43 protein-coding genes and 1 pseudogene (1 of these 44 running past the window's edge) are annotated in these 43586 nt (G+C 61.6%); 15 read left to right on the top strand and 29 right to left on the bottom strand.

What is annotated here, in order from left to right; translation table 11 throughout:
• Positions 1 to 350, bottom strand: partial view of a GTPase HflX gene (gene hflX, locus HED64_RS17800; RefSeq protein WP_168153309.1) — the beginning only. Its footprint begins 1222 nt before the window's first position; 350 of the gene's 1572 nt are visible here — the first part of the coding sequence; the start codon lies at positions 348 to 350; its stop codon lies beyond the left edge, outside the window.
• A gap of 571 nt (positions 351 to 921) precedes the next feature.
• On the opposite strand from hflX, the gene HED64_RS17805 reads away from it, so the two are divergent.
• A complete protein-coding gene (locus tag HED64_RS17805) occupies positions 922 to 1539 on the top strand; it encodes a class I SAM-dependent methyltransferase (RefSeq protein WP_168153310.1) in 618 nt (205 codons plus the stop codon).
• 60 nt (positions 1540 to 1599) lie between these two features.
• Here HED64_RS17805 and dapF read toward each other — a convergent pair whose 3' ends face one another.
• The 10 genes from dapF to HED64_RS17855 form a co-directional block, all read right to left on the bottom strand.
• On the bottom strand, positions 1600 to 2556 hold the full coding sequence (dapF, locus tag HED64_RS17810; RefSeq protein ID WP_168153311.1) for a diaminopimelate epimerase: 957 nt from the start codon (positions 2554 to 2556) through the stop codon (positions 1600 to 1602).
• Between the two features lie 65 nt (positions 2557 to 2621).
• Positions 2622 to 3521: a tRNA (adenosine(37)-N6)-dimethylallyltransferase MiaA gene (miaA, locus tag HED64_RS17815; protein WP_168153312.1), complete on the bottom strand. Its 900-nt coding sequence runs from the start codon at positions 3519 to 3521 to the stop codon at positions 2622 to 2624.
• Between the two features lie 237 nt (positions 3522 to 3758).
• Positions 3759 to 4634, bottom strand: coding sequence for a RecX family transcriptional regulator (locus tag HED64_RS20205; RefSeq protein WP_168153313.1), 876 nt, complete (start codon positions 4632 to 4634; stop codon positions 3759 to 3761).
• Positions 4635 to 4638: 4 nt separating this feature from the next.
• Positions 4639 to 5682 carry a recombinase RecA gene (recA, locus tag HED64_RS17825; protein WP_132361405.1) on the bottom strand — a complete coding sequence of 348 codons (1044 nt, stop codon included), beginning with the start codon at positions 5680 to 5682 and terminating at the stop codon, positions 4639 to 4641.
• Positions 5683 to 5891: 209 nt separating this feature from the next.
• Positions 5892 to 6116 carry a DUF3046 domain-containing protein gene (locus HED64_RS17830; RefSeq protein WP_168153346.1) on the bottom strand — a complete coding sequence of 75 codons (225 nt, stop codon included), beginning with the start codon at positions 6114 to 6116 and terminating at the stop codon, positions 5892 to 5894.
• Positions 6117 to 6262: 146 nt separating this feature from the next.
• Entirely contained in the window at positions 6263 to 6688 is a 426-nt protein-coding gene (locus HED64_RS17835; protein ID WP_132361409.1) for a helix-turn-helix domain-containing protein, read from the bottom strand.
• A gap of 207 nt (positions 6689 to 6895) precedes the next feature.
• Positions 6896 to 7396 (bottom strand): CinA family protein, encoded by a 501-nt coding sequence (locus HED64_RS17840; protein ID WP_168153314.1) that lies wholly within the window; start codon positions 7394 to 7396, stop codon positions 6896 to 6898.
• Positions 7397 to 7428: 32 nt separating this feature from the next.
• Entirely contained in the window at positions 7429 to 8025 is a 597-nt protein-coding gene (gene pgsA / locus HED64_RS17845) for a CDP-diacylglycerol--glycerol-3-phosphate 3-phosphatidyltransferase (protein ID WP_168153315.1), read from the bottom strand.
• A 9-nt stretch (positions 8026 to 8034) separates the two neighbouring features.
• Positions 8035 to 10923 carry an FtsK/SpoIIIE family DNA translocase gene (locus HED64_RS17850; protein ID WP_168153316.1) on the bottom strand — a complete coding sequence of 963 codons (2889 nt, stop codon included), beginning with the start codon at positions 10921 to 10923 and terminating at the stop codon, positions 8035 to 8037.
• 222 nt (positions 10924 to 11145) lie between these two features.
• Entirely contained in the window at positions 11146 to 11514 is a 369-nt protein-coding gene (locus HED64_RS17855) for a hypothetical protein (protein WP_168153317.1), read from the bottom strand.
• Between the two features lie 233 nt (positions 11515 to 11747).
• On the opposite strand from HED64_RS17855, the gene HED64_RS17860 reads away from it, so the two are divergent.
• Positions 11748 to 12635, top strand: a complete 888-nt coding sequence (locus HED64_RS17860; RefSeq protein ID WP_168153318.1) for a helix-turn-helix domain-containing protein — start codon at positions 11748 to 11750, stop codon at positions 12633 to 12635.
• 289 nt (positions 12636 to 12924) lie between these two features.
• Here the strand turns inward: HED64_RS17860 and HED64_RS17865 are convergent, their stop codons facing one another.
• The 10 genes and pseudogenes from HED64_RS17865 to dapA form a co-directional block, all read right to left on the bottom strand.
• Complete coding sequence (locus tag HED64_RS17865; protein WP_168153319.1) at positions 12925 to 13704, bottom strand: ABC transporter ATP-binding protein; 780 nt, start codon at positions 13702 to 13704, stop codon at positions 12925 to 12927.
• Positions 13705 to 13732: 28 nt separating this feature from the next.
• Positions 13733 to 14863 (bottom strand): FecCD family ABC transporter permease, encoded by a 1131-nt coding sequence (locus tag HED64_RS17870; protein WP_245326081.1) that lies wholly within the window; start codon positions 14861 to 14863, stop codon positions 13733 to 13735.
• Positions 14864 to 14870: 7 nt separating this feature from the next.
• On the bottom strand, positions 14871 to 16106 hold the full coding sequence (locus tag HED64_RS17875; RefSeq protein ID WP_168153320.1) for an MFS transporter: 1236 nt from the start codon (positions 16104 to 16106) through the stop codon (positions 14871 to 14873).
• A pseudogene (locus HED64_RS17880) lies at positions 16103 to 17415 on the bottom strand (opine metallophore biosynthesis dehydrogenase). The gene HED64_RS17875 and the pseudogene HED64_RS17880 overlap by 4 nt, the downstream one beginning before the upstream one ends.
• Positions 17416 to 17418: 3 nt before the next feature.
• A complete protein-coding gene (locus HED64_RS17885) occupies positions 17419 to 18243 on the bottom strand; it encodes an SAM-dependent methyltransferase (protein WP_210149941.1) in 825 nt (274 codons plus the stop codon).
• Complete coding sequence (locus tag HED64_RS17890; RefSeq protein WP_210149943.1) at positions 18236 to 19159, bottom strand: histidine racemase CntK family protein; 924 nt, start codon at positions 19157 to 19159, stop codon at positions 18236 to 18238. Before HED64_RS17890 ends, HED64_RS17885 begins: the two co-directional genes overlap by 8 nt.
• Complete coding sequence (locus HED64_RS17895) at positions 19156 to 20178, bottom strand: ABC transporter substrate-binding protein (RefSeq protein WP_168153321.1); 1023 nt, start codon at positions 20176 to 20178, stop codon at positions 19156 to 19158. Before HED64_RS17895 ends, HED64_RS17890 begins: the two co-directional genes overlap by 4 nt.
• Positions 20179 to 20569: 391 nt before the next feature.
• Entirely contained in the window at positions 20570 to 21031 is a 462-nt protein-coding gene (locus HED64_RS17900) for a hypothetical protein (protein ID WP_168153322.1), read from the bottom strand.
• Positions 21032 to 21245: 214 nt separating this feature from the next.
• The gene (locus HED64_RS17905) at positions 21246 to 22949 is read right to left on the bottom strand and encodes a ribonuclease J (protein WP_132361447.1); all 1704 of its coding nucleotides are present in this window, start codon (positions 22947 to 22949) and stop codon (positions 21246 to 21248) included.
• A gap of 15 nt (positions 22950 to 22964) precedes the next feature.
• Positions 22965 to 23882, bottom strand: a complete 918-nt coding sequence (gene dapA / locus HED64_RS17910; RefSeq protein ID WP_168153323.1) for a 4-hydroxy-tetrahydrodipicolinate synthase — start codon at positions 23880 to 23882, stop codon at positions 22965 to 22967.
• Positions 23883 to 23946: 64 nt separating this feature from the next.
• Here dapA and HED64_RS17915 point away from each other — a divergent pair, with 64 nt between their 5' ends.
• The 3 genes from HED64_RS17915 (at position 23947) to HED64_RS17925 (ending at position 27403) form a co-directional block, all read left to right on the top strand.
• Entirely contained in the window at positions 23947 to 25188 is a 1242-nt protein-coding gene (locus tag HED64_RS17915; RefSeq protein ID WP_168153324.1) for a heparan-alpha-glucosaminide N-acetyltransferase domain-containing protein, read from the top strand.
• 221 nt (positions 25189 to 25409) lie between these two features.
• Positions 25410 to 25967 carry a gluconokinase gene (locus HED64_RS17920; RefSeq protein WP_132361453.1) on the top strand — a complete coding sequence of 186 codons (558 nt, stop codon included), beginning with the start codon at positions 25410 to 25412 and terminating at the stop codon, positions 25965 to 25967.
• A complete protein-coding gene (locus HED64_RS17925; RefSeq protein ID WP_425351814.1) occupies positions 25964 to 27403 on the top strand; it encodes a GntT/GntP/DsdX family permease in 1440 nt (479 codons plus the stop codon). The genes HED64_RS17920 and HED64_RS17925 overlap by 4 nt, the downstream gene beginning before the upstream one ends.
• 29 nt (positions 27404 to 27432) lie before the next feature.
• On the opposite strand, the gene HED64_RS17930 is transcribed toward HED64_RS17925, so the two are convergent.
• The 4 genes from HED64_RS17930 to HED64_RS17945 all read right to left on the bottom strand — a co-directional run bounded on the left by HED64_RS17930 (position 27433) and on the right by HED64_RS17945 (position 29470).
• Positions 27433 to 27912 carry an anthrone oxygenase family protein gene (locus HED64_RS17930; RefSeq protein ID WP_168153325.1) on the bottom strand — a complete coding sequence of 160 codons (480 nt, stop codon included), beginning with the start codon at positions 27910 to 27912 and terminating at the stop codon, positions 27433 to 27435.
• 296 nt (positions 27913 to 28208) lie between these two features.
• Positions 28209 to 28589 carry a DUF952 domain-containing protein gene (locus HED64_RS17935; RefSeq protein ID WP_168153326.1) on the bottom strand — a complete coding sequence of 127 codons (381 nt, stop codon included), beginning with the start codon at positions 28587 to 28589 and terminating at the stop codon, positions 28209 to 28211.
• Between the two features lie 57 nt (positions 28590 to 28646).
• Complete coding sequence (locus HED64_RS17940; protein WP_342590770.1) at positions 28647 to 29081, bottom strand: arsenate-mycothiol transferase ArsC; 435 nt, start codon at positions 29079 to 29081, stop codon at positions 28647 to 28649.
• A 2-nt stretch (positions 29082 to 29083) separates the two neighbouring features.
• On the bottom strand, positions 29084 to 29470 hold the full coding sequence (locus HED64_RS17945; protein ID WP_168153327.1) for an ArsR/SmtB family transcription factor: 387 nt from the start codon (positions 29468 to 29470) through the stop codon (positions 29084 to 29086).
• A 117-nt stretch (positions 29471 to 29587) separates the two neighbouring features.
• Between HED64_RS17945 and arsB the strand changes: the two genes are divergently transcribed.
• The 6 genes from arsB (at position 29588) to HED64_RS17975 (ending at position 35549) form a co-directional block, all read left to right on the top strand.
• Positions 29588 to 30664, top strand: a complete 1077-nt coding sequence (gene arsB, locus HED64_RS17950) for an ACR3 family arsenite efflux transporter (RefSeq protein ID WP_168153328.1) — start codon at positions 29588 to 29590, stop codon at positions 30662 to 30664.
• 11 nt (positions 30665 to 30675) lie between these two features.
• The gene (locus HED64_RS17955; protein WP_168153329.1) at positions 30676 to 31089 is read left to right on the top strand and encodes an arsenate reductase ArsC; all 414 of its coding nucleotides are present in this window, start codon (positions 30676 to 30678) and stop codon (positions 31087 to 31089) included.
• 46 nt (positions 31090 to 31135) lie between these two features.
• Positions 31136 to 32689: an FAD-dependent oxidoreductase gene (locus tag HED64_RS17960; RefSeq protein ID WP_168153330.1), complete on the top strand. Its 1554-nt coding sequence runs from the start codon at positions 31136 to 31138 to the stop codon at positions 32687 to 32689.
• A 336-nt stretch (positions 32690 to 33025) separates the two neighbouring features.
• The gene (locus tag HED64_RS17965; RefSeq protein ID WP_168153331.1) at positions 33026 to 33634 is read left to right on the top strand and encodes a tetratricopeptide repeat protein; all 609 of its coding nucleotides are present in this window, start codon (positions 33026 to 33028) and stop codon (positions 33632 to 33634) included.
• Between the two features lie 240 nt (positions 33635 to 33874).
• Positions 33875 to 34804, top strand: a complete 930-nt coding sequence (locus HED64_RS17970) for an HNH endonuclease (protein WP_168153332.1) — start codon at positions 33875 to 33877, stop codon at positions 34802 to 34804.
• Positions 34805 to 35033: 229 nt separating this feature from the next.
• On the top strand, positions 35034 to 35549 hold the full coding sequence (locus HED64_RS17975; protein ID WP_168153333.1) for an NAD(P)-dependent oxidoreductase: 516 nt from the start codon (positions 35034 to 35036) through the stop codon (positions 35547 to 35549).
• A 142-nt stretch (positions 35550 to 35691) separates the two neighbouring features.
• Here HED64_RS17975 and HED64_RS17980 read toward each other — a convergent pair whose 3' ends face one another.
• The 3 genes from HED64_RS17980 to HED64_RS17990 form a co-directional block, all read right to left on the bottom strand.
• Positions 35692 to 36147, bottom strand: a complete 456-nt coding sequence (locus HED64_RS17980) for a hypothetical protein (RefSeq protein WP_210149945.1) — start codon at positions 36145 to 36147, stop codon at positions 35692 to 35694.
• 4 nt (positions 36148 to 36151) lie between these two features.
• Entirely contained in the window at positions 36152 to 36910 is a 759-nt protein-coding gene (gene dapB / locus HED64_RS17985; RefSeq protein ID WP_168153334.1) for a 4-hydroxy-tetrahydrodipicolinate reductase, read from the bottom strand.
• Positions 36911 to 37137: 227 nt separating this feature from the next.
• On the bottom strand, positions 37138 to 37380 hold the full coding sequence (locus tag HED64_RS17990; RefSeq protein ID WP_168153335.1) for a DUF6953 family protein: 243 nt from the start codon (positions 37378 to 37380) through the stop codon (positions 37138 to 37140).
• Between the two features lie 991 nt (positions 37381 to 38371).
• Between HED64_RS17990 and HED64_RS17995 the strand changes: the two genes are divergently transcribed.
• From HED64_RS17995 to HED64_RS18010, 4 genes are all read left to right on the top strand, one after another.
• Positions 38372 to 39184, top strand: coding sequence for an alpha/beta fold hydrolase (locus HED64_RS17995; RefSeq protein ID WP_168153336.1), 813 nt, complete (start codon positions 38372 to 38374; stop codon positions 39182 to 39184).
• Positions 39184 to 40758, top strand: a complete 1575-nt coding sequence (locus HED64_RS18000) for a PAS domain-containing sensor histidine kinase (RefSeq protein ID WP_168153337.1) — start codon at positions 39184 to 39186, stop codon at positions 40756 to 40758. Before HED64_RS17995 ends, HED64_RS18000 begins: the two co-directional genes overlap by 1 nt.
• A gap of 644 nt (positions 40759 to 41402) precedes the next feature.
• Positions 41403 to 41945, top strand: a complete 543-nt coding sequence (locus HED64_RS18005; RefSeq protein ID WP_168153338.1) for a hypothetical protein — start codon at positions 41403 to 41405, stop codon at positions 41943 to 41945.
• A gap of 111 nt (positions 41946 to 42056) precedes the next feature.
• Positions 42057 to 43079: a hypothetical protein gene (locus HED64_RS18010; RefSeq protein WP_168153339.1), complete on the top strand. Its 1023-nt coding sequence runs from the start codon at positions 42057 to 42059 to the stop codon at positions 43077 to 43079.
• A 219-nt stretch (positions 43080 to 43298) separates the two neighbouring features.
• Here the strand turns inward: HED64_RS18010 and HED64_RS18015 are convergent.
• Positions 43299 to 43586 (bottom strand): hypothetical protein (locus HED64_RS18015; RefSeq protein ID WP_210149947.1); only part of this gene is annotated, 288 nt, incomplete at its 5' end.

Genomic DNA, 43586 nt, shown 5'->3' on the forward strand with positions numbered 1-43586 from the left:
TCAACGGTGCCTTCATTCCAGATACCGGCGAGGACCACGCGCTCGAGGCGCAGCTGGCGGTATTCGACCTCCGTGACGTCCTCAAGCTCGGTGGACAGGCTTGCACCGCGGCGCAGCGCCCGACGTTCGGCGAGGTCTTCTTGATCCCCATCCGTGGCCGAGTGCTCGCGGGTGAGATTGCTCAGCGCCTGGGCGCGACCGGAAACGATCCCCTCGTCTTCCGGAGCACCAAAATGCGCGGTTTTGCTCGCTGAGGCCTTGTCACTGGCAAGGATTCGTTCGATCGTGGACTGAAGCTGAGCCTCGTCCATGTCGTTATGCTGCTGGCCGGAAGGCTGTGAATTGGTCATGTTCCCCTTTGCTTGCTGTATTCCAGAATAGTGCCCCGCGCCGACAGAAGAGTGTTTGCGGGTCGAATCAATGTCATGGGCCGAATCGTGGTGTGGTCTCTGCAAGGTGTATCCCCTACTCGGATCCGGCCCTCATATGAGGGGCCGCACCCTGTGCAATGTTGTTGATCGTGCGTGTCGGGCGAGCTCGGCTTCGGTTGCTGCGCGAGCGAAGCGGCCAGAAGACAGTGAAGGCGACATGTTGTATAGCGATTCTCGGCTGAAAAATGTTCCCTTGGCTGGAACCGAAATCTAAATCTGTGGTTGATCTCGGTGCCTGGGACACGCTGGGAATGACTTATGGCGCTTTTTACTGCCACCCGGCTGCGGTCTACTTCCACCAATGAGCGCATGGCTTTGGCGGGAAGGACTACGGGTGTGTGCGAGGGCACTCAGCGTCTTACAGGTAAGTCATAGGGAAAACTCTATCACTTAATTCTCGGGGCCGCTTTGAGGCATCTCACACCCCAGATGGCACCGTTTCGGCTTCCCCAGTTTGGGTTTGGAACCCCCGGGCGGTTAACCTGCCAACATGAGCCCGGAACATTATTTCAGCCCCCAGCCCTCCACCCCAGAGAAGCGGCGCCAAATTAGCGTCCCCTTGGGTGGCACCGTGCACAGGTTAGAAACCTCCGGTGGCATCTTCAGCCCGGATCGAATCGACAAGGGAACCGCCATCCTTTTGGGTGGTGTACCCGATCCCGCAAGCAGCGGAAATCTCCTAGATCTCGGCTGCGGTTGGGGTCCCATTGCCCTGAGCATGGCCATGGCCTCGCCCGAGGCCACGGTGTACGGGGTGGACGTTAATGAACGAAGCCTCGCCCTCACTCGCGATAACGCAGCGACGATCGGCTTGAAAAACGTTGTCGTGGCGCTGCCCGAGTCCATCGACCCGGCGATGACGTACAACACCATCTGGTCCAACCCACCGATCAGGATCGGTAAGGAAGCTCTTCACGAGCTTTTGCTGCTCTGGCTCCCCCGTCTGGCCCCGGGCGGAATCGCCTGGTTGGTGGTCCAGAAGAATCTGGGCGCCGATTCCCTGCAGAAGTGGATGATCGGCGTTCTGCCCGAGGACTGGACCGTCGAGCGGGTCTCGACCGATAATGCCTTCCGCATCCTGCGAGTGGCACGCCCCGAGGCTTCCTAGCCCCCATCCGAAGATTAAGCAGTGGCCGAATTCCCTGAAGGAATTCGGCCACTGTCGTTTTTAGCTGGCGGAGATCGCACCGCGGGAGACCAGAACCGCCGGCCCACTGAGCACTACATGTTCGCGGCCGGTGGCACCTGGTGTGAATTCGATGCCCAGTTCGCCTCCTGGCACCTGAACCTTCCACTGCAATACGTCCAAGGCCTGGGCCCAGTGTCGGGTCGCCATCGCGGCGGCGCAGGCACCGGTGCCGCAGGCGAGGGTTTCACCCACACCACGTTCGTGCACACGCATGCGTAGCGATCCCACGCCCTCGACGACTACCGGGTCCGCGGCCACCACGTATTCAACGTTGGTGCCATGCGGCGGAAGCGGCAGAACCTCGGGAATGGTAAAAAGCTCCAGATTTTCCAGCTCAGTCTCATTGGCCAGGGCCACCACGGTGTGGGGGTTACCCATGGAAATGCTCAGCGCTCCACGCACCTTTTCCAGCCCAGCGGTGCTCACCCTCGAATCGAGTCCGTTTTCGGTGGCAGCCTGCTCAAAGATAAATTCCCAGGGACCCATGTCCACCGCGTAACCGTCGTTTAGCCGAGTCACAATCTTCACTCCGGCGCGCGTTCCGATGGACAGCTGGGAGCCAACAGGCAGCTCAACCAGTTTTTCGGCCAGCAGGAAGTGGACAAAAACTCGCACTCCGTTGCCGCACATTTCGGATATTGATCCGTCGCTATTGCGGTAGTCCATGAACCAGTAGGCATCAGGGCTTGATTCCAGCACCTCGCGACCCTCGGCTAGGAACTTAGAAGGTACCGCACGAATCAGTCCGTCGGCACCAATACCGCGGTGCCGATCGCACAGCGCAGCCACCTGGTGCTTATCGATGTGGTGCTGGTCCGTGGGGTCAGCCACGAGCACAAAATCGTTGCCCGTCCCGTGCCCCTTGGCATAGGGCAGGTTGCCCACGAGGGACTCGAGGGTGGGTGCTTTTGTCGTGGTGGGTTCGCTCGCGCTCATGCTTTTAAGAATACGTGCAGCTCCCTCGAGTGGCCTATTTGCTAACTCAGCACCGGAGTGTGGTTTCAGGAATTGCGGATACGGTCCAAGACCCTTGGGAGCAAATCTTTTTCCGTCGGGTCAAACCAGTTCACTCGATCATCGGCGCCGAACCAAGTGACCTGTCGGCGCGCAAACTGCCGGGTGGCTATCACCGTTTTTTCCGTGGCTTCCTTCATCGACATGGTTCCGTCGAGAACGGCCAAGAATTGCGCATAGCCGATGGCCCTCGATGCGGTCTTGCCCTCGCGAAGACCCTGAGCATCGAGCCGGCGCACCTCATCAAGCAATCCCAGATCCACCATCTTGTCCACCCGCTGTGCGAGGCGCTGGTGCAAGAGTGATCGATCAATATTCAGTCCGATCTGCACGGCCGGGGCGTGGTATCGACGCTGAGGCATGTAGGAGCTGAAGGGCTTTCCACTGATTTCGTAAACTTCCAGGGCACGAACAAGTCGTCGTTCATCAAGGTTTCGTGCCGCCGATTCTGGGTCAACCTCGGCCAGCCGCTGGGCCAGAGGGCCAATGCCGACGGTTTGCACTTCGGCTTCGAGCCGTGCCCGAACCGCGGGATCGGTGGGCGGGAAATCGATTTCGTCCAGTGCTGCCCGAACATAGAGCCCCGAGCCACCCACCAAAATGGGGACGTGGCCACGCGAACGAATATCCGCAAACGTTTCTCGAGCAGTCGATTGGAAACGCGCGACGCTGGCTTCTTCCCCAACATCCATGATGTCCAAGAGGTGGTGTGGAATCGAGCCACGCTCGGCCAAAGGAAGTTTTGCTGTACCAATATCCATGCCGCGGTAGAACTGCAGGGCATCCGCGTTGACAATTTCGCCGCCCAGTTCTTGTGCCAGGGCGATGGAAAGATCGGATTTTCCGGTGCCGGTTGGCCCGAGAATGGCAAGGATAGGGAGGTGCATCGTGGGCTCATTACGTGGTGGTGGAAAGGCTGGGCATGCCCGGAGACATACCGCGAATAATTCAGTTGCCTACCGTAGGAACGCTACAGGATTCTGTTTGCTGGTGATCTCTCGCTCTGCGCGCGAACGGTGACCGGGATTGTGCGATGGGTCGGCCAATTCATGGAGATGCTCGAAGGCACCATCCAAGGTTACCCAATTAGGCACTGGCATGGCCCCGAAATGCGGGGCCACGAATCAATCGTCGTCACCGTTGAAGCGTTCTTCCCAGGCGGCGTTGACAATGCGGAAGGCCAGACCCGGTGAATATCCCTTGCGAGCCAGCATGCCCACGAGCCGACGAACACTTTTCTCCCGGTCCAACCCCATGGAAGGGGCACGAAGCTTGCGCTCCACCAGATCACGAGCGGTTATTTCCTCGGCGTCTTCATCGATTTGTTCAAGAGCTGTCTCGGCCATTTCGCCCTCGATGCCCTTGTCCCGCAATTCGCGGCGAATGGCCGAACGTGCCAGTCCGCGACTGCGGGCTCGGGAGCGAACCCACCCTTCGGCGAAGGCCTCGTCGTCCACGAGCGCGATTTCCTCAAAGCGGTCAAGTAATTCCTCGGCCACGTGCTCCGGGATCTCTTTTTCCAGCAGCTTGGTTTTGAGCTGAGCCCGGCTTTTGGCCGAGGCGGTGAGCTGGCGCAGCAGAATGGCGCGACCTTTGGTGGCGTACTGCTCGTCACTGAGGATCACCGGCTCAAGATCGGTCTTTTCCTTCTTGGCGCGGGCGCGTGGAGCCCGGGGTGCGGCGCGTTTGGTCCCTTGCCGCGTCGAACGTCCACCACTGCCCCAGGAACCTCGGCCGGCGCCGCTGGCAGATCGTGTGGAAGTGCGCGAACCGCTGCGTCCGGCGAATCCGGAACGTTCCCCGAAGGCCGGTTTGGTTTCCGGTGGCCCGGGGGCTTGCTCGGGTGCTGGCGCCTGGCTGGCTGCTGGGCTTTGCGCCCAGCCGGGAATTTCGGTGGGCACACCCCAATCCGAGTTGCCATCTGCTGGAAACGACCAAAGCGGCCGTTCGGCTCCCCCACGGGAGCCGGACGAACCGCCCTGGTCTTTGGTGGTGCTCACGGAATTAGGATTCCTTGACCACGCGCAGCGTTTCGGCGCTGTCCTCGGCGGCCTGACCAATGCCGAGCTTCTCGAGGATCTGGCGTTCAAGTTCGTTGGCGAGATCGGGGTTATCACGCAGGAACTTGCGTGCGTTTTCCTTACCCTGGCCAAGCTGGTCACCGTCGTAGGTGAACCAGGCTCCGGACTTCTTGACGAAGCCTTGGTCCACACCAATGTCGATGAGGCTTCCCTCGCGGGAAATGCCGAGACCGTAAATGATGTCGAATTCGGCCTGCTTGAACGGCGGAGCCATCTTGTTCTTCACGATCTTGGCACGGGTACGGTTACCCACCGGCACCGTGCCTTCCTTCAACGTTTCGATGCGGCGAACGTCGATGCGGATCGATGCGTAGAACTTCAGCGCCTTACCACCGGTGGTGGTTTCCGGGCTACCGAACATCACGCCGATCTTTTCGCGCAGCTGGTTGATGAAGATCGCGGTGGTGCGGGTCTGGGACAGACGGCCGGTAATCTTACGCAGCGCCTGGCTCATCAGGCGGGCCTGCAGACCTACGTGGCTGTCGCCCATTTCGCCTTCGATTTCGGCGCGCGGTACCAGGGCGGCAACGGAGTCAATTACGACGATGTCCACGGAACCGGAGCCCACGAGCATGTCCATGATTTCCAGGGCCTGCTCGCCGGTATCGGGCTGTGAAACCAAGAGTGCATCGGTGTCGACGCCCAACTTCTTGGCGTATTCGGGATCCAGAGCGTGCTCGGCATCGATGAATGCGGCAATGCCACCGAGTCGCTGTGCGCTAGCAACGGCGTGAAGTGCGACGGTGGTCTTACCCGAGGATTCCGGACCGTAGATCTCCACGACGCGGCCACGCGGCAGTCCGCCAATACCCAATGCGATATCCAAGGCCACCGAACCGGTCGGGATGGCTGCAATGGGCGCAACGGTCTTATCGCCCAGTCGCATGACCGAACCCTTGCCGAATTGCTTGTCGATCTGTGCGAGTGCAGCTTCGAGAGCCTTCTCGCGATCTTTACCTGCGGCCATTGTTCACCTCGGTTGTTGGGGCCAGTCCCATCAGGAAGCGGCCGGTACTCTTTGTCTATCCACGAGCGTACGACCATGGGCCGACACTTTGGTTTTGGAACGGATTTGCTGTGGAAAACAGCGCATCACGCCCCATCGAGCTTTCATCTAGAACACTACACGGTCCCGAATAGATATTCGAATGGAGCGGATGTGTTTCTTCGAATATTCTACCGCTCCTTGAGCGGGACATCCTTGCCAAAGTGTCGCTCCGGTGGCACATCCTGCATCGCACACAGGGCCAACCACACATCTCGCGGCGGCACTCCCTTGGCTAGCGCTTCATCCGCGCTCACTCCGCCAACCGCGGATAACACCAGGGTGGAAGCCAGCGTGCGGGAGTAGCCCGCACCAAACTCATCGTCCATCAGACGCCAAAAATCACTCATTCGCACTCGGCTATTGTGCCATGCCAAATCCCAGCCTGCGTTTAAGTGAGTTGGCCCCCGAGTCGGAGTCTTAGTTCGTGAGAACCGAACACCGACCCGGGGGCCAACGTTGCTACGTCCCGGGTACACCACCGGGGTTTTAGCTCTAGTGCTTAGTGGCTCGGGGCGAGGCGCTTGCCGAGTTCTGCCGGGTAGTCGCCAGCGAATTCGCTGGTCAGGTCCACGGGGACCGTGTCCGGGATGACGATACCTTCGGTGATGGCGATGCGATCGCTGACCTCGCGGAGCATCAGAGATAGCGGAACCTCGAGGGCGCCACAGATGGAGGAAAGAAGCTCCGAGGAGGCTTCCTTTTGTCCGCGTTCAACCTCGGAGAGGTATCCGAGTGAAACTCGAGCGCTGTGCGAGACTTCGCGCAGGGTGCGACCTTGACGTTGACGAACGTCGCGCAGGACATCACCGATTTCATGTCGAAGGACTACCATCTTGCGCTCCTCTTTGTCTCGGCGGACCTCGCTCTGAAGGCCCACATCACGCCAACGGACCACACCGTTTACCGATACTGGTTGCTTGACCATGTGCATTGCCTTTGTTCTCCGGTCCTAAATGCCTTGTGGGGCGAACGGTGCAGGTCACTGTTTTGTGCCTGTCATGGGTAATAACTACCGGGAGTCGTTTTTTGTTCCCACGCCCCCACCTTAGCCATGCATGTGGAAACATTTCCACAAATACGGCTAATCGTTCTGCTTTCTTGTCACAAACCGATCTTTAACAAGATAACCGCATCAAGCTGTGTGCTTGCTGGGTAGCAGATGGGAGAGTAGCAAGTCTAAGGCTGCGAGGTTGCTGGCGCGGCGAATCTGTTCACGATCACCACTGAAATGCTGCTCGATGAAGCCACTGTCCGATCCGGTGGCAAATCCGAGGAACACGGTCCCCACGGCCTTGCCATCATGCGCTGACGGGCCAGCCACACCGGTGGCGGAGACCGCAAGATCTGCGCCGCAGACGTTCCTGGCCCCAATAGCCATTTGCCGGGCTACCTCTCCATCAACGGATCCGCGCTCGGCGAGCAAGTCCGAATCCACGCCCAACACGTTGGCCTTGACGGTGCTCGAGTAGCTCACGACCCCGCCCATCAGCACGGCGGAAGCACCGGGAACCGCTGCGAGCGAGGCCGCAATCATGCCGGCGGTCAGGGACTCGGCCGTCGCCAGGCTGAGCTGTGCAGCGCTGGCCGCCGCGATGACCTCGGCAGCACGGATTGCGGTGGTAGATTCCGACATGGTCGCGTTCCGCTCCTTCAAAAGTGAGTTTGCTACTTGGTGGCGGCAGCGCGTAGCTGCCAAGCCTTAACAAGGTAGTCCACACCCGTCACCACGGTGACGGCCAGGGTGAGCAGCATGACGCCAAATGCCACGGCATGCAACCAGTCAAAGGTAAAGGTCCACGGCAGCAGGTACAGCACGATGGCCACTGCCTGCAGCACGGTTTTCAGCTTGCCACCGCGCGAGGCAGCCATGACGCCATAACGGATCACCACAAAGCGCACCAACGTGATGCCCCATTCACGGACCAGAATCACGATGGTGATCCACCAGGGCAACTCGGCCAAGATCGAGAACATCACCAGTGCGGAGCCGGTGAGCAGCTTGTCGGCGATCGGATCGGCGATCTTTCCGAAGTTGGTGATCAGTCCGCGGCTGCGGGCCAGATCCCCATCCAGCTTGTCGGTGTACATGGCGACGGCGAAGATGGCCACTGCCACCCAGCGCATCACTCCGTAGTCCTTCTCGTCTGCTACCAAGGCCCAAATGAAGAACGGGACCATGATAATGCGCAGCACGGTGAGCACATTGGCGATGTTCAGGGTGGGGACGGGAGCTGGCTGCTGTTCTGCTGGGGATTCAGTCACGTCTCTAGGCTACCTTCCGGTAAGGTTCCAGGCGTCTTCCGAGCCCTCGTCATCGGCACCGTCGTGGTATTCGGTGGCCTGTTCAAAACCATCAAGGTCCTCGGCCACCAGATCGGCACCGTAGTGATTGGCGTTGGCGTTATCCGCCAGCGCTGCCTCCACGGCGGTGGGTGCCGGGGCACCGGCGGAGGTGTCATCCCCGCGCATGGCCGCCAAGACCTCGGGCAAATCATCGGGCTTGACCAACACGTCGCGAGCCTTCGAGCCCTCGGAAGGGCCCACCACGCCACGAGATTCGAGCAGGTCCATGAGCCGGCCGGCTTTCGCAAAGCCCACGCGCAGCTTGCGCTGCAACATCGAGGTGGAACCAAATTGCGTGGTCACCACCAGCTCGGTGGCCTGCAGCAACAGCTCCAGGTCATCTCCGATGTCATCATCAATCTGCTTCTTTTGTACCTCGGGGGCCACGTCGTGACGGTACTCGGCCTTCAGCTGACCCTTGACGTGTTCCACCACGGCATGAATCTCGGACTCGGTGACCCAGGCACCCTGGACACGCATGGGCTTGGAGGTGCCCATGGGCAGGAAGAGCGCGTCACCCTGACCCAACAGTTTCTCGGCGCCCGGCTGGTCAAGGACCACGCGGGAGTCGGTGACGGAGGAGGTGGCAAAGGCCATGCGTGAGGGTACGTTGGCCTTGATCAGACCGGTCACCACGTCAACGGACGGGCGCTGGGTAGCGAGCACCAGGTGGATACCCGCGGCACGGGCCAGTTGGGTGATACGCACGATCGAGTCTTCCACGTCACGCGGGGCGACCATCATCAGGTCCGCGAGCTCATCAACGATGACTAACAGGTACGGGTAGGGCTTCATGATGCGCTTGGAGCCCTCGGGCGGGACGGCCTTACCGTTCTTGACGGCCTTGTTGAAGTCATCGATGTGTTTAAAACCGAAGTTGGCCAGGTCGTCGTAGCGGGTGTCCATTTCACGCACCACCCATTGCAGGGCCTCGGCGGCCTTCTTCGGGTTGGTGATGATCGGGGTGATCAAGTGCGGCACGCCCTCGTAGGCGGTGAGCTCCACACGCTTGGGGTCAACCATGACCATGCGCACCTCATCTGGGGTGGCACGCATCAGGATGGAGGTGATCATCGAGTTCACAAACGATGATTTACCGGCACCGGTGGCACCTGCCACCAAGAGGTGAGGCATCTTGGCGAGGTTGGCAACAACAAAACCGCCCTCAACGTCCTTGCCCACGCCCATGACCATGGGGTGTTCGGTCTTGCGGGCATTGTGGCTACGCAGCACGTCTCCCAGGACCACAATTTCCTTATCCGCATTCGGGATCTCGATACCGATGGCGCTCTTGCCCGGGATCGGCGACAGAATGCGCACATCGGAGGAGGCCACCGCGTAGGAGATGTTCTTGGACAGGGCGGTGACGCGCTCGACCTTGGTGCCCGAGGCCAGCTCGATCTCATAACGGGTGACCGTTGGACCACGGGAGAACCCGGTGACCTTCGCGTCCACCTTGAACTGATCCAGCGTGTCGGTCAGCGCGGCGACGACCGCATCGTTGGCCTCGGAGCGTTGCTTGGAGGGCGGGCCTGCGGGCAGGAGGTCGGAGGCCGGCAGCGTGTAGGTCACGTCACCGGAGAGCTGGAGCTGTTCGGTACGCGCCGGGATCGGCGGCAGCGGTGCGGCCGCCGGGCGGTCCGGAACCTGCGACATGCTCGAGGTGGTGTCGCCATCGTAGTTGCTCAGGTCGATGGCGCTCATGGCCTGGGTATCGGCCTCGGGCTCGCGACCCAGCCCCACCGAGTCCATGATGGCCGCGCGTTCGCGCTCGTCCTTGGTGGGGCGGCGCACGCCCGGGCGGATCGCCGGCTCGGTCTCCTCCTCGGCCGCGGCATCCGTGTAGTAAGCGTCGTCATCGTTCACCGGCACGTTGCCGTAATCATCGGTGATCACGGCCGTGTCATAGGCGACGCTGCGATCGTATTCGGCTGCGGCTTCGGCCGCGGCGAGGGCCTCGGCATCCTTGTCCTTGCCAAAGAGTCGTATCTTCTTGCGGGACTTCTTGGGCTCGACATCGGATTCGTAGAGGTAGGACTGGTCGTGGTCTTCCCCGGTGAGTTCGGTGCCGCGCGGTGCGCTGTGGCCCTCCGGGTGCTGGCCCATGAGTCGTTCATACCCGTTGCGGAAGCGCGCGGGGATCTGCCTAAAGGGGGTGGCGGTGAGGATCATCAGGCTCAACAGGGCTAGGAAAATCATCACGGCCATGGTGGCTGGTGCGCTGATCAGCGCCGCCAGCGGGACAGTGAGTAGAGCGCCAAGCACGCCGCCTGATCCCCAGAGTTCGTCAAAGGGTGCAGAGATTCCCGGTACTCCCCCGGCCACGTGGGAGATGCCGGATCCGGCCAGCGTGAGCAGGGTCAGGCCGATGCCCACCCGGTTATTCGCTCGATCATCTTCTGGCCAGCGGAAGAGTCGAATGGCACCGACCAGCAGGATCGGCGGCATCAGTGCCGACATAAATCCGAAGGTTCCTGCGGCCACCGAATGCACAAAGCCGCCGTACCAACCGATGCCACGCAGCCCCCACCATTCCACCGAGGCGATGATGATGGCCAGGATCACCAGGAAGAGGCCCGTGCCGTCGCGGCGGACCTCATAGGGTGGGTGCACGTCGGCACCGATCTTGCGGAAGGCTCCGGCGGTGACTCGCGCGATGCCCATCCAGGCCGAACGCACCATGCGCACCGGCAGCGGGAAATCGTGCTCAATCGCCGCTGCGGCGTTCTTGGTGGTGCGTGTCGTTTTGGTGGTGCCCCCGGAACCCGTGGTGCGGCCCGAGGCCTTGGGTTTCTTGGAGGGAGTGCGGGTGGCCATAGCTCTAGCGTATCGCCCGCAGGTGACTAACCGCTGAATTTACACGCATACACGGGCTACCCTCACACGCACCGGCACGAGCAGATGAGAGGCACGAGAGGCAGTTTGTGAGCTGCCCGACTACCTCTGACGCGCACCTCATTTCGTGATCCGCGGCAGATCCCCACGATGAGCGCCCCCGATCACCGCCGGATGCAGCAGGTCAGCCCCGGTAGCGACTGATTATTGGGTCAGGTATGTCTCCAGATCGGAGGCAGGGAACTGTCCCACGGCCGCAGCTAGGTCGCCGAAGTACGGCAGATTCGACCATTCGCTGAAGCCATCGAGCTCCGCTCTCCACCTACCTCTGAACCGATGATCGGAATCTACAAAACCAGGGGAACAGACCCTGACATAGAAGATGTTCCCGATCTCTTCGGAGAAGGCGCCCAGGAATATCTCTTTGACGGTGAGCTCGTAAACGGCGGCCCAGGTGGTTTCCTCCGCGCCAAACGGGGCCTTCGAAAAATTCCTTTCGCAGAGGTACTCGTCATCATCGGGATCCTCGCTCCACGATTCGTACAAAATCACTGGAGAAACCGTTCTACGCATTGAAGTCATCCACCTACTATCGATGGAAGGAACGCATCTTGCTAGGTCTATGCGTTGTGTGTCAGGTTCGTTGCAGCGGTCGGTACAGCAAAGGGGCCCAGGCTAGAAATATGCGAGGGGACGTGGCAAGCGATACTCGATGCCAATGTCCCGTTGGCCGTTGGCCGTTGCACCTGCCGTAGCGTCATGTGGTCTGCTGGAAGCACATACCGCCCCAATCCGAAAGGTTTGCCATGCACCCGTTCCCGACCCCGCCCCGAGAGGTCCTGATCGGCGACGCCGCGGCATTCGTCGGCGTCACTCCGCGGACGATCCGCCACTACCACCAGGTCGGCCTGCTCCCCGAGCGGGAGCGGGGCGGCGACGGCCGCCGCCGGTACGGCTACGCGGAGATCATCCGGCTGCTTTGGATCCGCCGCATGGCCGACGCCGGGATCGCCCTCGACGACATCCGCGACGCCTTCGAAGGCGCCGCACCGAGCGGCGCCGACGGTGAGGACGAGATCGCAGACATCCTCGCGCGGCTGGAGGACACCCTCGCCGCGCAGGAGGCCGAGCTGCAGCACAAGCGCGCCTCGGTGCAGCGGATGCGGTCCCTCGGCAGCCGACTGGGGCTGCTCGACGATCTCGTCTCCGACCGCCTCGAGGCCGTACCCGAGGGCTCGCTGCGCCAGGACGACCTAGATACCCTGTTGGTCACCGAGCGGATCTTCGGTCCCCTCGGCGCTGCTGTCCAGGCCGGCCGCTTCCTCGCGTTGGCGCTCCATCCTGCACTGCGGGCGGAGTCCGACCGCCTCGACGCCGCCGAGGAAGCCCTGGATAACAAGGTCGCCGTTGATGACCCCCGAGTTGCGGAACTGGCGGTCGAGCGGCATGCCTTCGAGACCGAGCTGATGCGCGTCATCGCGGAGTCCGGTCAGTTGGAGCAGGACGATGCTCTCTTCGACGCTTGGGACGAGTTGCACCCACCCGAGGACGCTGACCCGGCGCCCGATCCCGTAGAAGGCTCCCGCGCGAGGAGCGCGGCGGAGATCATCCGGAGCATGCCCTACGACTTCTCCCCGGCTCGTCTGCGCTGCATGGAGCTGACGGTGCAACTCGGAGCGGCGGCGGCGTCCTAAGTTAGGCCTGCAGCCTCGGCAAGGCACCGATCGAGTCCATGAACCATCTGCCAACGGAACCCATCCAGCCTTCCCCTTGAGGACACTGATCCGCGGTTCACGCTCCTTCCGACGTCCCGCGCATACAGCTGCTGAAAATTGCTGCCGATCTCTCAGCGCAACACCCGGCAATCAAAATTCCGTCATTTAAAAATCGGTCAATTTTTTGCGTTTTCAAGATCCGCAGATACTCGGACCGACTTAGTGCCTGGTGGAGGACAGGCTGCTTCTGCGGGCCGGCGCCCGGCCATCAAGGCGTCGGCACAGCCGGCTCATCGGCCATGCTGAAGACCAGCTGCAGGGTGCCGCTCACGGAAACCGGTTCGACGTGGATCCCATATACCCGCAGCAGCATCTCTGGGGTCAGCACCTCCTCGGGCGTTCCGCTCGCCACCACCCGGCCGTCTTCGAGCATTACCAGCTCGGTGCAGTAGCGGGCGGCCAGGTTCAGGTCGTGCAGCACCACCACGGTGGTGACCCCGAGCTGCCCGACCATGCGCAGCAGCTCGTGCTGGTAGCGGATGTCCAGGTGGTTGGTTGGTTCATCGAGCAGCAGGTGGTCCGCTTGCTGGGCCAGCGTGCGGGCCACCAGCACGCGCTGCTTCTCCCCTCCCGAGAGTGTGGAGTAGCGGCGGTCGGCCAGCTCCCGAGCGCCGACTCGGCTAAGCGCAGCGGCCACCGCCTGGTGATCCTCACGGGTGAAGGCGGCCAGCGCCTTGCGGTGCGGGGCGCGGCCGAGCAGCACCATGTCCGCGACGCTCACCGGCAGATCGGTGGGCGTTTCCTGGGCGACAACTGCAACCCGCCGGGCCAGTTCGGTCCCGCGCAGTGCCGCGATCGGCTGCTCGTCGAGGGTGACCAGTCCGGCCCGCGGGCGCAGGGCCGCATACAGGGTGCGTAAGAAGGTCGACTTGCCGCTGCCGTTCGGGCCGATGAGCCCGATGACCTCCCCCGGCCCGGCGTGCAGGGATGCGGATTTCACTACCAGCTTGCCGCCGTAGCCGACGGATACATCGGTGGCTGTGATCATGTTGTGGGCCTCCTGGGGCGATTAATTCTCATTGGGTCGGGTTTAATTTGCGTACCAGCACGAAGAGCAGCGGGGCGCCGAGCAGGGCGGTGACGATGCCTAGTGGCAGTTCCTGCGGGGCCAGTGCCGTCCGGGCGAGCACGTCGGCCCAGACCAGGAAGATCGCGCCGAGCAACGCCGCCACCGGCAGCAGCTTGCGGTGGGTGGAGCCCACGCACAGCCGGGCGATGTGCGGGATGATCAGCCCGACAAATCCGATGCCGCCGGAGGCCGCGACGAGCGCGCCCACGCAGAGCGCTGTCACCACCATCACCGCCGCGCGCAGCTTCGCCGGGGAGATCCCTAGCGTCTGGGCTGTGCTGTCGCCGATGGCCAGCGCATCCAGCGGGCGGGACCAGAGCAACAACAGCGCGATGGTGCCCAGCACCACCGCCCAGGTGATCAGCGCGGACTGGCCGGTGGCCTGGGTCAGCGAGCCGAGCGTCCAGAAGAGCACCGAGCGGCCCGCATTCGGATCATCGGAGGCGAAGATCAGCAGCGAGGTGAGCGCGTGCAGCACGTAGCCCACCGATACCCCGGCGAGCACCAGCCGGGTGGAGGTCATCTGCGATCCGACTCGAGCGAGCAGGAAAACAGCGATCCCGGCGGCCAGCGCACCGGCAAAGGCGCTGCCGGCCAGTGAGGCCGAGCCGATGCCAGTCGAGGCCCCGAAGAGGATCGAGGCCGCCGACAGGGTTGAGGCCCCGGAGGTCACCCCCAGTAAGTAGGGTTCGGCCAGGATGTTGCGCGTCAGGGCCTGCAATGCCACCCCGGCCAGCGCCAGCCCGGCACCAACGGCGGCGCCCAACAGCACCCGGGGTACCCGCAGCAGCAGCACGATCGATTCCTCGGAGTTGGTCCAGTTGCCCATCGACTCGCCGCCAAACAGGTGCCCGCGCAGGATCTGGAGCACCGTGCCCGCTTCGATGGCCACCGGCCCGAGGCCCACGGCCACCGGCAGGGTGATCAGCAGCGCGGCCAGCAGAGCGGCGATCCACAATGCGGTGTGCCGGGTGCGCCGATCGTGCTCCAGATCATCGCCGGAGAAAACCAGCGGCGCACTCGGTGGTGGTGGTGCGCTGCGCGGTTCGCGGAGTGCGGGGTCCAGCTGGGTCATCATGGCCTCTTCATCGGTTGCTTGTGGAGTGGTGATCGGTGCTGGTGCGCAGGGTGAGCGCGGCAAAAAGGGCCAGCAGGGTGAATCCGCCAAGCACCGCTGCCGCGGCCAGGTAGCCCGCAACTCCCAGTGCCACCCCGGCGGCCCCCGCGCCCAGGAACAATCCCAGGGACATGCCGGCGGCATTCAGGCTTAGCGCGGTGCCGCGCACCTGCCCGCAGCGGCGCACCAGCAGGGTCATCACCGCCGCGGAAACCACCGCATGGCTGGCCGAGAGCACCGCGGTGCCCAGCATCGCCAACGGCAGCACCGGGGAAAGGTACACCCCGAGCAGCGCCAGCAGGCCGGTGCCCAGGGCGATGGCCATCACGGCCCGGGTGCGAACCTCGGAGTCCTGCGCGTTCAGCATCCGCCCGGCGAGCAGGTGCCCGAGGAAGAAGGAGCCTCCGCTCAGGGACCAGACGAAGGCGAACCAGCCGGTGCTCAGCTGGAACTTCTCCGCATACAACGGGGCGAGGAAGGCCAGGTGCCCCATCAGCGCGCCGGCCCGCCCGAAGGAGACCAGCAGCAGGGCCCGCGCCCCGGGAATGGCCGCCAGCGTGCGGAAGGCGGCCAGGTAGCCCAGCCGCGGGGCCGGCGCATCCGCGCCGGGATGTGCGCGGCCGTAGCGCAGCAGGGCAGGCACCAAAGCGAGGGCGACCACGGCGATCGCGATGAGATTGCCCCGCCAGCCCCACCACAGTGCGGGCAGCACCAGCAGCGGCGCGCCCACCATGGAGGCCAGGGTCTGGGCGGTCATGACCAGGGTGGCGGCACGGCCCGCGGCGGGAGTGGCCCCGAACCGGTCGGCGGCGGCGGTGGACAGCGCCGGGTACAGCAGCGCGTTGGACACCCCGGTGACTAGGCAAAAGGCCGCCAGCGCACCGAGTCCGGAGAAGGTCCCCAGCGCCGCGGCGGCCCCCAGCCGTACCAGGGCGGCGGCGGCCACGCGGCCCGGGGCGATGCGCCCAATCAGCGGGGCCAGCGCGACGCCGGTGAGTACCGCGCCCACGCCGGCCAGCCCACGCAGGGAGCCGACCTCCGCAACGCCGGCCCCGGCCCAGTCGGCGATCGGTATCAGGAAGGTGCTCAGCACGGTGAAGGGCAGCAGCCCCACGGCCGAGGCCAGCAGCGCCGGCCAGATTTCGGCGATGATCTTTCGTTCGCTGATGAGCTTTTCGGTGGTGTCCGGTTCGGTGGTGTTCATGCCGCGCTCCCGCTCCCGATCCCGATCCCGATCCCGGAGCGGATCATGCCCAGGTCTTCTGCGAAGTCCTGCACACTAAAGGCCGCCGAGCGCGGCTGATCGCCCAGTGCCTGTGCCGCCTGCGTGAGCGCGCTCTCGTAGGCGTCCAGGAGGTCATCGATTGTTGGGCAGGGAACCGCCAGGTGCCGGGCGAGACCCTGGATGATCTTGGTGCGGTAGTAGTCTTCCTTTGGCATCCTTGGCACGTCCCAGTGGCCTGCGTCGTTGCGGAAGATCGGGCGGATGGGATGGCCGAGAAGTCGAAGTATCTCCCGTCCGCGCTTGGTTCGGAGAACGGGTCCACCAGTAGCGAGGCGTAGCGCACGTAGATCAGGTACTCCTGGTGGATGGCCGGCAGTTGCTCGAATGCTGCCACGTGCGCCGGGTCGATGCTCTGCGGGTGCACCGGGTAGCCGTCGTGGAGCATGAAGGCCAGCAGGTTAACGCCTTTCCCGCCCAGCGCGGTGAGAATGGCCGAAAGCTCCCGCCATTGCTGCACCAGGGTGTGGATCATGGACGGGGTGATAGGTCCCTCGGGGTAGAGCTTGTAGACGTACGGCGCGGGCGGCGCCGCGGCGAACACGGCGCGCAGCGTGACCTCGTTCATGAATAGCGCCGGATGCACATACAGCGAGAGGTTCCGCGCCTCGGCCTCCACCGGTAGGCCGAGGATTTGAAGCTCTGTGCCCACCGCGTCGTGTACCGCGCGCAGCTGTTCAAGCGCGGGCGAAGAGCCGCGGCTGGATCCGGCGTAGATGCGGGCCTTGGCACCGGCCGTCAGCACCGAGGCGCCCGGGGTGCCCTGCGCCCAGCGGGTATCGCCCAGGTAGCTGGAAAAGCTGATGACCTCCGGATCCGCGCCCTGCGCTCTGGCGTACTCGCGCACCAGGGCCCCGGAGCCCAGGGTGGGTGAGAGCAGCACGATGCGCTGGAATACGGTCAGCACCTCGCTCGCCAGCTGGCGCAGCACCGGGAGGTAGGCATCCGCGGTGACCGTGAGCACCAGCGTGTCCCATCTCCCGGCCACGGATCCATATCCGCGGAACCGCTGCTCGATCCGGCACTGACCCGCCAGCGCGGCATGGCTGGCGTTCTGCACCTCGGCCCGGACGGTACCCGCCGTGGATTCCAGCGCGGCGAAGAAGACCGCGGAACGCTCGGACTCGCGCCCCGCGATGCCCAGTGCCCCGGGCAGCCGCCCGAGCAGCACGGCGCTTTGCACCGCCACCGGGCCGGTCCCGGCGATGAGGATGTTTCCCAATTCGTCCATCTGCTAAACGTCTTTTCTGCTAGGGCGCTGCTTCACGTACAGCGCGATATCGAATACTTGCTCGGGCCGGCGGATGGTCTCTGCCAGGCGCCAGAGCGCGGGGTCGACCTCCTGCATCGGGTAGTTGAACAGCGATTTCAGCCCGTCCCCAAAGCGCATGGCCACCACAACGTCCTCGCGGGTGAGGCCGTGCATCTGGTGCAACAACTCGTATTTCACGCTCACCGTGGAGCTGATCACGATGTGCGTAGCTTCGGCGATGAAATCCAGCTCGTGAATCGAGCGCCCATCCAGCGCGATGTCTAGGCCTTCGCCCAGCTGGGCCACAACCCGGCGCCCGAGGTCTATCGACTCGGCATCAATGTGGATCCCGAGGGTGGAAGCGCCGGTGAGCGCGGCGACGTTCAGCAGCGTCATCGGGAAGGACCCGGAGCCGACGAGCAGCACCTTGGAATCCTTTCTTGGTGCCACGGCCCCGAATTCCTCGGTGATGCAGGATTCAATGTTGGCGAAGTAGCCCTGAGCTCCCGCCGTGCCCTCCAGCAGCCGCAGCGCGCGGTACTTCTCAATGACCGCAACACAGCGCGCCGACTGTGTGCGCAGCTGCTCCACCACCTCGCCCGTTTCGGCGGCCGCGGCGAAAAGCCTAAAGGAAGCCTCGTTGCCCGGGTTGGTGACAAAGCGCGAGTAGTCGGCCAGCAGCTCTTCGAGCGCGCCGGCGTGCCGAATCGAACCGTCGTACGCGTTGGCGGCCGAGGTAAAGCGGCGCAGGTAGGTCCGCAGCAGATCCGTCAGTCCCGTTGCGGTGTCGATAATCGATTCAGTCATGGATGTATGCCGTCCCCTCGGCGACGATGGCAACCTGTCCGGTGACCCGCAGCTCGGTTACTTTTCCGCAGCCGTAGTCCGCGTGAACGTGCATGGTGCCGCCGGGTTGCCGCACCGCGGTGCTCACCGGTACCTGGGCTTTGGCGGCCAGGTAGGCGCCGAGCGCGGCTGTTCCCGAGCCGCAGCTTCCCTCCCACACCAGGCTGCCCAATGCGGGGACGTTGATCAGTGGAGCCAGCTCGCCACTCACCGAGTTATAGAGCATCACCCCAATCACGGATACGCCTTCGCTAATCCCCAGTTGCGCGGCCACCTGCTCGGCGCGCTTGCGAAGCACCGCATCGGACCCGGAGCACTCGATGACCAGATGCACTGCATCGGCATAGCGCACCATGGCGGCACCTACGGTGGCCCCGGGGAACGGGTAGGGATCGATCCGTAGCGGCAGCGGATTGGCCAGCTCGCAGCGGTAGCCGGCGTCCTGGCTTTCGACTCGACATTCGAGCGGACCCTCGGCACCCGAGGCCTCCAGCCGGAGCGCGACGGGGCCGCGAAGGCCCTGCGTCGCGGCGTGGAGCGCGGCCAGCGCCATGGTGGCATTCGCGCAGAACTCGTCCCCCGCCATGTGCAGGCGCACCTGCGCGTCGGGCGAGTGCGCCGGCAGGATGAACCCGACCTGTTCGGCGTGCACATGCTCAGCGCGCAGCAGCTTCTCGGCGATAACGCGGTAGTTCCGCGCCGGGTGTCTGCTGGTGACCAGCAGGGTGGTGTTGCGGGTGGGGCTCAGCTTGACGAAGTCGACCTCGGTGGCACCCCGGGACATGGCGTGGCCCGGCCGACTCCGTGCCGGCGCCTCGTGGGAGCGCCGGTCCCCGGCAGTGTGCGCGGACCAGCGCAGTGGTCCCGTCTGGATCATGGAGTGGCCAACCGTTCGGCCAGCAGCTCGACCCCGTCAACGGCCAGCGGGCCGGGCGAGGAGTAGTAGTAGTTCAGCGGCACCACGGACGCGTCGTCGTTGACGGCCTGAAGTCCATCAAGCTCTGGCCTCTCGCGAAGCACGTCGAGCACGTCCTGGTCGGTTTCCAAGGCCGAGGATCCGGTGGGCAGGTACATCGCGAAGACCTTGTCGGCAGCGCTGGCGACAAGTTCCTCCGTGGAAGGTTCGAAGTAGCGCTTAGGCACATCGCTGAAAACGTTCTCCAAGCCCAGCAGTGACATCTGTTCCGAGACCAGCGACTCGTGCCCATAGGACCCCAGGGTGCCGGCGGTCGGAACGTACAGGGAGAGCGCGCGCTCCCCCGCTCCTTCGTCAATGCGCTGCGCGGCCGCCGCGACGCGCTCTCGCATGTCTTGGACGGCTTCGGCTGCCACCTGCTGGGTCCCGAACAGCCGGCCGTAGGACTCAACGTCGCGGTAGATCTGCTCGAAGCCGCTCAAACCGCCGGTGGAGCGATCCTCGAAACCGGCGCAGTAACCACTCACCGTCAGCATCTGCACCCCGGCCTGCTTGAGTCGATCCGTGAGCGAATCGAGGTCAACTCCCGCCGCGATGTCGGTGCCGATCACTACGTCGGCTCCCGAACCGATGATCATCTCGTAGGAGACGTCATGCGAGTCTTCGGTAATCCGTTCGGCCCCTTCGACCACGGTTTTCGTCGCGGCGTCGAAGGGTACCTCTAGGCTGCCCGCGTAGTGCGTCAACTTGTCGCCGGCTCCGGCGGCTACCAGCAGCGCCGGTGCCTCCGATCCGACCGCGAGCACCCGCTGCGGTGGCGCGTCAAAGATAACCTCCCGACCGCAGCTGTCCAGGTTGATCGGACCGATTGCCGCGTCTTTTGCTGCGCTGGATACGGAGCTGGCAGGGGCACCGCAAGCAGTCGCCACCGCCAAGACGACGGCGGGCATGACAACCATCCAGGGATTGATTTTTTTCATCGATGACTTCTCCGTTTATTGGGGCCAAGGCTGCGACGTTCGGTCGCCGGGGGCTCATCTGGCCAGCACCTCGTAAACACTAATGAGAATCATTATCATTTGTCAATACGAAGACGAGACCCTGCTCCGAGATTCCCGCAGGTCAGCTGCGGTTGCCGAGATAACGCGCCCGCCGAGCGCGGATCCTCTTCATCAGGTCGTGGACTTCCGAAGAGACCCCCAGGGCACAAAAAAGGACCCCTGAACCGGGCGATACGATTCAGGGGTCTTTGAGCGATCAAGCAAAGATTAGGCTTCGCGCACAACCGGAACAATCATCGGCTTGCGGCTCAGCTGCCAAGTCACGCACCTCGGGTTGTTGCGCACAGCTTCTTTGAGGGGCAACTCTAAACTAGGCCCGGCCCTTGGCAACCAGGGCCCACACGCCCGCTTCCGCTTCTCCGGTCACTTCGATGTTCAGACCTCCAGTGAGCGCAATTTGCTGGACTCCGGTGATCTTTTTGGTCCCCTCATCGCAGTTGACCGCGGTTTCTGTCGTGGAATCGAGAGTCAGGGTCACAGCGCCTTGCGGGACCTGGCAGGTGAAGTAGATGGTGAACGGACCCTTCCCCGAAAGATCTGAGAAACTCATCGCGTTCGGCATCTGAGAGATGCCGCCGCCGGCGGTCGCTAACCGGGCGCCCACCTCGGACTCCGTGGAGGCCTGCAAATCATCCATCAGCACCTTGATGCGCGGATCTTGCGCCGTGACATCATCCGCTGAAGGCTGGTCACCAGCCGGTGTCGGAGCACATCCGGTAAGCGCCAGTAAAAGGCATGCCGCGCCCAGAAGCGTGATGCGTGAATTCTTCACGAGCACATCCTCCAACGTCGTTTCGTGATCTCTGGTGGACCCTCAACGCTACGTTATCGCTGCTCAGAATCTCTATTCACTAATTTGTCGCGGCGAAATGACCCGCTGAAAACCCTCGCCCCTGAGAGGGCCAAATCCGGCGGCCGACTTTCCCGGCACAGCAAAAGACCCCGCACTCCTAAGAGTGCGAGGTCTTTCAGCGTTCGATCAAAGCTTAGGCTTCGAGCACGACCGGAACGATCATCGGCTTGCGGCGCAGCTTGCGCGACACCCACGAGCCCATGATGCGGCGAACTACCTGCTGCAGCTGGTAGGTGGTGTGCGTCGGGTTGTTGCGCACAGCTTCCTCGATGGCTTCGGCGATCTTCGGCTTGATCTCGTCAAAGACCTTGTCATCCTCGGCCACACCACGTGCGTGGATGTCCGGTCCGGAGATCAGCTTGCCGCTCTGGCGGTTGATCACGGAGATCACCGAGATGAAGCCCTCTTCGGCCAGCGTGACGCGGTCCTTGAGGTCTTCGTCGGTGATGGTGCCAACCTTGGAGCCATCAACGTAAACGTAACCGCAGTCAACCTGGCCAACCAGCTTGGCCACACCGTCGCGCAGGTCAACAACCGAGCCGTCCTCGGTGAGGAGAACGTTTTCGGCCGGGACACCGGACTGCGCGGCCAGGCGGCCGTTGGCAATCAGGTGGCGGGTCTCGCCGTGAACCGGCATGACGTTCAGCGGCTGCAGGATGTTGTAGCAGTACAACAGCTCGCCGGCCGAGGCGTGGCCCGAGACGTGAATCTTGGCCATGCCCTTGTGGATGACATCTGCACCCAGGCGCATCAGACCATTGATCACGCGGAAGACCGAGTTCTCGTTGCCCGGAATCAGCGAGGAAGCCAGGATGACGGTATCGCCCGGGCCCACCTGAATGCGGTGATCTCCGGTGGCCATGCGGGACAGTGCTGCCATCGGCTCGCCCTGCGAACCGGTGGACATCAGCACAACCTTGTTATCCGGCAGCTTGTCAACGTTTTTCATGTCCACCAGAATGCCGGCGGGCACGTGCAGGTAACCAAGCTTTTCGGCGATGGTCATGTTGCGGACCATCGAGCGGCCAATGAAGGCCACCTTACGACCGTGAACCTGTGCGGCGTCGATAACCTGCTGCACGCGGTGCATGTGCGAGGAGAACGAGGCAACGATGATGCGCTTGCGTGCACGACCGAAGAGCGATTCGAGGACCGGTCCAATGTCGCGTTCCGCGGTGGTGAAACCGGGAACCTCGGCGTTGGTGGAGTCGGGCATAAACAGATCCACACCCTCGTCCGCGAGGCGGGCGAAGTGGCGCAGGTCGGTGATGCGACCATCAAGAGGAAGCTGGTCCATCTTGAAGTCACCGGTGTGCAGGACGTTGCCGGCATCGGTGCGGATGAAGACGGCCAGGGCGTCGGGGATCGAGTGGTTTACAGCCACGAACTCGGTCTCAAACGGACCGAAGGTTTCCACGTCACCCTCGACAACCTGCTTGAGTACCGGACGAATGCGGTGCTCTTCCAGCTTGGCGGAGATCAGGGCGAGCGTCAGGCGTGAGCCGATCAGCGGGATATCTCCACGCAGGCGCAACAGGTACGGTACGGCACCAATGTGGTCCTCGTGGCCGTGGGTGAGCACCAGGCCCACCACATCGTCCAGACGGTCCTTGATGTAGCTGAAATCGGGCAGGATCAAGTCCACGCCCGGCTGGTGCTCCTCGGGGAAGAGCACACCACAGTCGACGATCAGCAGTTTGCCGTCAATTTCGAAGACGGCCATGTTCCGTCCAACCTCGCCGAGGCCACCGAGCGGCACGATGCGCAGGGTGCCAGGCTTCAGCTTGGGCGGAAGGTTGTGGAGCACATCGGTGCCCACAGAAGAGGAATCGGTCATGAATTACTTACCTTTCTAGATCTCCCATCCGCCCTCACGCAAATCGGTGCGGATGGTTTCGAGTTCCGTTTCCGACGGTGCCACAAGCGGCAGCCGGACCACGGTGTTCGGCAGGACTCCCTGCCAGTTAAGAATGTGTTTTGCAGCAACGGCGCCCTGTACGTGGCTCATCACGGCACGCTGGATCGGATCCAGCTCAAAGTGGGTGGCGCGTGCGGTGGCCAGATCTCCGGCCAGCATGGCGTCAACAAGGATGCGGTACTTAGCGGCGGCGATGTGTGCGGTGACCGATACGACGCCCACGGCGCCTGCTGCCATCAGCGGCAGGGTCAATCCGTCATCCCCGGAGTACACGTCCAGGTCGGTATGGGCCAGCACCGTAGTGGTGGACTGGTAGTCGGCCTTCGCGTCCTTCAACGCCACGACCAGCGGGTTCTTCGCCAGCTCGATGATGGTCTCCGGAGCCATGGCAATGCCCGCGCGTCCCGGGATGTCATAAAGCATCACCGGCAGCTGCGTTGCCGCGACGATGGCCTCGACGTGGGCGATGACGCCGGCCTGGGAAGGCTTGTTGTAGTACGGTGCGGTCACCAAGATGCCGTGGACCCCGGCTTCCTTCGCCGCAAGCGAAAGCCTGATCGAATGTGCCGTGTCATTGGTGGTGGAACCGGCCAGGACCTTAGCCCGGTGCCCGACGGCCTTGACCACCGTGGCGAACATTTCGACGTTTTCCTCATCGCGAAGCGTCGAGGTTTCACCGGTGGTGCCGGTGACAACCAATCCGTCGCAACCGTCGTCAACAAGCTTGGTCGCCAGTTTGGCGGCCGCTTCGTAGTCAACGTCCCCGTTGTCCTTGAAAGGCGTCACCATTGCGGTGAGGACGGTTCCGAAGGTGTAATTCTTGCCAGGGGTGTGCAGCGCAGTTTCAGCCATGACTCCAACGTTACACTTTGCAGACTCGAAGCAAGGATTCGAAGCGGACGTTTAGGCTGTAAACATGACGCATTTCTCCACTTCCGGTGCCACCGCGGGCAAAACCAGCGCAGCGACCGGAAAAGGATCGCGCATCGCCGGCGTGGATGCCGCCCGCGGACTGGCGCTGCTGGGGATGATCGCCGTGCACATCATGCCCCTGGCGGTCCTCTCAAGTTCTTCGGTTCCCAGTGCCACGTGGGCGGGAACCTTATTTGCCGGTCGCGCCTCGGCACTTTTTGTCCTGCTGGCAGGAGTGGGCCTGGCCCTGCTCTCCGGCGGCAGTGGTTCCATCGCGGCACCCAAGCTGGCCGGGGTGCGACGTCAGGTAGTAATCCGGGCGGTATTGATCTGTGGTTTCGGGTTGGGCCTTGGCATGCTGGATACCAACGTGGCGGTCATTCTGGTGCACTACGCCATCATGTTTTTTGGGGCGATCGCCTTCCTGCGCCTACGTGCGGTGGCGCTGGGGTGTTGGGCCGCCGGCTGGCTGATCCTCTCCCCCGGCGCCCTGTATTTGCTGCGCCCCTGGCTACAACAAGTCCTTGATCCCTCGCGCTTGGGGGCTTCGCCGTTACCCGAAGATTTCGGGACGCCGTTGGTGTTCCTGGCCGATATTTTTGTCACCGGCTATTACCCTGTGCTGGTGTGGTTCGGTTTCCTGCTGGCTGGATTATGTGTGGGCCGATTGGCCCTGGGCCGACCGCCGGTGGCCCTGGCCATCGCCGTTCTCGGAGCTCTCCTCGCGGTGGGCTCCAAATTACTCTCGGCCTGGCTCCTGGCCATGCCCGGGGCGCTCTCCTCGCTACGCCAGGCCACGGGTCTCGATTCGACTCAACTCGCGGTGTCGCTAGTGACCGGTCAGCGGCTGGGCGAGGCACCACAGAGCATCTGGTTCCTGGCCATCTCCGCCCCGCATTCGGGCGCACCGCTCGATGTTTTACATGTCACCGGCTGCGCGCTGGCGGTACTGGGCGCGGCCCAATTGGTGTGTATGGCGCTGCATGCGTTGTTCGGCTCGGTGGGCGAGATGATCCTGTGGCCACTGACCGGTGCCGGAGCCGCGACGCTCACGCTCTATGCGGCACACCTAGTGGCGCTGGATTTGTTCAGCGATGCCTCGGCGCCACTGCCGCGGACCATGCTATTTATCACGTATGCCATCGGTTGCCTGTTGGCCGGATTGGTCTTTGGATTCCTAGGTAAACGTGCCCCACTAGAAGCATTGGTGCATTCGGTGTCCCGGACCCTGGCCCGCAGCGCCTGACTCAGTAGTACCCGTGAGGGCAGTTTTTCCGCGGAATTTCGCACCACCAGCTTTTGTCTCTCGCCCCGGGTTGCGGTGCCCACTGGCTACCGTGGTGCGAGCAGCATGCCGTATGCCACCTCACTGAGAAAAAGCTGGGACATCACGGGCCGCAGGATTCACAGCATTCGGACGTGCGAAGCCAACCTGACAGCCGCCTGATCGAGTGCCACTATTGGCCTATGAACGAAGTTAACACAACGACTGCCCCCGAACCTCAGGTCTTGGTTCTCATGGGCGTTTCCGGTTGCGGTAAAACGACGGTCGCAGCATTGCTGGCCGGTCGTCTGGGCTGGGAATACGAAGAGGGTGACGGACTGCATCCGGCGGAAAATGTCGCCAAGATGCACGAGGGTCACCCCTTGAATGATGAAGACCGTTGGCCGTGGCTCAACAAGGTTGCCGACTGGATTGACGAGCAGCTTGATGCCTCACGATCCGGTGTCATCACCTGTTCCTCACTCAAGCGTTCCTACCGCGATATTCTCAATCGTCGAGGCTCCGGCGTCACCTTCGTTTACCTCGAGGGCAGCTACGAGGAAATCGCCGAACGCTTGGCCGCCAGGCAGGGGCACTTCATGCCTCCGGCTCTGCTCAAGAGCCAGTTTGCGGACCTCGAGGAGCCGGCCGCGGATGAGCCCAGCTTCACGGTAGGCATTGGCCCGGCTCCCCAAGAAATTGCGCGGAACATCATTGATGAGCTGCAGCTACGCAATCTGCACCGAACGGATAAGCCATGAGCATGCTGAGCACCGGCGTTTCAGTCTTGGCCGCCTCGGCCACCGACGCCATGAATGAACCGTGGGCCGCCCACGACACTCAGGTGTTGCTGGTTGCCCTCTTCGGCATCGCCGTAGTGGTGGTGCTGATTGTCTGGGCCAAAATGCATGCCTTCTTGGCCCTGACCATCGCCGCCCTCGTGGTGGGTGTTGGCTCTGGAATTCCCCTCGGTGATCTGACCAAGTCCTATGAAACAGGCGTGGGCGGAGTATTGGGCCACGTTGGTGTCTTGATTGCCCTGGGCGCCATGTTGGGCAAGCTGCTGGGTGACTCCGGTGGAGCCGACAAGATTGTTGATACGCTCTTGCGCGGCTCCAAGGCCTCCCTGCCGTGGAAGATGGCACTGATAGCCGCCATCATTGGTATTCCGATGTTCTTCGAGGTGGGTCTGGTTCTTTTGGTGCCGGTGGTCATGCTGGCCGTCCAACGCACCAAGCTTCCGGCCATGCAATTGGCCATCCCCGCGCTCGCCGGACTCTCAGTCCTGCACGGTTTTGTTCCCCCGCACCCGGGCCCGGTCGCCGCGGTGGGCATCTTGAATGCCGATCTCGGTGTCACCCTGGCGCTCGGTCTGATCGTTGCCATTCCCACGGTGATCATTTGTGGTCCACTCTTTGCTCGTCTGGCTGCTCGGTGGGTGCCCATCGGACCGGCCGGTGCGGGACTCGCCTTCCTCACCGAGGGATCTGCCAAGACCGATGCCTCGGTGACCGGCGCCGAGGCCAAGCGCACTCCGTCCTTCGGCTGGACGCTGGCCACGGTTCTGTCCCCGGTGTTCCTGATGTTGCTGCACTCCGCTGCCAACATGTGGATCAATCCCGACACCATGGCCTTCAAGGTCCTGAACATCATCGGTGACCCGGTCATCGCCCTGCTGCTTGCCGTCTTGCTGGCGATGATTACCTTCGGTACGGCCGTAGGATTCACCGCTTCGGCGCTGAGCAAGAAGATTGGTGACAGCCTGCTTCCCGTCGTGGGAGTGATGCTGATCGTGGGAGCCGGCGGCGGATTCAAGCAGGTGCTAGTTGATGGCGGCACCAGCGTGGCCATTGGCAAGATTGCCGTGGCACTGAGCCTCTCGGCCTTGATCATGGGCTGGATTATTGCCGTGCTGATCCGTGTCGCCACGGGTTCTGCCACCGTTGCCACGGTGACGGCTGCCGGTATCGTCGCTCCGCTAGCCGCGGGACTTCCCCCGGCTCAGTTGGCACTGGTGGTCTTGTCCGTCGGTGCGGGTTCGGTGTTCTTCTCGCACGTGAATGATGCAGGATTCTGGTTGGTCAAGGAGTACTTCGGTATGACCGTCTGGCAGACCATCAAGACCTGGTCCATGATGGAAACACTGATTTCCGTGGTGGGCCTGGGCATGGTGCTGTTGCTTTCGATCTTCGTCTAGCCACGTGTGACGCGGTGCTGAGCTTCTCCCTAGATCACTAGGGAGAAGCTCAGCACCGCGGCTGAAACCACCGCGCAGATCCACCGGGCGTGATTAAGCCGGCCCCACGGCACGGCAAATGATGTCCAGGTATCGGCAGCAGTCTCGCTTCCACGGTCGCTGGCCAGCTGATTATTCAACGGCACGTTGCCAACCACGGTGATGCCAAATGCAGCAATTCCCAAAACAGAACCAACAATGCGAGCCATGGCCGCCGGGACCCAGTTCCCGGCGGCCATTTCCATACCCACCAAGACCACGGAGGTGAGCATGGAACCAAAGAAGATGCTCATGAAGGGCCATCGGACGGCTGCTACATTAATCCACCGCATCGCTGTCACAGCTTCTCGAGACGGTATCTTCTCTAGTGCTGGCAGCACGAGTGCCGCGAAGGAAAAGTACACTCCCCCGGCGATTGCCGTGCAGGCTGCGGTGATGATGGTCAGGGTAATGAGCGAGACATCGTTCATGGCCGTGAACCTCCAGAGATTTGGTCGCTCGTCGCGGATAGTGCCAAGAATCGTGATGTGGTCATGACATCCTGCTGCTGTCGTTCAACAAGACTTTGAACCGCTGGCCAGCGAGATTCCATGGGGAGTTCTCCTTGAGTGGGTGTCGTTTTATCGGCGGCGATTCAGCGGCAACCCATCGTCTCCGCCCTGAGTGACCCTATTCTGGCCGGTACGTTTCCATCGATCAAATAGTGAGCCAACGACGAATGTAGCCGGACGGTACAGCCGAGACCGGGACACGGAACGCGGGATGTTTATGAGGTACGTGCGCTGGCCTCGTCGAGGCCGGGACAGCGAAGCCGCGCTCTGTCCATCGTTGCCCCAAAGGTGTCGCGAACCCATGTCGTCAGCAGCTCGGAATAGAGGTGCGGGAAGTTCTCGCCGTCGCCGCCATCTTCGTATCGGATCTGTACGCCAGCCATGGAGATCGCTGTCTCATCGAACTGAAGGACAACCAGATCACCCGGGTAGTCGGCATAGATGTACGAGGCCACGCGCGCAAGTTGATGCGGTTCCGAGCAGGGAATGAAACCCACCTCGGCCACCGTGGCGCCGCGGGTTGATTGCCGATACACGCCGGAGGCTTGGGCTTCTTTCCAGATCCCGAGTTCGGTCAGGTGCAGGATCGTTGTCATGGACCCAGCATAGGTACGTGGCCAAAGGGTCAGGCGTAGCCTCGCGCAGTTGGGGATTTAGGCAGAGGCCAGCAGACGCTTTTTGAGGTCTCTGACCCGGGCGTGAATGTCGTCGCGGACTAGTTCCATACGTTCGCGCCCCTCGATGCCGCGGGCACTAGGTTCGTCGGTTTCCCACACTTCGATCCTCACGCCGTCCACCGGCGGTACCTTCGCTTCGGAGCCCAGAACCACTACCAGCCCGGCCGCACGCATATTTTCCTCAGTCAAGAGCTTGGGTACTTCGGCACTGATATCAACACCCAGATCAGCCAAAACCTCTGCGGACAGGGCGTTGACGGCATTCCCGGGTTTGGTGCCCGCCGAGGTCACGGTGATGTCCTGGCCAGCTTCGAGTTTCATCAACCCGGCGGCCATCTGAGATTTTCCGCCGTTCTTCACACAGACAAAAAGAACCGAAGGAGATGGCGCAGCTGTTGATGAACACTTCACGATTAGTCCTTCGGGATCAGGGTGGCAGCCAAGGAACCCAAGGCTCCGGGCACTAGGGAGTAGTAGGCCCAGACGCCACGCTTTTCACGGTTGAGCAGTCCTGCCTCGACCATGATCTTCAGATGGTGAGAGACGGTGGGCTGACCAAGGTTGAGCGGCTCGGCGAGATCGCAGACACAGGTCTCGGCGTTTTCACTGGAAGAGACGATGGAAAGAATACGCAGTCGGTTGGGATCAGCCAGGGCCTTAAAACGTAGGGCAAGCGCCTCGGCCTCGGTGGCAAGCAGGGTTTCCTTTCCCTGAGCCGGAACACAGCAGGCCGGTTCCGTTTCGCGCACGGAAAGCTCGAGCCCGGTCGCCCGAATTTGTGTGGCACCTTGTGTCGGCATGAAATTGCCCTCGCTTCCTTTGCACCGTCGACAAGAGATTGACAATCGTCGATATATGCAACCATACTCGAAACATCGATGTTCGTCGATATCTAGTTTTTCGGAGTAAAAGTTCTCATGACATCTACCGCTGCACCCAACGACGCGGGGCACATTACCGCCAAGTTATCGACGCTTGATCGGTACCTTCCCGTATGGATCTTGGCCGCCATGGCCCTGGGACTGGGCCTTGGTCGGATCATTCCCGGGTTGGGCCATGCCCTTGAATCGATCAAGGTGGCAGGTGTTTCACTTCCCATCGCGCTCGGGTTGCTCGTGATGATGTATCCGGTTCTCGCCAAGGTTCGTTACAGCGAAACTTCGCGCGTTATTGGTGATAAGAAGCTCATGATCACTTCGCTGGTGATCAACTGGGTGCTGGCACCGGCCTTCATGTTTGTCCTCGCATGGCTCTTCCTACCGGACCTCCCCGAATACCGCACCGGGCTGATTATCGTCGGTTTGGCCCGCTGTATCGCGATGGTCCTGATCTGGAATGACCTCGCCTGCGGTGATCGGGAAGCGGCAGCAGTCTTGGTAGCCATCAACTCCGTCTTCCAGGTCTTCGCCTTCGGCGTGCTGGGCTGGTTCTATCTTCAGGTTCTGCCTACCTGGCTGGGACTACCGACCACCAGCGCCGAATTCTCCATCTGGGCCATCACGCTATCGGTGCTGGTATTCCTAGGCATCCCCCTGGTCGCAGGATTCCTCACCCGCACCCTGGGCGAAAAGGCCAAGGGACGGACATGGTACGAGGGCACGTTCCTGCCCAAGATCGGCCCTTGGGCCCTCTACGGCCTACTCTTCACCATCGTGATTCTCTTTGCCCTCCAGGGCAATACCATCATTTCCAAGCCGCTGGACGTTGTGCGCATCGCACTGCCGCTGCTGGTCTACTTCGCGGTGGTTTTCGGGGCATCCATGCTTATTGGACGCTCACTGGGCATGGGATACGAACGCACCACCACTCTGGCCTTCACCGCCGCTGGCAACAACTTTGAATTGGCCATTGCGGTAGCCATCGCGACCTTCGGGGTCACCAGCGGCCAGGCATTGGCAGGAGTCGTGGGCCCGCTGATCGAGGTCCCGGTTCTTGTTGCCCTGGTCTATGTTGCCCTCTGGTCCCGCAAATTCTTCACCACTCACACCACCTAGAAGGTCAGCGTATGAGCACTTCCAAGCCCTCCGTCCTGTTCGTCTGTGTCCACAACGCCGGACGCTCCCAAATGGCAGCAGCATTCCTCACCAATCTCTCCGCCGGACAGGTTGAGGTCCGCTCCGCAGGCTCCGCCCCGGCGGATAGCGTGAACCCTGCCGCATTAGAAGCGATGAAGGAAGTCGGCATCGATATGTCGGCCGAGACACCCAAGTTCCTCACGGTTGAAGCGGTCAAGGAATCCGACGTGGTCATCACCATGGGCTGCGGAGACACCTGCCCGATCTTCCCGGGCAAGCGCTACGAAGACTGGCAGCTCGATGACCCGGCAGGACAAGGCGTGGAGTCGGTACGTCCGATCCGCGATGAGATCCGTCGTCGCATCGAGACCCTGATCTCCGAGCTGTTCCCGGCCACCGTCTAATACCAACACCTCGCTTCATCCTCCCTCCCCCTCCAGGAGACACCTCATGACCCAGCAGTACCCCGTTGTAGTAATCGGAGCCGGTCCCATCGGACTGGCCGCCGCCGCCCACCTGATCGAACGTGGGCAAGCGGTCCGTGTTCTTGAAGCTGGCGCCGGTGCCGGGGCAGCGATCCAGGGTTGGGGACACATCAGGCTGTTCTCCACCTGGCGTTACAACATTGACGCGGCATCGCGCCGGCTGCTGGAAACCCCGAGCGAGAACTACGCAGGAGACTGGAAGGCACCGCGAGAAACGCGGTTGCCCTTCGGCAAGGAGATGGTGGACGAGTACCTTGCGCCCCTGGCCGCTCACCCCCTCTTGGCTCCGCATATCAACTACGGCCACCGCGTTACGGCCGTGACGCGCCTCCAAGAAGATGGCAAAAGTGTTGATAAGACGCGCAGTGCCGGCCGCGAAGAATCACTCTTCTTGGTACGCACCAGCACCTCAACCGGCACCGAGGATGTACTGGCTCGCGCCGTTATTGATGCTTCTGGAACCTGGAGCACCCAGAACCCCGTGGGCCGCTCGGGCATCAGTGCCATCGGTGAAGACGCGGCACGTGCCGCTGGTGTGATCACGTCCCCTCTGCCCGATCCCCTAGGGGCCGACAAAGAAACCTTTAGCGGCAAGAAAATCTTGGTTCTTGGTGCCGGGCACTCGGCAGCCAATACCCTGATCAGCCTCGGCAGATTGCGCCAGCAGAACCCCGACACCACGATTCTGTGGGGTCTGCGTGGAGCAGCAAATCCGATCAAGCTCTATGGCGGTGGCGCTGCCGATGAGCTGCCGGCCCGCGGTCAATTGGGGACTTCCCTGCGTCGTTTTGTCGAAAATGACGACATCACCATCGTGGAGAATCTGGCCGTCACCGTCGTGGAGATCGGCGATTCGGCAACGGTGAAGATGGCTGATGGTCGTGTATTAGAGGTGGATGTGGTGGTTCCGGCCACCGGTTTCCGCCCGGATCTAGCCATGCTTTCCGAGCTGCGGCTGGATCTTGATGAGATCGTTGAGGCCCCGCGCGAGCTTGGCCCGCTGATCGATCCCGAATTCCATAGTTGCGGCACTGTCTCCGCACACGGCGAACGAATTCTCTCCCACCCGGAGAAGAACTTCTACATTGTGGGCATGAAGAGCTACGGCCGAGCCCCGACGTTCTTGATGGCCACCGGCTACGAGCAGGTTCGTTCCATAGCGGCGGCGCTGGCCGGCGACCGCACGGCAGCCGATCTGGTGGAACTTGAGCTTCCGGAAACTGGTGTGTGTTCCACCGATTTGGGAGGTTCCTGCGATGCACCGGCAAGCAGCTGTGCCACCCCCGAGCCCTCGGCCGAGCTAGCTGACGAGGCCTGTAGCCCACCGCGGCTGGTGTCGCTCGGCTTCGCCACCGGAACGCTACACGGCAATACGGAGCTTCTCACCATGAACACTGCCGCGACGGTCACCGCGGAGGACAGTGGTTGCTGCGGCACCGCCGAGCCTGCTATCGAACCGGACGTTGTTGCCGATTCGTGCTGCGGTTCGCAACCGATCAACGTCGGCCGAGCCGAGTAAATTTTCTTCGGCAGAACTGAGTGAACGGGTCGGTGGGGTGTCGCATGCGAAACGCTACCGACCCGTTCATCGCATCAGCGCTCATTAACGGGGCAAAAGCTACAGCGGGCCCCTCGCCGATTCCTGTCACCAGCCGCAATTTCCGGCTGGATACCCAGTTTTCCTCTGGTTGAGAATGAAGAATAGGCAATCGCACCCCGTGGTTTGTGTTTCACTCGTCTCATGACGAGGTTGTTGGTTCGCGGGCGCCAAACGAACATGGTGGTCGTATGCTGACTCCACCGAAAACTCTCGAATGATCCGAAGGGCAGCCGAGCTCCGGCTAGGATTCTGACCATGACCGCAGAACCGCTCCGCGAGCCAGCCCAACAGACTAGTTACGTCATTGATCCTCTCACCCTGCGCGAAGTTGTCAACGACGCCAACCTCGTCGAAGCACGAATTGATGTGCTGGAACGTGGCGGGACAGCGGGAGATTCCGAACGGATTGCGTGGCTCCGAATGCTCGGAAGGCTTTCCGAAGCGGAGACGCTTGGTTGGTCAGCACTCATCCGCTCCGGTGGTGCTTCGTCCACCGGAGCAGTGACGAATCCACTCCCCTACGGAGCCACAACGGCTGCATTGCGCTTGGCTCATGTCATGCACTGGCAAGAGCGCTACGACGAAGCCAACGAACTATTCTCGATGGCCCAGACAGCTGCCGAGTCCGCAGTTTCAGATCCGCAGAAGCCACGCAGAGTTCCGTTGACGATAGCTGCTTTCGCGCACCAGCACAGGGGCAAAATGTATTATGAACAACACCGATTCGACCAGGCACTCGATGAGTTCCAAACAGCTTTGGCCCTGCGGGAGGAAGCCAATAGCCCTGCGGATCAAATAGCTTCCACCCTTCTGGCCATCAAGACGTCAAAGGCCCGCATCGCGGCAACCGCCGCAGCTTCTTAGATTCGGCTAGAACTCGCGGTCGAAAAGCTGAGCATTTCCAAGGTTAAGAGCGTGCCGATAAAGAGTACCTGTGCAAAGGCTACCGACAGATCGCTTTCCGCGAATATGAAGGTGGAAGTTGCAGGGCGAGTGTCACTCAAAGTTCCATGCTTCGTAGGTGGAATACCAGATTTGCTTTCATCACGACACATTTTCCCAGAACGGGTCTACAACAGCGCTCCATGTGGGTAGTCTGAGTGCATGATCGACGACTGGGGTGTGCGCGAACATCGGGATATTTACGCTGAAGTACTGCCCACTTGGGGGTTTCCACCACCGGGCAGTACCATCGTTCCTGCTCACGCAAAAACGAACGCCTCCGCCCAGGTAGACCGGCTCCTTAAGGCTTCAGAAGCCGCGGAAGCTCTAGCAATGATGCACAGCTTCGCGTTCGGAGTCCGATTAAACGAAGGTTCATCAGATTGGACCATGTCCTGTCTGCCGCAATACTCCGATGCACCTAACCAGCGCCGGGCAACGACCATCACTATCGGACGCAACGAAGTTTTCCATGTTTGGATGTACCTTGACACCGGCCGAATTGGTGACTGGGGAATGCTCGTCGGTGAACGAGATGACGAAGACAATTTCGGTGAACTATCGACCATCATCGAACTGGAGAAAACACGCCACGGTCTACTTGCCAAGGGTTCGGGATTTGATTCATTTGCGGAAGCACTCGGCCACCAACTCATCCGAAAATGCGCCGAGAACGTGATCCAAAATCGTCGAAAAGCCGGATCCAAGCGTCAGGGCGAATGGCACAACCCTCGACTAGCGAGACTATTAGAGCTCGACACCGCCGGAAAAAGCGAAGAAGCGGAAATCATCGAATCAGACTGGGATGTTCCCATTTCTTACGCAATGGGATCAATTGCATCCAGAAGACATCAAGCCGCATTTAGAAGAAATCTCCTGAAAAACACTGTCCCCGTTGCGTGTGCGGTATGCGGCATCGATGTGAAAGAGATACTCGAAGCAGCTCATCTCATCCCTGATTCTCAAGGCGGCCGCGCAAGTGCAGACAACGCCATTCTGCTCTGCGCAAATCACCATAAATCCATGGATCAGAAGATGTTTACGTGGACAGCTGGAGCTCCCCAGTGGAAGCCGGGTATCAAACCGTTCTGATTCATCCGCCGTTCCAGGTCGAACAAAGAGTTGCCAACTTCGGCGTCGGCTATGACGGTCTTGATCTGTCCTCGGCCAATGAGTATGGGTCAGGGTGAGCAACACCCCGGATGTGCTCACGGACGATGTGACAGACCTGGCCATTGGCCTATTGTTGGCAACTGCACGTCAGACCCCTGCCGCCAAGCAATTCCTTTAGACCTGTGCGTGGGCCGATGGTGGATTCATCTTGACACGCAAAGCTTCCGAGTCGCGACCGAGCATTGTTGGCATGGGGCCAATCGGCGAAACGATCGCTCAACGTGCCGCTGCTTTTGACATGCCAATCCGCGATTCTTCCCGCCAGCTCAAGCAGGATCTCCTCTGTGGATTTGAACCATCATCGGTGAAACTTGCCACATGGGCGGGTGCCCTTATTGTCGGTGTCTTGGGTAGGGAGGAAACACAGTGGCTCATCGATGCCGACATCCTCCGGGCGCTCGGCCATCGGGGCCTTCTGATCAATGTCGGTCGTGGATCAGCCGATAGTGAAGTCGCGCTGATTCAGACGTTAGCTTCGGGCGGGATTCGTGGCGCGGGTCTTGACGTTTTTGCTGACGAACCGCGGGTGCCCAAGGAGCTGCAAGGTCTGCCCAACGTTGTATTGACCCCACATATTGCCCGCTCGATGTGGCAACCACGAGAAGTCATGTCACAGCTGGTTGTCGAGAATGTTAGGGCCTTTGAACTCGGCCAGCGTTTCTGACGCCGGTTGGCTGAGCTTCTATCTGGGAAGTGCTCGCCTGCTCGGAGGCTGACATCCGGCACCCACAAAAAAGGGTTCCTGCCGCCGATTCATTTCTGAACCGGCGGCAGGAACCCTTCTTTATTGTATTTAAGCCTTATTGCTAGGCGGCTGCCTTGGCACTTGCAAGGTAGAAGCCAATGGCTGTGCGCATGGCGTCACGTGCTCGGCGGCGATCCCCCGAAGCGTCATAGGCCAGAGCCAGACGGTGCCACGATTTCCACGACTCGGGGTTGGCCTCAACCTCTTCCTTGTACTGGACAAAGTCCTCATCGGCGCTGGCCTTGATGATGCGTCCGGCCGGGGTGCGCGGTAGATTATCCTCCGGCAAGAGTCCCTCGGAAGCCAAAATCGAAGCCATCTTCTGCGTACGAGTACCGAAGAGCACCTCGCGGATCAGGATCCAGACACCCAACAACGGAATCACCAACGCGGCAACGCCAATGGCCTTGGCTAGGGGTTCGTCGGCCATGATGAACTGCATCGCGGAGGAGAGCGCCACCACCAGGTACAGGACAAAGAGCAGCAGGATGGCGCCGACCCAAATTTTGGTTTTCATCTGTTTAGCGTCCCAACTCGAGGTAACCATCAAGGCCATAGGTCAGCCCCGGGCGTGTGGCGACGGTGCGCAGGCCCAGCAGCACGCCGGGCATAAATGAAGCGCGATCATAAGAATCGTGGCGCAGCGTGAGCTGTTCGCCGGCCCCGCCGAGCAGAACCTCCTGATGAGCCACCAGGCCGCGCAGGCGGACCGAGTGCACGTGCACTCCATCAACTACAGCGCCGCGGGCACCGTCCAGCTGGGTCTCGGTGGCGTCGGGGCTGGCAGCCAGACCGGCTGACGCGCGCTCGGCGGCAATGAGCTCCGCGGTGCGTACAGCGGTACCCGAGGGTGCATCAACCTTGTTGGGGTGGTGCAGTTCGATGATTTCCACCGATTCGAAGTAACGAGCGGCGGTGGCGGCGAAGGCCGAGGCCAAAACCGAGCCAAGCGCAAAGTTCGGGGCGATGAGTACACCGGTTTCGGGGTGCTCGGCGAGCAGTGCGCTCAGCGCTGCGCGCTTGGCATCGTCCCAGCCGGTGGTGCCGATGACTGCGTGCAGCCCGTGGCTGACGGCGAATCGCACGTTCTCCTCGGTGCTTGCCGGGACACTGAGGTCCACCACGTGTGTGGTGCCCGCTTCCAGAATGGCTTCAAGCTTGTCTCCGCGACCCAACGCGGCGACCAGCTCCATGTCCGCGGCGGCCGTAACGGCCTTAACGGCTTCGGCTCCCATTCGTCCGGATGCGCCGAGTACGGCGACTTTCAGTGGTGCACTCATGACTTCTAGAGTATCGGGAAATTGGGGTGCGCTTCACGTCGATGACAGCCAAAGCTGGAATCTGCGCGGTGGGGTTGCTAACAGTGCTCGGATTTTTCCGATCCATTGCCCCGTGGCGCAGATCATGGTCCCGGATGCTGCATCAAAGACAGGAATCCGGTCGCGCCCCACCATCCGGGCAGCAAAAAGGGCCGCCGAGTATCAACTCCGGCGACCCCTCAGAGGTACTAGCTGGCGTCTACGACGTTCCAGCTGCGGTCCTCGCGGTTCCAAGACACGGAGGCATCGCGCAGCTTGCGCAAGGACTTCAGAACGTCGCGATTGATGGCTTGGTGACCGTTTTCATTGGTGTAAACCCATTCGTCGCCGAAGGCCTCCGCGATGCGTGGCACCACGGCTTCCTGGTGAACAGTTTTTTCAGCGTGGATCGTATCGAGGATCCACTGGGCAATTTCTGATGCATTGGTCATCTACTTAGCGTACTGGTGTGCGGGACAGAGCGCACACCGCATGCCAATGGCGCATTACACGCAGTGGTATCGCTGTCGTATCTACGGTGCCTTGTTTGGCGGCACCAAGCAAGGGAATCCGTTCACGGTACCTCCGACCGTCCAGCCTGTCCGAGAAACCCAGTCCGCTCCGTGAGCCTGCCATCCGATTGGGGTGATCCCGCGCTGTCCACGATGCAGATCGTCGACGCGGCCACAGCATTTCGGCCCACCATGGCTGCGACGCGGCCCCAAAATCCTGCACTGGTAGGCGATCCGAGTACCAACTCGTCCAGATATGGAAGTAAAAGCACGCGTGCTCGGGTTCGCCTAGCCATGATCGAGCGAACCCGCTAACAACCATTCGAAACTTCCTCTGGTCGAGCGACGCCAGACCCGAAAAAGGTCTGGCGGAGGTGATGTTCCGTGAAGTACCTAGTGCCGGAGCTCCTTCCTCAGAGTCTCCCAGTCTGTAGCGACCATATCGCCAGCCCCGCAGAGGAACCTGTCCAAATCCTCGGCCAGGTCTTTCCGTGTTCAGGTCAATGGGTCAATGGGTCATTCACCCCCTGAGTGAGGGGCCCGGTGAGGTTACGGGGGCCGGGCCGGTTGCCAACGAAGGTTAGTAACGGGTCCCCGCAAAGCTTCCCGCACAAACCGAATATGAGAGCAAATGACGGCGCAAGAGTTCCCGGTGCCCTCTCGGGCAGCATGGCTCGGACCAAACCTCGTTTGCGGACCTCGCCCACTGATATCAGACTCCGTATTGCAGGATCCCTGCAAGATTGATGCCGCGCACCGGCACGCGGCATCAGCTTTGCTCCCTCAAGGGCTCCCCGGTGGGGGCTTGTACACTGAAGGTCATGCTCAGGCTTTTGGATCACAACCATTAGTGTGGATCATTCCAACCAAGGGTCCAGACAAGGCATTCGCGCACCACAACCGACAGGTAGCGGCACCGATGGCCAGTGTGATGACACGCAACAACATCAAGATCATGGGCCCAGTGAACGGACCTGTGGTGATGCTCGCCCACGAGTCCGGCTGTGACCATGGGACTTGGGACAAGATGCTGCCCCATTTCACGGAAAAGCACCGGGTGTCGCTCTTCGACCACGTCGGATTTGGAGGCTCGGATTTGGCCGCTGAATATTCGGTCAAATCCGCCTGCTTGCACGGGTACGCCCGGGACGTGCCGGAAATCTGTAAGGTACCGAACCTGCAGGATGTCACCCGTATTGCTCACAGCGTCCGTGGCATGATGGAAATCGACGCCGTTGATGCGGATACTCTGTGTCTGGATAGGCTGTTGCTCGGGGCGTCCCCGGCCATCTACCTAGAGAACCCCACAGACGGAGACATCGGTGGACTCAGCGCCAAGAACCTCGACGGACTGCTGTCTTCCTTGCATATCATCTCCTTGATCTGGACCACCTTGGATACCCTGCAGAACGCGGCGGAGCTTCAGAACCGCTTCCTTGGGATCATTCCAATGGTTGCCCGCGAATTCTGCCGCGTCGCCTTTCTCTCGGATGTTCGGCCCCTGCTCAGGGACGACACTTCGCCGTCACTCGTACTCCAATGTATCGATGACCTCTTAGCCTCAGACCACATCGGCCTAGACCTCCAGAAAGATCTGGCCGACGGCACTCTCCTCCGGCTCACCGATACCGGACACTGCCCACAGGTGAGCTCTCCCGAGGAAAGCGCCCACGCCATCCGGGGCTATTTGAAGAGCGCCGCAGCGTGCCAACAGACCGAACTCGAACTGATCGCCGCCTCCTGATGAACAGGACACACACAGACTCCCAGCCACGCACGGACTTCGAGGCATTGTTTCATCAGGCACCCGCAGGCTTCCTCATTACTGAGACCGACGGAACCATCCTCGAGGTCAACGACACTTTCCTCACCTGGACGGGCCTAGAACGAGTCGCGGTGCAAGGTGCGAACCTGCTCGCCCTGTTTCCCGCGGACGACAGGATCATTTATGACGCTTATGCTCGTCCCCTGCTCGGGTCCGGAAGATCTTTCAGCGAACTGGCGGTGTCCATCGTGGGACACGATGGACACCGCCACCCTGCCCTGCTCTCGGCCACGCGCTCACCTTCGGCCAAGGATGAACCTGCCGTGGACCGCATCATCGTCTTCGGAATCTCCCAACGCCGAGGCTACGAGCACGAGCTCGAAACTGCTTTGCGTCGAGCCGAGGAAGCCGAAAACGCAAGGGAACTGGCCGAAGCCGACACCGCCGCCCATCGAAACTCTTTGGCCGAATCGGAGAACGAGCTATGTCTGGCCCTACGGCAAAGCCGCAGGAACGAATCCCTGCTCAGAACCGTCCTGAATACCGTCGATATCGGCATCGCTGTGGTGGACCACGAGGCAAATCCGGTCATGCACAACAGCCGCTACCAGCGCGACCTGGAGCACGCCACCCCTACGGGCGCCGGCGGCGGGACGGATTCCGGACTCCTCGTCTATGGCCCAGACCACACCACCGTGGGGTTCCAGGACATTCCCCTACTGCGGGCGGCACGGGGTGAATCGTTCTCCGATGCCCTCATCTGGATCGGCCCTCGCGGCGACCAACGAGCCTTAAACGTCTCGGCACAGCCGGTGCCCGAACACGGTGATTTCACCGGTTCCGTTATCACCTACAGTGACGTGACGCAGCTGATCAACGCCGTGGCTGCCAAGGACGACTTCCTCGCCAATGTCTCCCATGAACTGCGAACCCCCATGACCTCCATCGTCGGCTACCTCGACTTGGTTCTGGACGACCCGGACCTGCCTGGGCATATTGCTGCTCCGTTGAAGGTGGCCCTGCGCAATTCCGAACGCCTCCTGCAACTGGTCGGCGATCTGCTCTCCACCGCCACCGCCGGCAGCGCCCTGGCACCACGGAACGTGGACCTGGCCGGGCTCATTCGCGAGAGCATCTGCTCCGCGACACTGCGCGCACAGGGCAACAACGTCACGATCACCACCGACATCCCGCCCACACTTCCCGCTCTCCTGGACCCATTGCGGATCAGTCAGGTCCTGGACAACCTGCTCTCCAATGCGATCAAGTTCTCCCCCGACGGCGGACACGTCACCATCACTGCCATCCGCACCCACGGGCACCTCACGGTCGAATTCACCGACACCGGAATCGGCATGACCCCGCAGGACCTGCAAGAAGCATTCACCAAGTTCTTCCGCTCCGACACCGTCCGGAAAGCCGCCATCCCCGGTGCAGGTCTGGGGCTGCCCATCACCAAGAACATCATTGAAGCCCACCACGGAACCATCGCACTTGCCAGCGACCCCGGTCGTGGTACTACCGTCAGCATCATCCTTCCCTTCGCGGAGTAGGGGGTACGTCCCCTCGCCCAACTGCTATTCCGAGATTTACACGGGGGGGATTGGGTGCGTGAAAAACGCACGCCGAGTTGCGAAAGGATTCTTCGGAATGCTGCCGGGCTCGTGTGTCTCAATTCTTGAGAGAATTTTGCGTCTTCGCCAGCGGTAAATCTGAGGTTGATCGCGCACCATGGAGTTATGCGGGAACTAGAGACCTCCGCATGCTAAGGGCACACACGGACAATAGACCCTATTTGGGAGGACCTCTGAGGTGTGTCCGGGCAGGAAACCTCCGCCTGAGAAACGGAGATTTCCTGCCGAATCCTGACCGCGCCGTTTCCCCAGCATTCGTTAACACGTCCTCCTCTGCGTCCTCCGAGAGAGCCCTCCAGAGCTCGGCATTATGAGAGACAACAAACCATGATGCGAGGATGGCTCTTGCCATAAAACTGCTGATCACGAGAGCCATATATTCAGGCAAGACCGCAGCCCAAGACGGTCGTCTTCGAGGGGAGCGTTCCCTGATTAGGGAAGCAACTGTTTCTAATAAATCAATTAGTGTGATATTTTGTGCTCGGACCCTCCGTGGTTTCGGCTCTCGGTCCCGCAGTCCGGCACTCACCGGCACTCGCAACTTCTTCTTAAAGGTCTCTCACATGCGCACCATCACTCGCACTGCACTTGCCCTTGTCGGAACAGCCGCTCTCGTCGGATCCATGGCAATGCCCGCCACTGCCGCACCGACAAGCGACACTGAGACCACCGTCCTGGTCGACTCGGGCACCATCGACATCTCCACTCCGGTCGCTACTACTTCCGGCCTGATTACCGCTGGCAGTTCGGCGACCATCCCACTGGACGGTGTCCTCGTCACCGACAGCCGCGCCGGTACTGCCAGCTGGTCCGCCTCAGTCCACATGACTCCCTTGACCGGTCAAATTGTTGACAATGTCCTGGAACTCACCAGCGCCGATTACCTGGCCGAGACCGCGATCACGACCGGAAATCCGACCATGGCTCTCCCGGCTTCGGTCAGCGTGATCGGTGCCATTGATGGCGGAACGAACGTAGCGGTGCAGACTGCAACGACCGTTGCTGGCAATAACACCGCAACGTGGGACGCCACCTTGACCGTTGAAACCCCTACCCAGGCGTTGGCTGATACCTACACCGCAACGTTGACGCACTCCGTACTCTAGACAATTGGCTTGGGGACGCCCGCGCATGCGGGCGTCCCCAAGCCATAGTCCAATTTGAACCGTGGGCCGTGATTGCGAGTTCCTACATAAAAGAACAAGGGTCCTGGGTTTTTGCGTTATCTGATCACGACAGTCTGCCTGCTTATCCTGCTGCTGGTGCCAGCCGCGTCCTCGACGGCGCAGTCGGCGCCCGCGCCTCCTGAATCCTCGGGAGTCGGAGTGCGGCTACTCGATGTCCCCACAGCTACGCTGGAGGATCCCCGAGCCAGGTCCTACATCGTGGACCGCCTCACGCCGGGCGAAACGATCAGCCGCCGGATCGAGGTGCAGAACCACTCGGCCACCACCCAGTCAGTCAGGGTCTATTCGGGTGCCGCAACCATCAATGGTGGTTCCTTCGTGGGTGGAAACGATCCAGCAGTTAACGAGCTAACCACCTGGATAACACTCGACCGGCCGCAGCTAGAACTCGCCGCCGGCGATGTCGCCGCAGTCTCCGTGACCATCGATGTGCCCAAAGACGCTCCCGAAGCAGAACAATACGCCGCCATCTGGGCCGAAGTCAGGGAAGAGCCCGCTGACGGTTCGAACGTTGTTCAGGCCAGCAGGACGGGCATCCGCGTCTATCTTTCGGTCGGCGAAGGCAATGGAAAGCCCGCGGATTTCGACATTGAATCGCTCACCGCAGCCAGGGACGCCGCTGCAAGTCCCCAGGTCTCTACTATGGTGACGAATAGCGGTGGCCGCGCTCTAGACATGTCCGGTGAGCTGACTCTGACCGACGGCCCCGGGGGGATCTCCGCAGGGCCCTTCCCCGTGGGGCAGGCGACCACCATTGCACCGGGACAAACCGGAGAAGTGCTCACAGTCTTAGATCCCGAGATTCCTAACGGACCGTGGAATGCTCGCGTGAAACTCCACAGCGGACTCGTCGAGCGGGAAGCTCAGGCTAGTATCACCTTCCCGGACGCCGGGCAGGGAGCTGTTGTAGCCCCCGAGACGAGCCCCAACGCTACATTGATTGCCATAGGCGTTGCTGTCCTTGTCTTGGTCACCGCATTGATCCTGTGGTGGGTCCGCCGCCGCAACAGCGTCCAAGGCTCAAGCCAGCGCAAAGCGAAGGTAGACATCTAGCGTCGCTCTCAGTTCGATCAAGGTTCTTGACCACAGATAGCGGTTGAAACAAGCCCGTATTACGGATGGAATAGGGAAGCAGGCTCGATTGCGCAGCGACACGGCAAAGGCGACACACAAGGGAACGTCGACCTTCCTCCGACCGGCTGGGTTTCTCATCACGACGGCGTGTGTCAGCTTGGCACTGCTTGGAAGCATGCTGCCAACTCCCGCTCCTGTTCAGGCCGCGGGCACCGGCCCCGTGCTCGTTCCGCCGACGGCGTCGAAGCCTGCAGTCTCAGAATCGGGATTGAGAGAAACCGCCATCACCGGCACGAACCCCTTCGTTTCGAACCTCGGGGCGAATTCCCCCACAGCGACTTCTTCTCCGGGCCTGCTCGAAACCAGCTCCACCACTGCTCCGCCCGCCACACCCACGACAGCCGCACCCACCGCCACCACCGCTGCGCCCGCCACACCCACGACAGCCGCACCCACCGCCACCACCGCTGCGCCCGCCACACCCAC

Origin of the sequence: Paeniglutamicibacter terrestris (genome assembly GCF_012271785.1) — a bacterium.
Taxonomy (GTDB): domain Bacteria; phylum Actinomycetota; class Actinomycetes; order Actinomycetales; family Micrococcaceae; genus Paeniglutamicibacter; species Paeniglutamicibacter terrestris.

Bases quoted from the DNA above. Each gene is read 5' to 3' on its own strand.
- HED64_RS17805 (WP_168153310.1), top strand. From the start codon at position 922: ATGAGCCCGGAACATTATTTCAGCCCCCAGCCCTCCACCCCAGAGAAG.
- dapF (WP_168153311.1), bottom strand. From the start codon at position 2,556: ATGAGCGCGAGCGAACCCACCACGACAAAAGCACCCACCCTCGAGTCC.
- miaA (WP_168153312.1), bottom strand. From the start codon at position 3,521: ATGCACCTCCCTATCCTTGCCATTCTCGGGCCAACCGGCACCGGAAAA.
- recA (WP_132361405.1), bottom strand. From the start codon at position 5,682: ATGGCCGCAGGTAAAGATCGCGAGAAGGCTCTCGAAGCTGCACTCGCA.
- HED64_RS17835 (WP_132361409.1), bottom strand. From the start codon at position 6,688: ATGGTCAAGCAACCAGTATCGGTAAACGGTGTGGTCCGTTGGCGTGAT.
- HED64_RS17840 (WP_168153314.1), bottom strand. From the start codon at position 7,396: ATGTCGGAATCTACCACCGCAATCCGTGCTGCCGAGGTCATCGCGGCG.
- HED64_RS17850 (WP_168153316.1), bottom strand. From the start codon at position 10,923: ATGGCCACCCGCACTCCCTCCAAGAAACCCAAGGCCTCGGGCCGCACC.
- HED64_RS17855 (WP_168153317.1), bottom strand. From the start codon at position 11,514: ATGCGTAGAACGGTTTCTCCAGTGATTTTGTACGAATCGTGGAGCGAG.
- HED64_RS17860 (WP_168153318.1), top strand. From the start codon at position 11,748: ATGCACCCGTTCCCGACCCCGCCCCGAGAGGTCCTGATCGGCGACGCC.
- HED64_RS17865 (WP_168153319.1), bottom strand. From the start codon at position 13,704: ATGATCACAGCCACCGATGTATCCGTCGGCTACGGCGGCAAGCTGGTA.
- HED64_RS17870 (WP_245326081.1), bottom strand. From the start codon at position 14,863: ATGATGACCCAGCTGGACCCCGCACTCCGCGAACCGCGCAGCGCACCA.
- HED64_RS17875 (WP_168153320.1), bottom strand. From the start codon at position 16,106: ATGAACACCACCGAACCGGACACCACCGAAAAGCTCATCAGCGAACGA.
- HED64_RS17885 (WP_210149941.1), bottom strand. From the start codon at position 18,243: ATGACTGAATCGATTATCGACACCGCAACGGGACTGACGGATCTGCTG.
- HED64_RS17890 (WP_210149943.1), bottom strand. From the start codon at position 19,159: ATGATCCAGACGGGACCACTGCGCTGGTCCGCGCACACTGCCGGGGAC.
- HED64_RS17895 (WP_168153321.1), bottom strand. From the start codon at position 20,178: ATGAAAAAAATCAATCCCTGGATGGTTGTCATGCCCGCCGTCGTCTTG.
- HED64_RS17905 (WP_132361447.1), bottom strand. From the start codon at position 22,949: ATGACCGATTCCTCTTCTGTGGGCACCGATGTGCTCCACAACCTTCCG.
- dapA (WP_168153323.1), bottom strand. From the start codon at position 23,882: ATGGCTGAAACTGCGCTGCACACCCCTGGCAAGAATTACACCTTCGGA.
- HED64_RS17915 (WP_168153324.1), top strand. From the start codon at position 23,947: ATGACGCATTTCTCCACTTCCGGTGCCACCGCGGGCAAAACCAGCGCA.
- HED64_RS17920 (WP_132361453.1), top strand. From the start codon at position 25,410: ATGAACGAAGTTAACACAACGACTGCCCCCGAACCTCAGGTCTTGGTT.
- HED64_RS17925 (WP_425351814.1), top strand. From the start codon at position 25,964: ATGAGCATGCTGAGCACCGGCGTTTCAGTCTTGGCCGCCTCGGCCACC.
- HED64_RS17930 (WP_168153325.1), bottom strand. From the start codon at position 27,912: ATGAACGATGTCTCGCTCATTACCCTGACCATCATCACCGCAGCCTGC.
- HED64_RS17935 (WP_168153326.1), bottom strand. From the start codon at position 28,589: ATGACAACGATCCTGCACCTGACCGAACTCGGGATCTGGAAAGAAGCC.
- HED64_RS17945 (WP_168153327.1), bottom strand. From the start codon at position 29,470: ATGCCGACACAAGGTGCCACACAAATTCGGGCGACCGGGCTCGAGCTT.
- arsB (WP_168153328.1), top strand. From the start codon at position 29,588: ATGACATCTACCGCTGCACCCAACGACGCGGGGCACATTACCGCCAAG.
- HED64_RS17955 (WP_168153329.1), top strand. From the start codon at position 30,676: ATGAGCACTTCCAAGCCCTCCGTCCTGTTCGTCTGTGTCCACAACGCC.
- HED64_RS17960 (WP_168153330.1), top strand. From the start codon at position 31,136: ATGACCCAGCAGTACCCCGTTGTAGTAATCGGAGCCGGTCCCATCGGA.
- HED64_RS17965 (WP_168153331.1), top strand. From the start codon at position 33,026: ATGACCGCAGAACCGCTCCGCGAGCCAGCCCAACAGACTAGTTACGTC.
- HED64_RS17970 (WP_168153332.1), top strand. From the start codon at position 33,875: ATGATCGACGACTGGGGTGTGCGCGAACATCGGGATATTTACGCTGAA.
- HED64_RS17980 (WP_210149945.1), bottom strand. From the start codon at position 36,147: ATGAAAACCAAAATTTGGGTCGGCGCCATCCTGCTGCTCTTTGTCCTG.
- dapB (WP_168153334.1), bottom strand. From the start codon at position 36,910: ATGAGTGCACCACTGAAAGTCGCCGTACTCGGCGCATCCGGACGAATG.
- HED64_RS17990 (WP_168153335.1), bottom strand. From the start codon at position 37,380: ATGACCAATGCATCAGAAATTGCCCAGTGGATCCTCGATACGATCCAC.
- HED64_RS17995 (WP_168153336.1), top strand. From the start codon at position 38,372: ATGACACGCAACAACATCAAGATCATGGGCCCAGTGAACGGACCTGTG.
- HED64_RS18000 (WP_168153337.1), top strand. From the start codon at position 39,184: ATGAACAGGACACACACAGACTCCCAGCCACGCACGGACTTCGAGGCA.
- HED64_RS18005 (WP_168153338.1), top strand. From the start codon at position 41,403: ATGCGCACCATCACTCGCACTGCACTTGCCCTTGTCGGAACAGCCGCT.